51 protein-coding genes and 1 riboswitch (2 of these 52 only partly in view) are annotated in these 57,671 nt (G+C 61.8%); of the genes, 30 read left to right on the top strand and 21 right to left on the bottom strand.

All coding sequences use genetic code 11. The features are described from left to right. The 7 genes from M3P21_RS00835 to M3P21_RS00805 all read left to right on the top strand — a co-directional run. On the top strand, positions 1-207 hold the final stretch of the coding sequence (locus M3P21_RS00835) for an ABC transporter substrate-binding protein (protein WP_249706017.1). The gene continues 1,371 nt to the left of window position 1, outside the view; the window shows 207 of its 1,578 coding nt (coding positions 1,372-1,578); the start codon falls outside the window, past its left edge; its stop codon occupies positions 205-207. Between the two features lie 85 nt (positions 208-292). Then, positions 293-682, top strand: coding sequence for a hypothetical protein (locus M3P21_RS00830; protein ID WP_249706016.1), 390 nt, complete (start codon positions 293-295; stop codon positions 680-682). Continuing rightward, the gene (locus M3P21_RS00825; protein ID WP_249706015.1) at positions 679-1,284 is read left to right on the top strand and encodes a hypothetical protein; all 606 of its coding nucleotides are present in this window, start codon (positions 679-681) and stop codon (positions 1,282-1,284) included. Before M3P21_RS00830 ends, M3P21_RS00825 begins: the two co-directional genes overlap by 4 nt. Before the next feature lie 48 nt (positions 1,285-1,332). Continuing rightward, entirely contained in the window at positions 1,333-2,310 is a 978-nt protein-coding gene (locus M3P21_RS00820; RefSeq protein ID WP_249706014.1) for an ABC transporter permease, read from the top strand. Further along, complete coding sequence (locus tag M3P21_RS00815; protein WP_249706013.1) at positions 2,307-3,263, top strand: ABC transporter permease; 957 nt, start codon at positions 2,307-2,309, stop codon at positions 3,261-3,263. The genes M3P21_RS00820 and M3P21_RS00815 overlap by 4 nt, the downstream gene beginning before the upstream one ends. Then, a complete protein-coding gene (locus tag M3P21_RS00810; protein WP_249706012.1) occupies positions 3,260-3,685 on the top strand; it encodes a hypothetical protein in 426 nt (141 codons plus the stop codon). The genes M3P21_RS00815 and M3P21_RS00810 overlap by 4 nt, the downstream gene beginning before the upstream one ends. Further along, positions 3,682-5,397, top strand: coding sequence for an ABC transporter ATP-binding protein (locus tag M3P21_RS00805; RefSeq protein ID WP_249706011.1), 1,716 nt, complete (start codon positions 3,682-3,684; stop codon positions 5,395-5,397). Before M3P21_RS00810 ends, M3P21_RS00805 begins: the two co-directional genes overlap by 4 nt. A 4-nt stretch (positions 5,398-5,401) precedes the next feature. Here M3P21_RS00805 and M3P21_RS00800 read toward each other — a convergent pair whose 3' ends face one another. The 8 genes from M3P21_RS00800 to zwf all read right to left on the bottom strand — a co-directional run bounded on the left by M3P21_RS00800 (position 5,402) and on the right by zwf (position 16,504). Then, positions 5,402-6,544 (bottom strand): fatty acid desaturase, encoded by a 1,143-nt coding sequence (locus M3P21_RS00800; RefSeq protein ID WP_249706010.1) that lies wholly within the window; start codon positions 6,542-6,544, stop codon positions 5,402-5,404. A 75-nt stretch (positions 6,545-6,619) separates the two neighbouring features. After that, complete coding sequence (locus M3P21_RS00795) at positions 6,620-7,051, bottom strand: universal stress protein (protein ID WP_249706009.1); 432 nt, start codon at positions 7,049-7,051, stop codon at positions 6,620-6,622. Further along, the gene (locus M3P21_RS00790) at positions 7,048-9,660 is read right to left on the bottom strand and encodes a TRAP transporter permease (RefSeq protein ID WP_249706008.1); all 2,613 of its coding nucleotides are present in this window, start codon (positions 9,658-9,660) and stop codon (positions 7,048-7,050) included. The genes M3P21_RS00795 and M3P21_RS00790 overlap by 4 nt, the downstream gene beginning before the upstream one ends. Positions 9,661-9,761: 101 nt before the next feature. Next, positions 9,762-10,700 (bottom strand): TAXI family TRAP transporter solute-binding subunit, encoded by a 939-nt coding sequence (locus tag M3P21_RS00785; RefSeq protein WP_249706007.1) that lies wholly within the window; start codon positions 10,698-10,700, stop codon positions 9,762-9,764. A 276-nt stretch (positions 10,701-10,976) separates the two neighbouring features. Then, a complete protein-coding gene (locus M3P21_RS00780) occupies positions 10,977-12,602 on the bottom strand; it encodes a long-chain-fatty-acid--CoA ligase (RefSeq protein WP_249706006.1) in 1,626 nt (541 codons plus the stop codon). A 168-nt stretch (positions 12,603-12,770) separates the two neighbouring features. Continuing rightward, the gene (pgi, locus tag M3P21_RS00775; protein WP_249706004.1) at positions 12,771-14,375 is read right to left on the bottom strand and encodes a glucose-6-phosphate isomerase; all 1,605 of its coding nucleotides are present in this window, start codon (positions 14,373-14,375) and stop codon (positions 12,771-12,773) included. A gap of 9 nt (positions 14,376-14,384) precedes the next feature. Further along, complete coding sequence (gene pgl / locus M3P21_RS00770; protein ID WP_249706002.1) at positions 14,385-15,056, bottom strand: 6-phosphogluconolactonase; 672 nt, start codon at positions 15,054-15,056, stop codon at positions 14,385-14,387. Then, the gene (gene zwf / locus M3P21_RS00765) at positions 15,053-16,504 is read right to left on the bottom strand and encodes a glucose-6-phosphate dehydrogenase (protein ID WP_249706000.1); all 1,452 of its coding nucleotides are present in this window, start codon (positions 16,502-16,504) and stop codon (positions 15,053-15,055) included. Before zwf ends, pgl begins: the two co-directional genes overlap by 4 nt. Positions 16,505-16,675: 171 nt before the next feature. Here zwf and M3P21_RS00760 point away from each other — a divergent pair, with 171 nt between their 5' ends. Continuing rightward, positions 16,676-17,629, top strand: coding sequence for a radical SAM protein (locus tag M3P21_RS00760; RefSeq protein WP_249705998.1), 954 nt, complete (start codon positions 16,676-16,678; stop codon positions 17,627-17,629). Positions 17,630-17,740: 111 nt separating this feature from the next. After that, positions 17,741-19,303 (top strand): caspase family protein, encoded by a 1,563-nt coding sequence (locus M3P21_RS00755; RefSeq protein ID WP_249705996.1) that lies wholly within the window; start codon positions 17,741-17,743, stop codon positions 19,301-19,303. A gap of 10 nt (positions 19,304-19,313) precedes the next feature. Here M3P21_RS00755 and M3P21_RS00750 read toward each other — a convergent pair whose 3' ends face one another. After that, positions 19,314-19,583: an usg protein gene (locus M3P21_RS00750; protein WP_249705994.1), complete on the bottom strand. Its 270-nt coding sequence runs from the start codon at positions 19,581-19,583 to the stop codon at positions 19,314-19,316. Between the two features lie 193 nt (positions 19,584-19,776). On the opposite strand from M3P21_RS00750, the gene gyrA reads away from it, so the two are divergent. Together gyrA and M3P21_RS00740 are read left to right on the top strand one after the other, a co-directional pair. After that, positions 19,777-22,503: a DNA gyrase subunit A gene (gene gyrA / locus M3P21_RS00745; protein WP_249705992.1), complete on the top strand. Its 2,727-nt coding sequence runs from the start codon at positions 19,777-19,779 to the stop codon at positions 22,501-22,503. An 80-nt stretch (positions 22,504-22,583) separates the two neighbouring features. Continuing rightward, positions 22,584-23,471: an AEC family transporter gene (locus M3P21_RS00740; RefSeq protein WP_249705991.1), complete on the top strand. Its 888-nt coding sequence runs from the start codon at positions 22,584-22,586 to the stop codon at positions 23,469-23,471. 30 nt (positions 23,472-23,501) lie between these two features. On the opposite strand, the gene M3P21_RS00735 is transcribed toward M3P21_RS00740, so the two are convergent. After that, positions 23,502-23,861 carry a hypothetical protein gene (locus M3P21_RS00735; protein ID WP_249705990.1) on the bottom strand — a complete coding sequence of 120 codons (360 nt, stop codon included), beginning with the start codon at positions 23,859-23,861 and terminating at the stop codon, positions 23,502-23,504. 343 nt (positions 23,862-24,204) lie between these two features. After that, positions 24,205-24,412, top strand: a riboswitch (cobalamin riboswitch). Between the two features lie 102 nt (positions 24,413-24,514). Here M3P21_RS00735 and M3P21_RS00730 point away from each other — a divergent pair. Genes M3P21_RS00730 through M3P21_RS00715 form a run of 4 tightly spaced genes read left to right on the top strand, consistent with a single transcriptional unit; the run spans position 24,515 to position 27,637 of the window. Further along, the gene (locus M3P21_RS00730; RefSeq protein WP_249705989.1) at positions 24,515-24,871 is read left to right on the top strand and encodes a DUF1636 family protein; all 357 of its coding nucleotides are present in this window, start codon (positions 24,515-24,517) and stop codon (positions 24,869-24,871) included. Next, entirely contained in the window at positions 24,868-25,671 is an 804-nt protein-coding gene (locus M3P21_RS00725; protein WP_249705988.1) for an ABC transporter ATP-binding protein, read from the top strand. Before M3P21_RS00730 ends, M3P21_RS00725 begins: the two co-directional genes overlap by 4 nt. Then, positions 25,672-26,622 (top strand): ABC transporter substrate-binding protein, encoded by a 951-nt coding sequence (locus tag M3P21_RS00720; RefSeq protein ID WP_249705987.1) that lies wholly within the window; start codon positions 25,672-25,674, stop codon positions 26,620-26,622. It abuts the gene before it with no gap. Position 26,623: 1 nt separating this feature from the next. After that, positions 26,624-27,637, top strand: coding sequence for a FecCD family ABC transporter permease (locus M3P21_RS00715; protein ID WP_249705986.1), 1,014 nt, complete (start codon positions 26,624-26,626; stop codon positions 27,635-27,637). An 80-nt stretch (positions 27,638-27,717) separates the two neighbouring features. Here M3P21_RS00715 and M3P21_RS00710 read toward each other — a convergent pair whose 3' ends face one another. From M3P21_RS00710 to M3P21_RS00700, 3 genes are read right to left on the bottom strand one after another with little or no spacing between them, the layout of a single operon-like run. Beyond that, the gene (locus M3P21_RS00710) at positions 27,718-29,187 is read right to left on the bottom strand and encodes a carboxypeptidase M32 (protein ID WP_249705985.1); all 1,470 of its coding nucleotides are present in this window, start codon (positions 29,185-29,187) and stop codon (positions 27,718-27,720) included. Between the two features lie 2 nt (positions 29,188-29,189). Then, positions 29,190-30,335: a heme A synthase gene (gene ctaA, locus M3P21_RS00705; RefSeq protein WP_249705983.1), complete on the bottom strand. Its 1,146-nt coding sequence runs from the start codon at positions 30,333-30,335 to the stop codon at positions 29,190-29,192. 60 nt (positions 30,336-30,395) lie between these two features. Further along, the gene (locus tag M3P21_RS00700; RefSeq protein WP_249705981.1) at positions 30,396-31,145 is read right to left on the bottom strand and encodes an RNA methyltransferase; all 750 of its coding nucleotides are present in this window, start codon (positions 31,143-31,145) and stop codon (positions 30,396-30,398) included. A 172-nt stretch (positions 31,146-31,317) separates the two neighbouring features. On the opposite strand from M3P21_RS00700, the gene M3P21_RS00695 reads away from it, so the two are divergent. Beyond that, a complete protein-coding gene (locus M3P21_RS00695) occupies positions 31,318-31,938 on the top strand; it encodes a thiamine phosphate synthase (protein WP_249705979.1) in 621 nt (206 codons plus the stop codon). 2 nt (positions 31,939-31,940) lie between these two features. On the opposite strand, the gene M3P21_RS00690 is transcribed toward M3P21_RS00695, so the two are convergent. Beyond that, positions 31,941-33,083 carry a HupE/UreJ family protein gene (locus M3P21_RS00690; protein ID WP_249705977.1) on the bottom strand — a complete coding sequence of 381 codons (1,143 nt, stop codon included), beginning with the start codon at positions 33,081-33,083 and terminating at the stop codon, positions 31,941-31,943. On the opposite strand from M3P21_RS00690, the gene M3P21_RS00685 reads away from it, so the two are divergent. The 4 genes from M3P21_RS00685 (at position 33,082) to M3P21_RS00670 (ending at position 36,491) form a co-directional block, all read left to right on the top strand. After that, entirely contained in the window at positions 33,082-33,879 is a 798-nt protein-coding gene (locus tag M3P21_RS00685) for a DUF4198 domain-containing protein (protein ID WP_249705975.1), read from the top strand. The two genes, M3P21_RS00690 and M3P21_RS00685, sit on opposite strands and share 2 nt — an antisense overlap. Positions 33,880-33,928: 49 nt before the next feature. Then, positions 33,929-34,822 (top strand): PfkB family carbohydrate kinase, encoded by an 894-nt coding sequence (locus M3P21_RS00680; RefSeq protein WP_249705974.1) that lies wholly within the window; start codon positions 33,929-33,931, stop codon positions 34,820-34,822. Continuing rightward, on the top strand, positions 34,819-35,733 hold the full coding sequence (locus tag M3P21_RS00675; protein ID WP_249705973.1) for a pseudouridine-5'-phosphate glycosidase: 915 nt from the start codon (positions 34,819-34,821) through the stop codon (positions 35,731-35,733). Before M3P21_RS00680 ends, M3P21_RS00675 begins: the two co-directional genes overlap by 4 nt. Before the next feature lie 77 nt (positions 35,734-35,810). Next, positions 35,811-36,491, top strand: coding sequence for a DUF502 domain-containing protein (locus M3P21_RS00670; RefSeq protein ID WP_249705972.1), 681 nt, complete (start codon positions 35,811-35,813; stop codon positions 36,489-36,491). Here the strand turns inward: M3P21_RS00670 and M3P21_RS00665 are convergent, their stop codons facing one another. Together M3P21_RS00665 and M3P21_RS00660 are read right to left on the bottom strand one after the other, a co-directional pair. Next, entirely contained in the window at positions 36,492-37,517 is a 1,026-nt protein-coding gene (locus tag M3P21_RS00665) for a patatin-like phospholipase family protein (RefSeq protein WP_249705971.1), read from the bottom strand. A gap of 145 nt (positions 37,518-37,662) precedes the next feature. Next, a complete protein-coding gene (locus tag M3P21_RS00660) occupies positions 37,663-38,436 on the bottom strand; it encodes a 3-hydroxybutyrate dehydrogenase (protein WP_249705970.1) in 774 nt (257 codons plus the stop codon). 399 nt (positions 38,437-38,835) lie between these two features. Here M3P21_RS00660 and M3P21_RS00655 point away from each other — a divergent pair, with 399 nt between their 5' ends. Together M3P21_RS00655 and M3P21_RS00650 are read left to right on the top strand one after the other, a co-directional pair. After that, positions 38,836-40,653, top strand: coding sequence for an extracellular solute-binding protein (locus M3P21_RS00655; RefSeq protein ID WP_373319915.1), 1,818 nt, complete (start codon positions 38,836-38,838; stop codon positions 40,651-40,653). A 27-nt stretch (positions 40,654-40,680) separates the two neighbouring features. After that, on the top strand, positions 40,681-41,358 hold the full coding sequence (locus M3P21_RS00650; protein ID WP_249705969.1) for an aquaporin: 678 nt from the start codon (positions 40,681-40,683) through the stop codon (positions 41,356-41,358). Positions 41,359-41,364: 6 nt separating this feature from the next. Here the strand turns inward: M3P21_RS00650 and M3P21_RS00645 are convergent, their stop codons facing one another. Further along, entirely contained in the window at positions 41,365-41,988 is a 624-nt protein-coding gene (locus M3P21_RS00645; protein WP_249706331.1) for a helix-turn-helix domain-containing protein, read from the bottom strand. A 64-nt stretch (positions 41,989-42,052) separates the two neighbouring features. Between M3P21_RS00645 and M3P21_RS00640 the strand changes: the two genes are divergently transcribed. The 4 genes from M3P21_RS00640 to M3P21_RS00625 all read left to right on the top strand — a co-directional run bounded on the left by M3P21_RS00640 (position 42,053) and on the right by M3P21_RS00625 (position 47,235). Next, a complete protein-coding gene (locus tag M3P21_RS00640) occupies positions 42,053-43,561 on the top strand; it encodes a class I adenylate-forming enzyme family protein (protein WP_249705968.1) in 1,509 nt (502 codons plus the stop codon). Then, positions 43,558-44,232: a DsbA family oxidoreductase gene (locus M3P21_RS00635; protein ID WP_249705967.1), complete on the top strand. Its 675-nt coding sequence runs from the start codon at positions 43,558-43,560 to the stop codon at positions 44,230-44,232. The genes M3P21_RS00640 and M3P21_RS00635 overlap by 4 nt, the downstream gene beginning before the upstream one ends. Positions 44,233-44,307: 75 nt before the next feature. After that, positions 44,308-45,516 carry a multidrug effflux MFS transporter gene (locus M3P21_RS00630; protein WP_249705965.1) on the top strand — a complete coding sequence of 403 codons (1,209 nt, stop codon included), beginning with the start codon at positions 44,308-44,310 and terminating at the stop codon, positions 45,514-45,516. Between the two features lie 51 nt (positions 45,517-45,567). Next, the gene (locus M3P21_RS00625; RefSeq protein ID WP_249705963.1) at positions 45,568-47,235 is read left to right on the top strand and encodes a tetratricopeptide repeat protein; all 1,668 of its coding nucleotides are present in this window, start codon (positions 45,568-45,570) and stop codon (positions 47,233-47,235) included. 127 nt (positions 47,236-47,362) lie between these two features. On the opposite strand, the gene mfd is transcribed toward M3P21_RS00625, so the two are convergent. Further along, a complete protein-coding gene (mfd, locus tag M3P21_RS00620) occupies positions 47,363-50,821 on the bottom strand; it encodes a transcription-repair coupling factor (RefSeq protein ID WP_249705962.1) in 3,459 nt (1,152 codons plus the stop codon). A gap of 22 nt (positions 50,822-50,843) precedes the next feature. Beyond that, complete coding sequence (locus tag M3P21_RS00615; RefSeq protein WP_249705960.1) at positions 50,844-51,365, bottom strand: component of SufBCD complex; 522 nt, start codon at positions 51,363-51,365, stop codon at positions 50,844-50,846. A gap of 126 nt (positions 51,366-51,491) precedes the next feature. Between M3P21_RS00615 and hemB the strand changes: the two genes are divergently transcribed. From hemB to M3P21_RS00595, 4 genes are all read left to right on the top strand, one after another. Then, positions 51,492-52,490: a porphobilinogen synthase gene (hemB, locus tag M3P21_RS00610; RefSeq protein ID WP_249705957.1), complete on the top strand. Its 999-nt coding sequence runs from the start codon at positions 51,492-51,494 to the stop codon at positions 52,488-52,490. Between the two features lie 138 nt (positions 52,491-52,628). Beyond that, on the top strand, positions 52,629-53,201 hold the full coding sequence (locus M3P21_RS00605) for a lipid-binding SYLF domain-containing protein (protein WP_249705956.1): 573 nt from the start codon (positions 52,629-52,631) through the stop codon (positions 53,199-53,201). 133 nt (positions 53,202-53,334) lie between these two features. Beyond that, a complete protein-coding gene (locus M3P21_RS00600) occupies positions 53,335-55,797 on the top strand; it encodes a penicillin acylase family protein (protein ID WP_249705954.1) in 2,463 nt (820 codons plus the stop codon). A gap of 65 nt (positions 55,798-55,862) precedes the next feature. Then, a complete protein-coding gene (locus M3P21_RS00595; protein WP_249705952.1) occupies positions 55,863-56,258 on the top strand; it encodes a nuclear transport factor 2 family protein in 396 nt (131 codons plus the stop codon). Here M3P21_RS00595 and hflX read toward each other — a convergent pair. Both hflX and hfq read right to left on the bottom strand, forming a co-directional pair. Next, positions 56,255-57,526 (bottom strand): GTPase HflX, encoded by a 1,272-nt coding sequence (gene hflX / locus M3P21_RS00590; RefSeq protein WP_249705950.1) that lies wholly within the window; start codon positions 57,524-57,526, stop codon positions 56,255-56,257. The genes M3P21_RS00595 and hflX overlap by 4 nt on opposite strands. After that, positions 57,526-57,671, bottom strand: partial view of an RNA chaperone Hfq gene (hfq, locus tag M3P21_RS00585; RefSeq protein WP_138660701.1) — the 3' portion only. Its footprint extends 94 nt past the window's final position; the window shows 146 of its 240 coding nt (coding positions 95-240); its start codon lies beyond the right edge, outside the window; the stop codon is at positions 57,526-57,528. Before hfq ends, hflX begins: the two co-directional genes overlap by 1 nt.

The following is a 57,671-nucleotide window of genomic DNA, read 5'->3' as shown; positions in this document are numbered from 1 at the left end:
GTCGACGAATTGCTGCCGCTGATCCAATCGGAACTGGATGCCGGCAAACGGCAGGCAATGCTGGATGAGGTGACCCAGATCGTTCAGGATGAACACACCTATGTCCCGCTTTATGTGCAACCGCTGGTCTGGGGCACGCGCAGCAATATCGCGCTGACCCAGCGACCCGACAATTTCTTCATCCTGCGCTGGGTGAGCGTGAACTGACCCGGTTCGCTTTTGGGATCTTTCTATTTGTGATAATCTCGGGGATGCACGCACGTATTTTGCGCAATTGTTTTGAGGTATTTTTATGGATCTTGAGTTCCGCGAAGACAATGAACTGAAACCCGACGAAATCAAGCGGCTGGTGTCCCAAATGGATTCAGACATGGAACTGCTTGAAGCCCTGCATGCCAGCGAGGCGCATGGCAGAACCAAAGGGGGTCGACCCGTGCCGATCCCCGGTTTGTCTGACAAATTCAAGAACTTTGGCACGCCTGACCTTACGGGCGGTCGATTGAAGGCGCAGGCAATGGGCAGTATTGCCGGTATCGTCCGCAAGGTTTTCAAAGGGTGCACATTTGGGCGCCCTCCGAGCGATCTGCATCCGGGCACCACCGCTGCAGGTAAAGCGGTGTTGCGATGCGATCATGATCCGCAGCATGTCTTTGACAAACACGGCAACAAGATCGCGCCATGACAAAGAAACATGCACTGGATCTGCTGCTGATCTTTGTGGCGTCTTTGACCGGCGCGTATTTGCACTTTCAAGACCCCAACTGGGGCGTGACCTTGGTGCTTTTATTCGTGTTTTTGACAACGCTGGTCCTGCGTTGGATCGGAAAATGGACGCTGCCCCGGCTTATGCCGCTCTGTACACTGTTCATTTTCCTCTGGTGGTTCGGGTTGTTTGCCCTGATCGCCATCGCAACCCGGTTCGGGTTTGCGTTTTCGCTTTGGTTGCCCGGTTTGTTCGCGGGCCAAGGGGGCGCATACCCATTGCCCGATGACGAACGCACTGCGGTGACGACTTTGATCGTCGGGGCGATCTCCACGTTTCTGGGTGCCCTGTTTTATGATGACGCGAAGGACCCCAAAAGCCGCCTTTGGCCGGCGCAGGTATTCAAATCCGCATTTTGGGCAGGATTCCAATCCGATGACAGGATTACCGGTCAGGATACGCCCGACCTTTACTGGGCAATCTATGCCGAAGAGGTCAACGAAAAGATCAAGGGTTGGCGGTTTCTGGCATCCATGCGGCGGGCCTGGCTTGTCTGGCCAGTCTATCGCGCGCTGCCCTGAGCGGTTTTCAGCTTGACCGCGGGGGCGCTGTAATATTCATACTCGGGAATGCTATCCTACATTCTCCGCCGTGTCTTTCAGTCCGTCATTGTCCTGCTCGTGGTTGGGCTGGTCGCGTTTTCGATGTTCCGCTTTGTCGGCGATCCGATCGACAACATGCTGGGGCAGGAACGCACCCAGGCCGACATTGACCGGCTGCGCAGCGATCTGGGCCTCGATCAGCCGTTTGTGGTGCAATATGCCAAATTCCTGCGAGGCGCGGTTCAGGGCAATTTCGGCGTCTCTTACCGGCAAGGGAGGCCCGTCTCGACCATCATCGCCGAACGCGCGCCCGCCACGCTGGAACTGGCTGCCGTCTCGGGCTTTCTGGCGATCACCCTGGGTATTGGCCTGGGCGTCTTTACCGCAATCCGACGACAAGGCTTTGCGGCCAATGCCATCATGACGGTCAGTTTGATCGGGGTTTCCCTGCCCACCTTCCTGATCGGCATATTGCTGATCTATATCTTCTCGGTCGAGTTGGACCTGTTGCCCAGTTTCGGCCGCGGCGAAACGGTGAGGATCGGCGGATGGTCCACCGGGTTCCTGACAGCGTCTGGCCTCAAGGCATTGATATTACCGGCAATAACGCTTGGGCTTTATCAGATGACGCTGATCATGCGGCTGGTCCGCTCAGAGATGCTTGAGGTGCTGCGCGCCGATTACGTCCGCTTTGCCCGTGCCCGCGGGCTGAGCGACCGGGTTGTCAACTTCCGCCACGCGCTGAAGAACACCCTGGTGCCGGTGATCACGGTGACAGGCTTGCAACTGGGCTCGATCATCGCTTTTGCCATCATCACCGAGACGGTGTTCCAGTGGCCGGGCGTGGGTCTGCTGTTCATCAACGCGATCCAGTTCGTCGATATCCCGGTGATGGCGGCCTATCTGATGCTGATCTCGGTGATGTTCGTAAGCATTAACCTGATCGTTGATCTGCTGTACTACGCGATCGACCCGCGCCTGCGTATCGACGGGAGAACGACATGAGCGATGTGACCGAGAAACCCGCCTCTGACGTGGCTCAGCCCTCGCGGCTGGCGCAGATGTGGGACAGCGATTTCGCCTATGCTTTCCGCCATTCTCCGGTTGCCATCGTGGCACTGCTGGTTGTGCTGGTCCTGTTTCTGGCGGCGTTGTTTGCCCCCTGGATCGCGCCGCATAACCCGTTTGATCCGGCCACGCTGAACCTGATGAATGGCTTTACCCCGCCGGGCCAACCCAACGCGTTCACGCAGGACACATTCCTGCTGGGCACGGACGATCAGGGGCGCGATGTGTTCTCGACCATCCTTTACGGCATGCGGATCTCGCTTTTTGTGGGCATCTCGGCGGTGCTGCTGGCGATGGTGATCGGAGTGGTCCTTGGTTTGGTCGCCGCTTACGTGGGTGGTTGGGTCGAAACACTCATCATGCGCGTGGCCGATGTGCAGCTGACTTTTCCTGCCATTCTGGTGGCCATGCTGATCTTTGGCATCGCCAAGGGGATAACCCCGCCGGAATACCGCAATCAGATGGCGATCTGGGTGCTGATCGTGGCCATCGCCCTGTCGGACTGGGTGCAGTTCGCCCGCGTGGTGCGCGGCGCCGCTCTGGTCGAAAAGAACAAGGAATACGTGCAGGCCGCCCGCCTGATCGGGCGCGGGCCGCTGCCGATCATGTTCCGCCATATCCTGCCCAACGTGCTGTCGCCGGTGCTGGTGATCTCGACCATCTCGCTGGCGCTGGCGATCATCGCCGAAGCAACGCTGAGCTTTCTCGGCGTCGGCGCGCCACCGACTCAACCCTCGCTGGGCACGCTGATCCGCATCGGACAGGGCTTCCTGTTCTCTGGCGAATGGTGGATCCTGTTCTTTCCCGCTATCACCCTTCTGGCCCTTGCCCTGTCCGTCAACCTGCTGGGTGACTGGCTGCGCGACGCCCTGAATCCGAAGCTGCGATGATTACGAAGTACATGTTGTCCAGTGCTGCCGTGTTGTGCCTCTTCGGTGGCGTTGCTCGCTCAGAAGAGCAACCCACGGTGGACCCGCGTGGCGCCGTGCTGTGTAGCTACGCAATCACTGCGGCCCTTAGAGAAATGGCATCGGTGTGCCTTGCCAGCGACAAAGACCTGACTTCAGTGCTTGACTACGGCGTCGACCAACATCGTGCTTTTGTTCTGCGCAACTCAACTTCTACCGCATCGGATTTAGACGTGTTCGAGGAGGAGCACGGTGACCTACACGATGCAACTTGCGAAGATTTGGCAGCCGACGGATGGATGGAATGGCTTGACAACATCGCGGCAGCCTCGGCCGAATTCCGATCTGAAATAGACGAACTGCTTGCGACTGATCGTGAGCCCGTGTGGAACCCTTGCTTGTGACTGATACTTTACTCGACATCAAAGACCTGACCGTCGAATTCCCCACCCGGCGCAAGGTGTTCCGGGCGGTGAACCATGCCTCCCTGACCGTCCAACCGGGCCAGATCCACGGGCTGGTGGGCGAATCCGGGGCCGGGAAATCCACCATCGGCGCCGCCGTGCTGGGCCTGCTGGAGCGGCCCGGCCACATCACCGCCGGTGTCATCAGCTTCAAGGGTGACCAGATCAGCGGGCTGGATGACGAGGCCATGCGCAAGCTGCGCGGGCGCCGTATCTCAATGATCTTTCAGGACCCGCTGACCTCGCTGAACCCGCTGTTCACGGTCAAGGAACAACTGGTCGAGACGATTCTGGCCCATCACGACATCTCGGACGGCGAGGCCACCAAACGCGCCCGCGATCTGATCGACCGGGTTGGCATCCCCGATCCTGATACAAGGTTGAACCAATACCCGCATCAGTTCTCGGGCGGGATGCGGCAGCGGGTGGTGATCGCGCTGGCGCTGTGCTCGGACCCCGATGTGATCATCGCGGATGAGCCGACCACCGCACTGGATGTGGCGGTGCAGGCGCAGATTCTCGACCTGATCAAGGAGCTTGCGCGCGAGCGTCAGGTCGGCGTGATCCTGGTGACCCATGATATGGGCGTGATTGCCGAGACCACCGATCTGGTCACCGTGATGTATGATGGCGAACCGGTGGAAAGCGGGCCCACGCACGAGATCATGGGCAATCCCCAACACCCTTACACCAAATCGCTGATCGCCGCCGTGCCGCGCCCGACGCTCAAACTGCACCGTTTTCCGCAGATCAGCTATGGCGGACGCGAGACCCGTTTTGCCATCGAGGATCTGGCGCGCAACTGGCCCAAGACCGACAATGACATGTCAAAGCCGCTGTTCCAGATCGAAGGCATCACCAAGCGGTTTCTGCTGCGCAAGGGATTACTGCCCTGGGATCGGGAATATTTCACCGCCGTTGATTCAGTGAGTTTCGACATCAAACCGGGTGAAGTGTTCGGCGTGGTGGGTGAATCCGGCTCGGGCAAGTCAACTGTCGCGCGAATGATCGCGGGGCTTTACAACGTCGACGAGGGCCGTATCACTTTCGACGGCCAGGTGGTCAGCGACCTGAGCGACAAAGCGGCGCTGAACGCCTATCGCCAGGACATCCAGATGATCTTTCAGGATCCCTTTTCCTCGCTCAACCCGCGCATGCGGGTCGATGACATCGTGGCCGAACCGATCCGCCACCACCGCCTGCTGGCAGGCGACGCCATCGACCAGAGGGTGCGCGAGTTGCTGGATCAGGTCGGTCTGGGGGCTGAGGCGGCGCTGAAATTCCCGCATGAATTTTCAGGCGGCCAACGCCAGCGGATTTCCATCGCCCGCGCCTTGGCGACCCAGCCGCGTTTCCTGATCTGTGACGAGCCGACCTCGGCGCTGGACGTGTCGATCCAGGCGCAGATCCTCAACATCCTCAAGGACCTGCAGGAGCATCTGGGCCTGACCATGCTGTTCATTTCCCATGACCTGCCGGTGGTGCGCCAGATGTGTGATCGGGTGGCGGTGATGAAGCGCGGCAAGATTGCCGAGATTCAAACCACCGACGATCTCTTTGCCAACCCGCAAACCGACTATGCCCGCGAGCTGCTGGAGCTGATGCCCCGGCTCGACGATCTTTCGACCGAAAATCTCGAGGCGGAAAGCTAAGCGGTCACGTCAGCCCTTCTGGTGCAAGGTCCCCGATCGAGGCCTCGCCCTGCCCGGCCTTGCGCCGCTGGGTTTGGGCGGTCGCGGGCAACGGCGTGTCAAAAGCGTAACCGGGATTAACCTTCTGCCGTTCCCACGTGTCGAGCATCTCGCGCCAGGCCCCGCGCAGGCTGCGCGGTTCGGGCATGTCGTCGCGTATCTCGGCGGCCAGCGCTGGCAGGTTATAGCAGGGAATGCCCGCATACATGTGATGCTCGGTATGCCAGTTCATGTGCCAGTACAGGAACTCGACCGGTTTCAGCAGGTGGATCGAGCGGGTGGATTTTCGGAAATCACTGGTGTTTTCCACCAGCCCGCAATGCTGGGGAAGTGCGACGAAATAGCTAAGCCAGTTGGCGATGTAGCTGGGCACGGTCAGGATCAGCGGCAAAACCCATTGCCCCGTCGCAATCGCCAGTACCAGCACCGCGCCATGAAAAGCCAATTGCGTCCGCGACCACCAGATCGAGCGGCGATGCTGCTCGGGCTGATCCGTATGCAGGGCCTGCAGCCACTCGTTGAAGGGAATATCGGTCGGCCCGATCCGGCCCATGGCGTCCAGCAACGTGATCCACACCGTCGACAAAAACCCTCCCTTGCCAAAAGTGCGCCCCGGCTGGGTCAGCAGGTTGATCGTGAAAAGCTGCAACAGGAATGTCCGTCCCACATTTGGATGCAGGGGCAGCAGGTTCTCGCGATCGCCCTCGGGGTGCAGCGTATAGCGGTGATGATAGGTGTGGCTGGCGGCATAATCGAACGGGTTCCACCAACTGATCAGGCTGAACAGATAGAGGAACAGCTTGTTGAGCCATTTGGTCTCGAACACGGTGCCATGGCCAAGTTCATGGGTGGCGGTGCCGCGAAAGAAACTTGCGACCGTGCCATGACAAAACAGTGCAAGCAGGAAGACCGGCCAGACCCCCTGCGCCCAAGCCCAGTAGGTTACCGTACCGGTCAGACAAAAAAGCGCCAGATGCCCGCCTGCCTGTTTCCAGCCTTGCCGGTCGCTGCGCCTGGACAGCGCCCGGAACCGCTGGGGCGGCATCTTTGAGCGGTACCATTGGACCTTCAGAGTGTCTCGAACTTCGGACAAGGGCTGGTATTGCATCTCTCACCACTCCGTTTGGTGTGGTGGCAGAATGCAGCCCCTGAACCGCTCAAGGCAAGTCCGACATAGGTTGGTTCAGCGCACCACGTAAACCGAAACCGTGGAATGCCGCACCACCCGCGCCGCGTTCGGACCCAGCAGATAGTCCTTGAGGTCCGGTCGGTGCGCACCGATCACGATCAGGTCGCTGCCCGCGCTCTGGGCGGTTTTCAGGATTTCCTGATAGGCCGAGCCGGTTGCCACCACATGGCGGATCTTGGCGCTACGCCCCTCGCCCAGCACCGATTTGCTCAGATCCTCCAGCGCCTGCTGCGCTTGCTGAATGGCGTGCTCGTGATGCTGCGGCTCAAAGAATTGCGAGACAAAGGATTCGCCGAAATCCGGCAACACGGTTACGACATCCAGCTGCGCATCGTCCAGGTCAGCCAGACGCGCGGCCTGGCGCAGCACCTCGGCATCACTTTCGGGCTTGCCGGCATCGACGGCACAAAGAACGGAGCGGGTCATGCGGTCACCTCGGTTTGTCTTGCGGCACGGCCGCGCTGCAGGAAGGCGATCAGGCCCAGAAGCAGCAGCGCGGGAATGAAGACCAGCTCTTTCGCTGGCTGGCTTTGCGGGGCAAGGACGGTCATCACGCGGACGGGGTCATCTGCATAGAAATCGAACTCGTCCAGGTCGTCTGCCACCGGCGTGCCGAAGAGAGGCTCCTCCAGCTTCACGATGCCGTCTTCGGGAAGCAGCATCAGGCCAAGCGCGTCAACGCGGGCCTGACCGCCCTCCTCCGCGCCAATGGTGAGCTGCAGCGTGGTTTCCTTCATCTCGCCGGTGTCGAAATCGGGTCCTTCGACGGTCATCCGCATTTCGCTGCCCGCAGGTGCGGCACCAACAGCCTCGACCAGACCCGCCGGTTCGATCAACTGATACGGGGGCGAGATCCGGTCCATGAAGAAATCGGGCCGGAACAGCGCGAAGGCGATCAGGATCAGCGCGACGCTTTCATAGATGCGGTTCTTGGTCAGGAACCAGCCCATGGTGCCCGCGGTGAAGATCAGGATCGCGATGGTCGCCGATATCGCGACCAGTATGCCTTGCGTCCAGGTCACATCGATCAGCAGAAGATCGGTGTTGAAGATGAACACAAACGGCAGCGCCACGGTCCGCAAGCTGTAGAAGAACGCGGTGAAGCCGGTCTTGATCGCATCCCCGCCCGAGACGGCGGCAGCGGCAAAGCTGGCCAGTCCAACCGGCGGCGTCACATCCGCCATGATCCCGAAATAGAATACAAACAGATGCACCGCGATCAGCGGCACGATCAGCCCGTCCTGCGCGCCCAGTTCCACGACCACACCGGCCATCAGCGAGCTGACGACGATATAGTTCGCCGTGGTCGGCAGCCCCATCCCGAGGATCAGGCTGAGCAGACCGACAAGGGCCAGCATGGCGATCAGGTTGCCGCCCGACAGGAACTCGACCAGATCAGCCATCACCTGCCCCACGCCGGTCAGCGTCACGGTGCCCACGATCACACCCGCGGTGGCGGTGGCCAGAGCGATACCGATCATGTTGCGCGCGCCGTCGATCAACCCCTGCCAGAGGTCGACCACACCCTCCATGAAGGCATTGGCGGTTCTGTTTTCACCGCGAAAGATCGACTTGAGCGGTTTTTGCGTCAGCAGGATCGCAAACAGCAGTGTCGTGGCCCAGAACGCCGACAGGCCCGGCGATTTCTGTTCGATCATCAGAAAATAGACCAGCACGATAATCGGCAGCAGATAGTAGAGCCCCGCCTTGTAGATCTCGGCGATCACCGGCAGTTCGACCTCTTTGGCATTGGGATCATCGGGAACGAGGTCCTTGACCCCCGAGGCCAGTTTCAAGAGCAACAGGTAGACGAGGACAACAAGGGCCGACAGCACAAGGCCTGATGCCCCCGGTATCACCGCGATGATGGCTTTGATCGGGTATTGCACCCCATAACAAAGTGCTGCGAACCCGACGAAGAAGATCGCCATGCCGCCGATGGTCCGACCCATCGAAACAACACGGTTGCCCAGGGTCGGCATGTTCCGCTTCACCGCTTCCAGATGCACGATATAGACCAGCGCGATGTAGGAGATTGCCGCTGGCAGGAAGGCGTGGGTGATCACCTCGACATAAGAGATGCCGACATATTCCACCATCAGAAAGGCCGCAGCCCCCATCACCGGTGGCATGATCTGCCCGTTCACGGACGAGGCGACCTCGACCGCACCGGCTTTTTCCGAAGAAAAGCCGACCCGCTTCATCAGCGGGATGGTGAAGGTGCCGGTGGTGACAACATTGGCGATGGAGGAGCCTGAGATAAGCCCCGTCGCGGCAGAGCCCACAACAGCGGCTTTGGCCGGACCACCGCGCAGGTGACCCAGCGCGCCGAAGGCCATCTTGATGAAATAATTCCCTGCCCCGGCCTTATCCAGCAGCGCGCCGAACAGCACGAAGAGGAAGACGAACTTGGTGGACACGCCCAGAGCGATGCCGAACACGCCCTCAGAGGTAATCCACATATGGCTCATCGCCTTTTGCAGGCTGGCGCCCTTCCAGCGGATCACTTCAGGAACCCACGAGGACGCGCCGAAAAAGACATAGGCCAGGAAGATTGTCGCGATGATCGCCATTGCCGGGCCAAGCGCGCGGCGCGCGGCCTCGAACAGCAACAGCAGACCAACAAGCGCGAACCACTTGTCGGTGTCATCGGCCAGACCACCCGCATCGACGATCTTCTGATAGAAAAAATAGCCATAAAGCGCCAGAAATGATCCGGCGGCCCCCATGATCCAGTCCTGGATGGGGATGTAGTTGCGCGGGCTGGATTTCAACGCCGGATAGGCGGAAAACGCGAGGAACATGGCAAAGGCCAGATGGATCTGGCGCGAGTTGTTCACCACGCTGCCCGGCAGGATATAGTTCGACAGAGGCGAGGCCAGAATGACCTGAAACACCGACCAGATCACCGCCACGATGGCGAGAAAAAGCCCTACGTTACCGACCGGATCACGGGCACCTGCATCCGAGGATGCGACCAGATCCTGTAGTTCTTCTTCGCTGAGTGGGCGATTGCCCTGTGTGTCAGAGGCCATGCGTTATCTCCCTGTCCGCTCCGCCTTTGATGGCGGTTCTGGTTCTGGGCCCGGATGGGCAAACGGGGCGCAAATCCTGCGCCCCGTCGTTTCAGCGGATCTTATTCGATCCAGCCTTTTTCCTTGTAGTATTTCGCAGCACCAGGGTGCAGCGGGGCCGACAGACCGTCCTTGGCCATTTCCTCAGGCTTGAGGTTGGCGAAGGCCGGGTGCAGCTTTTTGAAGTCGTCGAAATTCTCGAAGACCGAGCTGACAACCGCATAGACCGCGTCATCGGAAACATCCGCCGAGGTCACAAAGGTCGCGCCCACACCAAAGGTCTGGGTGTCGCCATCGCTGCCGCGATACATGCCGCCGGGGATGGTGGCGGTCCGGTAGAACGAGTTGTCGTCAACCAGCTTGGTGACCGTGTCACCGGTCACATTGACCAGAACGGAATCACAGGCCGTGGTCGCCTCCTGGATCGAGCCCGAGGGGTGACCCACGGTATAGACCATCGCGTCGATCTGGTTGTCACACAGCGCCGCCGACTGCTCGGCCGCCTTCAGCTCGGTTGCCAGTTCGAAATCATCGGTGGTCCAGCCCATTTCGGTCAGCAGCACTTCCATTGTGCCGCGCTGGCCGGAACCGGGGTTGCCGATATTGACGCGCTTGCCCTTGAGGTCTTCGAAGTTGGTCACGCCGGAATCGGCGCGCGCCACAACGGTGAAGGGCTCGGGGTGGACCGAGAACACCGCGCGCAGGTTTTCGAACGGGCCGGCATCTTCGAATTTCGAGGTGCCGTTAAAGGCGTGGTACTGCCAGTCCGACTGGGCCACACCAAATTCCAGCTCGCCTTCGCGGATGGTGTTGATGTTGTAGACCGAGCCGCCGGTCGATTCGACCGAGCAGCGGATGCCGTGTTCCTTGCGACCCTTGTTGACCAGACGGCAGATCGCGCCGCCGGTGCCGATGGTGATGAATTCTTCGGCCATCGCTGCCGGAGCCATGAAGGCGGCGGTTGCCAGCGATGCAAGGCCCAGCTTTCCGAAATGTTTCATTTATATCTCCCACTGTGTTTTTGGCGGGCGCGTCATCAGGTGCAGTTCGGGCCCACCTCTATGGACCTCTATGGTTACAGGACCTTGTCGATCCTCTTCAACCGATTCCAAGCACTTGATTTAATTAACGCTCCCAGTGCGGACCAAGCTGTCACCGGGTGCGACAAGATGTCAAGCCTTGGTGGGGCAAAGCTTGGCCCAGACCTCACATATGATCGCAAAGCCGTGAATTTCCCCGCTGTCGGTCGGACGCGTTTGCGGGCGCGCCCTGGTTCCTCACCCGGTCAGAACGTCGGCGAATTGATCGCGCAGGGTTCGTTTGAGGACCTTGCCCGTTGCATTGCGCGGCAGAGTGTCGACAAACACAACCGCATCGGGGATCTGCCATTTGGCGATCTTGTCGTCGAAATAGCGCAGCAACTCTTCGGGCGCGGGCTCCTGATCCTGGTCCTGATCTTTTACCGCGACAAGCAGGGGGCGTTCATCCCATTTCGGATGCGGCACGCCGACCACCGCAGCGTCGGCGAGCATGGGGTGGCCCACGGCGATGTTCTCCAGCTCGACCGAGCTAATCCATTCGCCGCCCGATTTGATGATGTCCTTGGACCGGTCGCGGATCGTCATGTAGCCGTCCGGGTCCAGCGTCGCCACATCTCCGGTGGCGAACCAGCCATCCTGCAACAGGTCCTCATCCGGTTTGCGGAAATAGCTGTCCAGCACCCAATGGCCCCGTACCATCAGGTCGCCCTGGGTTTCGCCGTCATTGGGCAGATCGTGGCCGTCATCACCGACGATCTTCAATTCGACACCATAAGGCGGCCGGCCCTGGTTTTCGCGCAGGCGGTGCTGGTCCTCGACCGGCAGGTCGGCATGTTTGGCCAGAGGCGTGTTGGTGGTGCCCAGCGGACTCATTTCCGACATGCCCCAGGCATGGATGGTCTCGACCCCGTAATCCTCGCGGAATTCCGCAAGCATCGAGGGCGGACAGGCCGATCCGCCGATCACTGTGCGTTCGAGGCTGGCAAGCTTGGTCTCGGTGACGCGCGCAAAGGCCAGCAGGCCTTGCCAGATCGTCGGCACGCCAAGCGCAAGCGTGACGTTATACTGGTCGATCAGCGCCACCAGCGCCTCACCGCTCAGATCCGGGCCGGGCAGCACCATGCGAGAGCCGGACATCGCGCAGGCATAGGGCGACCCCCAGGCGTTCACATGGAACATCGGCACAACAGGCATCACCACATCGCGCGCCGAGAACCCGATACAGTCGCGTGTATTCGAACCGAAGCTGTGCAGCATCGTGGAGCGATGGGAATAGAGCACGCCCTTGGGATGCCCGGTGGTGCCCGAGGTGTAGCACATGCTGGAGGCGGTGTTTTCATCGAAATTCGGCCAGGCGAAACCGGCGTCGCCCTTTGCGATCCAGTCGTCATAGAATTGCAGTCCCGGTATCTGCGCGGCTGCCGCCTCGTCGCGCGGCCCCAGCAGCACCACATGTTCGACCATTTCCAGTTGCGGCAGCAGCGGTGCCACCAGCGGAACAAACGTGGCATCCAGCAGCAGCACCCGGTCCTCGGCATGGTTCATGATATAAACCAGTTGCTCGGGGAAAAGACGCGGATTGATCGTGTGCAGGACAAACCCCGCGCCCGAGACACCAAAATAGCTCTCCAGATGGCGGCGGTTGTTCCAGGCCAGCGTGGCGATGCGCGCCTGCGGCTCCAGTCCCAGCGCGGTCAGAACCGAACCCAGACGTCGGGCGTTGCCCGCCACCTGCCCCCAATCGGTCTGCTCGACCCCGCCCGCGGTGTTGACCGACCAGATCTCGGCCGCGTTGTGATATCTGTCTGCATGGTCGATCAGGGACGAGATCAGCAAGGGTTGCGTCATCATCTGTCCGAGCATGGTGGTGTCCTCCCAATCCGCGACCCATCCTTTTCTGGGGCCGTCGTTTTATGTCCTTCCAGAGAGGCAAAGCTGTCACGGCATCGCATCCAAACGGATGCCACGTGGTCCTTCCTCCCACCCTGCACTCTGACGAGCGCGGGCGCGGCTGACAAGATGGCAGTGCGCTCAGCGATAGCGCAGCACGTAATCGACCAGCGCGGCGGTCGAGCCGTCCTTGCCCTCGGTGCTCTGCGCGCCATCCACGATGGGACCCAACGAGGTGGCCAGTTCCTTGCCCAGTTCAACGCCCCACTGATCGAAGGAGTTGATGCCAAGGATCACCCCTTCGACAAAAACGCGATGTTCATAAAGCGCGATGATCTGGCCCAGAACAAAGGGCGTCAATTGCGGATAGATCAGCGTGGTCGAGGGCCGGTTGCCTGCAAAGACCCGGTGGCGCGCCTGTCGTTCCAGTTCATCACCGGTCAGCCCTTTGGCCGCCATGCGCGCGCGCGCGTCCTCCAGCGAGCGGCCCCGCATCAGCGCCTCGGACTGGGCCAGGCAGTTGGCGACCAGCAGGCGGTGGTGATGGGCCAGTTCGGGCTCATGCCCTCGCGCCGCGATCATGAATTCACAGGGCACCACATCTGTGCCCTGATGGATCAACTGGTAAAACGCGTGTTGCCCGTTGGTGCCCGGCTCACCCCAGACGATCGGGCCGGAGGGCTCGGTCAAAGAGGAACCGTTCATCGCCACCGATTTGCCGTTTGATTCCATCTCAAGCTGCTGGAAATAGGCAGGCAGGCGCGCGAGACGCTGGTCATAGGGCAGGACAGCGCGGCTGGTATAGCCGCAGATCTGGTGATGCCAGAGACCGATCAGCGCCAGCATCACCGGCATGTTTTCGTGCCGCGCGGCAGAGCGGAAATGCACATCCATCGCCTGCCCGCCGCGCAGAAATGCGTCGAAGGCTTTCGGTCCGATGGCGATCATCAGCGACAGGCCGATCGGACCCCAGAGTGAATAGCGCCCGCCAACCCAGTCGGCAAAGCCGAACACATGATCCGCCGGGATGCCAAAATCTGCGGTCAGATCCTGCGCGGTGGAAAGTGCCGCGAATTGCCTGAACGGATCGCCGCCGCCCTCGCGAATCCAGGCGCGGGCGGTACGGGCGTTGGTCATGGTCTCGATGGTGGTGAAGGTTTTCGAGGCGACGATCACCAGCGTTCGGGTCGGGTCCAGCCCGCGCAGCGTATCAGAGATGTCGGCACCGTCCACATTGGACACGAAATGACAACGCGGTCCGTCATGATAGGGCGCCAGCGCCAGCACCGCCATCGCAGGCCCCAGATCAGACCCGCCGATACCGATATTGACCACATCCGTAATGGCTCCGCCTGCCCCGGTCAGCGCACCGTCGCGCACCGCATCGGCAAAGTGCCGCATCCGCGCGAGCGTTGCCAGAACCTCGGGCATGACATCCTGACCGTCGACAACCACCGGACCGCCGTCGAGGTTGCGCAGGGCTGTGTGCAGCACCGCACGCCCTTCGGTCTCGTTGATCGGCGCGCCCGAGAACATGGCGTCGCGCTTGTCGGCCAGCGCCACGCTATCGCAAAGCGCGATCAGGGCGTCGCGAATGTCATCATCGATCTGCGTCTTGGAATAATCCAGCCGCATGTCACTGGTTTCACAGCAAAACCGGCTTGCGCGCGTCGCGTCGGCGTCGAACAGATCGGTGATCCTGCGCGCCTTCGTTCGGGATTTCAGCGCTCTCAAATTCTCGAACATCGATTTACCTTATTCCGCCCAGTGTACCGTGATGCCGTCAAGCACCGCCGCTATGGGCGCCTCTTCGGGGGGCAGCGTCATGGCGCGCTCCAGCACCGCGCGCTTGTCGGGGCCAAAAATCACCAGATGTTTGGACAGCGCCCCGTTCAGAACCGGCGCGGTCAGGGTGACGCGGGTCTCGGGCTGGGTCTCGGGCTGCGCGATAGTCACGGCGGGCGCATGGGCGTCCAGCGCCGCCGCCAGCCCCGGCATGCCGGGGAAAAGCGAGGCGGTGTGCATGTCCGACCCCATCCCCAACATCAGAACCGACAGGGGCCGCAGCGCGGTGATCCGCTCACCCCTCACAGTCAGGCCATCAGTGGGATCGTCAGCAGGCTCATAAAGCGGCAGGAACCGCGCCTTGGCGGCCCGGTTGACCAGCAGGCGTTCCGCGATCAGACGGGCGTTCGAGCGATCGTTGCCCAGTGGCACGCAGCGCTCGTCCGTGGGCAGCACATGCACCCGGTCCCATTCCAGATCGGCGGCACAGAGCACGTCGAAGATCGGGCCCGGCGTGGTGCCGCCGGGCACCGCCAGCGACACGGTGTCATGATGCAAAAGCGCTGTCTCAAGCTCTCCGGCCAGCATGTTGGCCACGTCGATGGCCAGCATGTCGCGATCCGCGTATTCCCTCAGGTTCATGGGTTGATCCCCTGCCATTGGCGACCGTCGCGTTTCATCAGCAGCTCGGCGTCGCCTGGTCCCGTGCTGCCGATCTCGTAGGGTTTCGGCACATCACCTGCCGCCGTCCAGCCCGAGATGATCGGGTCCGTCCAGGCCCATGCGGCCTCGACCTCGTCACCGCGCATGAACAGGGTCTGGTTGCCCCGGATCACGTCCATGATCAAGCGCTCATAGGCATCTGTCGCGCTCTGACTGTCGGGTCCCAGCGCCTCGGCAAAGCTCATGTCCAGCGGCACGTCGACCAGCCGCATGCCACCCGGCCCCGGTTCCTTGATCGTCACTTTCAGCGTGATGCCCTCGTTGGGCTGCAGACGGATCGACAGCAGATTGGCATGCCGCCCCGCCGCTTCGCCGAAAATCGAATGCGGCGCATCCTTGAACACAACATTGATGACCGAGGAGCGCGCCACCAGCCGCTTGCCGGTACGCAGATAGATCGGCGTGCCCGCCCATCGCCAATTGCTGACATGTGCCTTGAGCGCGATATAGCTTTCGGTGAAAGAGCGTGCATTGCCCACCTCGTCGCGATAGCCGGGCAAATCGCCGTTGCCCTCGTACTGGCCGCGCACGATGTGGTGCGGTTCGACCGGGCCAAGCGCGCGGATCACCTTGAGCTTTTCGTCGCGCACCGCGTCGGGATCGAACTTGGCGGGCGGTTCCATTGCGATCAGGCACAGAAGCTGCATCAGGTGATTCTGCATCATGTCCCGCATCGCGCCCGCGCGGTCATAATAATCGCCGCGCCCGCCGACCCCCACGGATTCGGCCACGGTGATCTGGATGTGATCCACATACTGGCTGTTCCAGAGCGGCTCGAACATCATGTTGCCAAAGCGGATCGCCATCAGGTTCTGGACGGTTTCCTTGCCCAGATAATGATCAATCCGGTAAATCTGGTTTTCCTCGAAATGCGCGGCAAGGGTGGCGTTGAGCAACTGCGCGCTGGCCAGATCGTTGCCAAAGGGTTTCTCGACCACGATCCGGGTATCCGGCGTCGCCAGCCCGTGCGACTGGATACGTTCGGCCAATGCCCCGAAGAGGCGCGGCCGGACCGAAAAATAATAGGCCCGCACGCGATCCGGTTGCAGTTGCGCGGCAAGCTCGGCCCAGCCCTGCGCCCCCGTCACGTCAATCTGTACAAAGTGCACCAGCGCGAGGAACGCGGACTCGACCTGACCGCCCTCATCCGCAGAGCCGAACTCCACCAGCGCTTCACGAACAAACGCACGGTAGTCGTTCGTCGAACGGGCCGAGCGCGCGGCACCGATCACCCGCGATCCGGCGGGCATCTGACCGGCGCGGAACCGGCGATAGAGCGCGGGCAGGATCTTGCGCCGGGCAAGGTCGCCTGTGCCGCCGAAAATGACGAGGTCGAAAGGCTCGACCGGGATGACGCGAGATACCATGACCCGTCCTTAATCCGTCGCTTTGCCAAAGTCCAATGTTAGCGCCAACAATATTTGCGAAAGATGACATTTCTCTAACAATCACAAACCTGTCACCTGACGGGGCGTTTCGTTCCCTCACCCCCATCTTTGCGGTAGACACCATTCAACTCACCACGCCGGAAGACAATCATGAAAGACGTCGAGCAGCCAACCGCGAATGCGGGCAAGTTTCAGAACAGGCATGTCACCGCGGATGGATCGCAGCGCGCCAGCGTGGCGCTGTCACGGCCGGAAACGCTGTGGTTCAACACCGGAACGCTGTGCAATATCGAATGCGCCAACTGCTATATCCTCAGCAGCCCGACCAATGATGCGCTGGTCTATATCACCGCGGATGAGGTCTCGGGGTATCTGGATCAGATCGAGGCGCGCGGCTGGCCGGTGCGCGAGATCGGATTCACCGGGGGCGAGCCCTTCATGAACCCGCAGATGATCGAAATGGCCGGGGCCTGCCTGTCGCGCGGCTATGAGGTGCTGATTCTCACCAACGCCATGCGTCCGATGATGCGAAAAACCATGCGCGCCGGGCTGCAGGATTTGTGCACGCGGTATGGTGACAAGCTGACCCTGCGCATTTCGGTCGATCATTTTCGCTCCGAGTTGCATGATGAAGAACGTGGCGCGGGCAGTTTCGAAAAAACCCTCGAAGGAATGCGCTGGCTGCGCGACAACGGGGTCCGCATGGCAGTGGCCGGTCGTACTGTCTGGGGCGACAGCGACGCCGATAGCCGCGCGGGCTATGCCGCGTTTTACCAGGCGCATGGGTTCGACATAGATGCCCGCGATCCGGGCCAGACCGTGTTGTTTCCCGAGATGGACGAAACCGCCGAAGTCCCCGAGATTACAACTGCTTGCTGGGGCATCCTGAACAAATCCCCCGAGGATGTCATGTGCGCAAGCTCGCGCATGGTGGTCAAGCGCAAGGGGGCACCCTCGCCTACGGTTCTGGCCTGCACGCTGCTGCCTTATGCGCCCGAGTTCGAACTGGGGGATACACTGCAAGAGGCCGAGCGCGACGTGCATCTCAACCACCCCCATTGCGCCAAGTTCTGCGTCCTGGGCGGAGCAAGCTGTTCCGCCTGAACCTCTGAAATTCCACATTGTGACAAAATTCACTGATCGCGCGGGCAAGGGATTCGTATAGTGCGAGGCAGGCCCATGCCTTTCGGGCCTGTCGATCACAAGGAATTCGTCATGCGCTATGTTCTGATCCTGCTGCTGGGCTTGCTGCCCCATAGCGTGTTGGCCGCAAACCGGATGGCTCTGGTCATCGGCAATGACAGCTATTCAGATGTGCCCGTACTGGAAAAGGCCGGCGCTGACGCACGCGCGGTCAGTGAAAAGCTGCGCGGGCTGGGGTTCGATACGGTCGAGGCCATCGATCAGGATCGGCGCGGCATGAACAGCCGCATCTCGGAGTTCACCTCGAAACTGCAGCCCGGAGACACTGCCTTTGTGTTTTATGCCGGTCACGGTGTCGAGATCGACGGCGAGAACTATTTGCTGCCAACCGACATTATCGCGCCCTCGGGTGGCGAGAGTGATTTCGTTAAATCCGAATCCATTGCTCTGTCGGACCTGCTGGACCGGGTGCGCAAGACCGGCGCGCGCACCGCGATCGCGGTGATCGACGCGTGTCGCGACAACCCGTTCGAGACCGCGCAGGGCCGCAGCATCGGCGGCACACGGGGTCTGGGCCGGATCGCCGCGCCGCAGGGCACATTCGTGATCTTCTCGGCCGGAGCGGGGCAGATGGCTTTGGACAGGCTGCATGACGGGGACGAGGCGCAGAACTCGGTCTTTACCCGCGCGCTGCTGCCGCGTCTTTCGAAACCAGGTCTGGAACTGCGCGCACTGGTCTCTGACCTGCGGATCGAGGTTCGCGACCTGGCCAGTTCGGTGCAGCACCGTCAGGTGCCTGCCTATTACGACGAATTGCTTGGGGAGTTCTATTTCACCAATGCCGCCGTGGCGGCACCGGTGGCAAGCGCCCTGCCCGACACGGGCATGCGCGCCGACCTGGAACTGGCGCGCTCTGTCGGCACGGTGAACGCTCTGGACAGCTTTCTGAACCGCTACAAGGCAAACGCGGACGATTACAGCTACACGGTTGCGCTGCAACTGCGCGAGTCGCTGGCACAGGCCGACACCGCCCCGGTGTCCCGTCAGGCAGACACGGAAACGGTCGAGGTGGCCGCCGACCCGGTGGTCACCGACCAGCGCAACGTCATGCGCGACACGCAAGTGGCGCTGAACGCGCTTGGATGCAGCGCCGGTGGGGCCGACGGCGTTGCCGGGCCGCGCACACGGCGCGCGTTTGGCGCCTATCTGCGCGACAGCGGGTCCGATCTGGGCGCGGATGATCTGGGCACCGCCCATGCGCTGGAAGAGTTGCAGGGTCACAATGGCACAATCTGCAAAGTGGCGGTGGCGCCAACGCCCGCTCTGAAGCCGAAGACCACAACGCTGAGCATGGCGGGAACCTGGAACTTCAAGGCCACCTGCGCCCTGCTGGTGAAGGTTACCGGCCAAGTGCGCTATACGCGCGCTGGGGGCAATAAGTACAATGGCAAGCTTGCGGATTCACTGGGCCAGAAGGCCAACACCGTGATCTATCTGAACGAAAGCCAGCTTTCGGGGACCGATTATTTCCCCGGCATCACGGTGACATGGCGCGGTCGGCTTGCGCCGGATGGCAACAGCTTTACTGCCAACGGCTCTACCGGGTGTGCCGTTTATGCCTGGCGCGTGGGCTGAGGCGCCCGCGTCAGTTGACGTAGAATTCCCCCTTCACATTCTGCCATTCGCCCGGCGATATCATCTTGCGATGTGTGAACCGCACCGAATGCAGCGGGCCTTCAATCTCTCGCTGCCAGAATTCCACGAATTCAAAAAGCTTCGGGTGATCTGGTGCCATATCATAATCTTGCCAAATAAATGTATTCAGAACATGGACATAATCAGGCATGTGGTAGAAAAATTCCGCCGTGGTCAGCCCGTACCCTTTAAGCATCAACTCTGTTTCACTTCTCTCCATCTAAGACCTCCAGTTTGTGCTGTGGTCCCCCCATGATAGCATAGAAATGGTTAATCCTTTCGGAAAACAATATGTTAACGCAATGTGAACTGCGCTTTTTGCGTCACAAATCACGCCGCTTGCACCCTATATGCGCTGTCTGATAGAGTGCAGCCACAAGATATAGACCCAGAATGAAGATCGGGCAGACCACTTGAGCGATACGCCAGAAACTCCTGAAAACATGGATGAAACCCCGCCTGAACGCCCAGTCTATGACGGGCCGACGGTTTCCATCGAATCCGAGATGCGCACATCTTATCTCGATTACGCGATGAGCGTGATTGTCAGCCGTGCCATCCCCGACCTGCGCGACGGGCTGAAACCGGTGCACCGGCGCATCCTCTATGCGATGCACGAGACCGGCAATACCCACGAAAAATCCTATCGCAAATCGGCGCGTCCGGTCGGCGATGTGATGGGTAAATACCACCCGCACGGAGACAGCGCGATCTATGACGCATTGGTGCGGATGGCGCAGGATTTCTCGATGTCGCTGCCGCTCTTGGATGGTCAGGGCAACTTTGGCTCGATGGATGGCGATAACCCGGCGGCCATGCGCTATACCGAGGTGCGGATGGACAAGCCCGCCGCCTCGCTTCTGGCCGATATCGAAAAAGACACGGTCGATTTTCAGGACAATTACGACGGCAAGGACAAGGAACCGACCGTCCTGCCCGCCCGTTTCCCGAACATGCTGGTCAATGGTGCCGGTGGGATCGCCGTCGGCATGGCCACCAACATCCCGCCGCACAATCTGGGCGAGGTCGTGGATGCCACGTTGGCGCTGATCGACGACCCGGACCTGACCAGCGAACAGCTGATCGACTATGTGCCCGGCCCCGATTTCCCCACCGGGGGTGTGATGCTGGGCCGCTCAGGTGCGCGCAAGGCCTATCTGGAGGGGCGCGGCAGCGTCGTCATCCGCGCCAAGACCCGGGTCGAGGAACTGCGCAAAGACCGCTACGCCATCGTCGTGGACGAGATCCCCTATCAGGTGAACAAGGCCTCGATGATCGAGAAGATTGCCGAGCAGGTCCGCGAGAAGAAGATCGAAGGCGTGGCCCATGTACAGGACGAATCCGACCGCAATGGTGTGCGCGTCGTGGTTGAGTTGAAGCGCGACGCGACGCCCGAGGTGGTGCTGAACCAGCTGTATCGCTTTTCACCGATGCAAACCTATTTCGGCTGCAACATGCTGGCGTTGAATGGTGGTCGGCCCGAACAGCTGACCCTGCGCCGTTTCCTGACATCGTTCATCGACTTCCGTGAAGATGTCGTTGCGCGCCGAACCGCGTATCTGTTGCGCAAGGCACGCGAGCGCAGTCATATCCTGTGCGGTCTGGCCGTTGCCGTCACCAACATCGACGAAATTGTCGCAACGATCCGGCAATCGGCTGACGCGGCCGAAGCGCGTGACAAACTGATGACCCGGCGCTGGCCGGCCCAGCCGATCCTGGAATATATCGCTCTGATCGACGATCCGACGCATACGGCGAACGAGGACGGCACCTATAACCTGTCCGAAACGCAGGCCCGTGCCATCCTCGAACTGCGCCTGCAGCGCCTGACCCAGATCGGCGTCAAGGAAGTCACCGACGAGCTGGAAGAACTGGCTGGCAAGATCAAGGAATACCTTGAGATTCTGGGCTCGCGCGAGCGCATCATGGGCATCATCGCCGATGAGCTGCGCGAGGTAAGGGAAAACTTCGCCGTTCCGCGCCGCACCGAGATCGTCGACTGGTCCGGCGATATGGAAGACGAGGACCTGATCGAGCGCGAGGATATGGTCGTGACCGTGACAAGCGGTGGCTATATCAAACGCACCCCGCTTGCCGATTTCCGCTCGCAAAAGCGCGGCGGCAAAGGGATATCGGGGATGCAGACCAAAGAAGAGGATGTGGTCACCACCCTCTTCGTGGCCAATACGCACACCCAACTTCTGTTCTTCACCACGGACGGCATGGTCTACAAGCTCAAGACCTGGCGTCTGCCGCTGAGCGGGCGCACCGGCAAGGGCAAGGCCATCGTCAACATCCTGCCGATCCCGGTGGGTGTGTCGATTGCGGCGATCATGCCGGTGGATGTGCCGGATGCGGAATGGGAAAACCTGCAGGTGGTGTTTGCCACCAGCGCCGGTGATGTGCGGCGCAACCGGTTGTCCGATTTCACCAATGTCCGGCGAAACGGCAAGATCGCCATGAAGCTGCCCGAGAGCGTGGAACTGGTAAACGCGCGCATCTGCTCGGATGAGGATGATGTGATGCTGGTCACCAACTCCGGTCGTGCCATCCGGTTCCGCACCACCGATGTGCGGGTCTTCAACTCGCGCGAGTCGACAGGGGTGCGGGGCATCCGTCTCAGCAATGGCGACCGTGTCGTGTCGATGTCGGTGATCCGCCATTTCGAGGCCAGCCCCGAGGACCGCGCCGCCTATCTGAAGATGCGCCGCGCCGTGGCGGGTCTGACAGACGAGGACAATGGCGAAGATGAAGGCGTCTCCGCCAGCAGCGATTTCAGCCAGGACAAATATGCCGAGATGTCGGCCTCTGAAATGCTGATTCTGACCATCACCTCGGGTGGCTCCGGCAAGCTGAGTTCCAGCCACGACTACCCGGTGCGCGGACGCGGCGGCATGGGCGTGGCGGCCATGGACAAGGCGATGCGCGGCGGCGCACTGGTGGCGTCCTTCCCGGTGGAACTGGACGACCAGATCATGCTGGCAACGTCGAAGGGCCAGTCGATCCGGGTGCCGGTGGATGGCATCTCGTTCCGTTCGCGCTCTGCCGGCGGGGTGAAGGTGTTCAACACCGGCAAGGGCGAAGAGGTCGTCAGCGTGGCCTGGATCGCCGAGCAGGCCGAGGACGAGCCCGAAGACTAAGACAAGATGCGAGCAAGGCCGTTCCGACGGCCTTGCCCTGCCCCCGCCGGGTGTCCGGCCATTCGGGTAGAAGGTGCGGTTTGGAACAGCTTTTCCTACATGTCCTGAATGTGGTTCTGCCGGTGATGATCTGCGCCGGGATCGGCTGGTGGCTGGCGATTGCAAAGGCACCGTACGACAACAAGATCATCGGCGCGATTGTGGCAAAGGTTGGCTATCCGACCCTGATCATCTCGCATCTTTCGAGCACAAAGATCGCCGTCGCGTCCTTTCTGGACATGCTCGCGGCAGCGTCCCTGGTGGTTGCGGGGTTCGCCATTCTGGGCTTTCTGGTTCTCAAGGCCATGCAGCTGCCGGTGCGCGCCTTTCTGACGCCGCTGATGCATTCCAATGTGGGCAATATCGGCCTGCCGATCACCCTGCTGGCTTTCGGAGATACGGGCATGGCCTATACGATGGCCTTTGTCGTCGTCGTGCTGGTCAGCGTCTTCACCATCGGCATGTGGATTCCCGCCGGGACCTTTTCGCTGAAAAACCTGCTGACCTCGCCCATTATCTATGCGGTGATCCTCTCGCTTGGGCTGATGGCCACAGGACAGACCCTGCCCTCACCGGTCGAGAAATCCTTCGATATTCTGGGCGGGATGTCGATTCCGCTGATGCTGCTGACATTGGGTCACACACTGGCGACGCTCAAGGTGGGCGCGCTCTGGCGGTCGGTGGTTCTGACACTGCTGCATCTGATCATGGCGGTGGCCATCGCCAGCCTGCTGGTGCCGGTCTTTGGCTTTACCGGGGCCGAGCGCGGGGCCTTCATGCTGTGTTGTCTGATGCCCTCATCCGTCGCGACCTATCTCTTCATCGATCAGCATATGCCGGAATACGGGCCGGATGTGGCCGGCTTTATCCTCGTGTCGACGCTCGCCACCATACTGGTGCTGCCGGTCGCACTGACCTACTGGATTTGAGGCGGCCTGTCGCGACCCTCGCGCGGCATCTCAATTCCGCAGGAGTTCCGCCGGATCGCGCATCAGTTCACCGTCGAGTTTGCGTCCGGAACGCACGATCACTTTCGGCCGTCCCATCCGCGCGACAAGCTCCTGCAAGTTCAGCCCAAGGAACCGCAATCCGCACAGGCGTTTTCCGTTCCGGTCATCAATGATCGAAAAGGTCCCGCCCCGGAAGGCAAGACTGTATTCCCTCGCCTGCATCTCATCAATCAGCGCCGTCCAACTTGAGACACGGTTGAAAATGGGAAGGAAGACGGACCGGATCAGGATCGCCGTTTCACAGTCTATTGCCGCAGGTTGCGGTCCAGACGGTATAGGATTTGAATGTAACATAACAACACCGCACAATTTTACTCATTACTACGAGACAAGTGTGGCATAGATCGCGCAACAATGCTTCAAAAAATGTCCGTTTTTTTGAAACTTTATGCCGCCAAGCAACGTCTCACCAAACAATATTACCAGAGTGCACGTATTGTTTCTGTGAAAGATATCACAATGGATGTTATTTGGGTGGCAACGTCGGATTTTGACTGAGCGGACCGGGATTGGATGTCTGCTCTGCGACCAAATGTGCCTGATGTTGTCTGCGAGGCGAATGGCGGCTTCTGGTCCTGAAAGCTGTCATCCCACAAGAACGGTTCGTTTTGTTGAAATGTCCTGCCCGTATTGACACATCTCGCGGCCTCGGGCACTCAGGCAGTCAGATGGTTCCCCATGGTGCGCCCAGGGGACGAAAAAGGGAATACGGTGAGGTCTGCCGATCAGCGCCAAGTCCGTAACTGCCCCCGCAACTGTAAGTGGTGAGCAACGCCAATCAGCCACTGGCCCCAAGGCCGGGAAGGATGGCCGCGCAACGACCCGCAAGTCAGGAGACCTGCCATCAGATGTTCAACCAACCCGGGGCGGGGCGTCCTGGAAGGAGGCTTTGATGGCACGTCAGACACGGGTTTATATAACCGGCACCTGCGATCCGCGCTTGGGCACATGCGGGGCGGACAATGCCGCAAAAAGCTGACCATTTCCTGCTGATCTGCACGACCTGCACCGCTGGCCGGTCTGCCATCTCCCTGCGTGAGGCGTTGACGAACCGGCTGCCCGAGGGTTTTGCAATCCGCTCTGTCGACTGTATGGCGGGCTGCGACCATCCAGGAACGGTCGGGTTTCAGGCACCTAACAAGGCGCAGTACCTGTTCGGCGACATTCGGACCGCGCAAGACGTCGAGGCGTTGGCAGAATTTGCCGACCAGTACTTTCAAAGCCCGGATGGCTGGACCCGAGCCACCGAGCGACCGCACCTGTTGCTGACGAAAACCCTGTCGCGGATGCCCCGGATCACGCAAGAGGTGCCGACATGACACCCACCCCCTTTCTGAAAGCCAGAGACCTGGAGTTTTATGCGCAGAACGGTGACGCCCTGTTGCAGGGTGTGTCCTTCGAGGTGAACGAGGGCGCCATTCTGGCGATTGCTGGTCCCAATGGCGCAGGCAAAACCACCCTGCTGAACCTGCTTTGCGGGGCAGAGGCGCTGGCGTTGGGGGATGTGTCGATCAATGAGCGCAGTCTGAAAGACCTTTCAGCCAAAGAGCGCGCGCGGATGATCGCCGTGGTCAGTCAGCAAGAACTGCCGGATGGGCGTTTGGCGCTGCGGGATTACATCGCTTTGGGGCAGATTCCGATCCGCGCGGATCGCTCGTCCGAGGACCATGCCAGAGAACTGAGCCGAATACTTGACCTGACGGGTCTGAGCGCAATGGCCGACAAGCGGAAGGCTCAGCTTTCCGGGGGTGAGCGTCAGCGGGCTCATATCGCGCGGGCGCTGGCGCAGAACCCATCGCTGTTGTTTCTCGACGAACCGACCAACCATCTGGACCCGGATGCCAAGGGGCGGATGCTGTCGCTGGTCGCTGAGCTTGGCATCACCGTGGTCATGATCGTCCATGATCTGGTGATGATCCCCGAATTCGCCACCCATGTCGCGCTGATGAAATCCACCCGGTTGACCGGTTTTGGCCCGGTGGCCGACGTGCTGACGCCTGAACGGGTGCGCGAAACATTTGGCGTTGATTACCTGAGCTTTCCCCATGAAGGCCGGGTAATTCCAGCGTTGGATATCCGAAGAACCACATTCTCCACCCAAATGAAGGGGCATTCCTAAATGAAACACATCTGGTCCGTGGCGCTGGTCTCAGCCATGGCAAGCAGCGCCGCCACCGCCCATGAGGTGACGGTCGACAATTGCGGCAAACCTCTGGTGTTTGAAACCCAGCCCGAGCGGCTGGTTGTTCATGACATGAACATGACCGATATGGCCTTCGCGCTTGGCCTGCAGGACAAGATCGTCGGCCTGACCGGCATTACCGGTTGGTACAAGACGAGCCCTGAATTCGAGACGCTGCGCGGTGACATCCCCGAGCTTGCGCCGAAATACCCGACGGTTGAAAATCTGGTCGCGGCTGAACCCGACCTGTTCTTCGCGGGCTGGTATTATGGCATGAAGCCGGGCGGCGACGTGACGCCGGATACGTTGAAACCGTTTGGCATCAAGACCATGATCCTGACGGAAAGCTGCGTCCATCTGGACAAGGACCGCCCCGAGGCCAGCATGGACCTGCTGTTCGACGACGTTCTGCGACTGGGCAAGGTCATGCATGTCGAGGACAAGGCCGAGGCGCTGGTTTCTAGCTGGAAAGAACAACTGTCTACAATCCGCACGCAGACCGCTGATCTGGCAAAACCCCGTGTTTTCCTGCTGGACGGCCCGGCGGACGCACCCTTTACGGCAGGCAAGTTCGCAATCCCGGACGCGATGATTGCGGCGGCTGGGGGCGAGAATGTCACCCATGGGATGGACACAAGCTGGGGCCGGACGTCCTGGGAGGCGGTTGCGGCGGCAAATCCGGAATTTCTGGTCCTGCTGGATTATCAGACCGGCAATGGCGCGGCGGATACCTTCAAATTCCTGCAGGAACACCCCGTGATGTCGCAAACCGATGCCGTGAAGAACCAACGCTGGATCGGCTTGCGCTACGAAGAGCTGACACCGGGGCCCGCGAATATCGACGCGATCTCGAAAATGGCGCGGGCCATGCATCCGGATCTCAACTGATATGGGCCGATTGGGCCTGACACTGTTGCTGGGGGCGGTCGTTCTGGCCGCCCTTTTGCTGATTTCGACCATTTATGGCACGACATCCATTCCCCTGTCCGACACCGTGACGGCGATTCTGCTGGGAACCGGGCTGGTCGAGGGCGAGATGTCTGCGATGCACCGCATCGTCTTTGACCTGCGCTTGCCCCGCGCATTGTTTGCCGCTGTAATCGGCGCGGGCTTGGGCCTTGTCGGTGTGGTTCTGCAAACCACAACGCGCAACGATCTGGCCGACCCGTTCCTGTTTGGTCTGTCGTCAGGCGCCGCGGCAGGGGCCGTGTTCGTCATCACCGTGACCGGCGACATTCTGGGTTTCTGGACTTTGCCGCTGGCAGCTTTTTGCGGCGGGCTTGTGGCGTCAGGCATTGTGCTGGCGCTGGTCCACGGCTTGCGCACCAGCGCGCCGGAAAAGCTGATCCTTGCGGGGCTTGCAGTTTCCTTCCTGTTTTCGGCCATCACCAATTATCTGATCTTCGCGGGCGACAGCCGCGCGGCGCATTCCGTCATCTTCTGGATGCTGGGCGGCTTGGGTCTGGCCCGGTGGGAGACTTTCCCGCTTGTCTGCGCCGGATTGTTGCTGATCCTGAGCTATTCTCTGTACCGAAACCGCTGGCTGGACGCGCTCCTGACCGGAGACCTGACCGCCGCAACTCTGGGCGTTCCGGTGCAGGGCCTGAGGTTCAGCATGTTCTTCGCATCGGCTCTTGCAACGGCCGTATTTGTCTCGGTCGCCGGCGTCATCGGCTTTGTCGGCCTGATGGTCCCCCATATCGCGCGCGGGATCGCGGGGCCGCTGCACAGCCAGCTTTTGCCAACAGCCGCATTGGTGGGCGCGGCCTTGCTGACCGGCTCGGACATCCTCAGCAGACTGCTTCTGGCACCGCAGGAACTGCCCGTCGGGATCGTCACCACCTCGATCGGTTCAGCCTTCGTCTTCTTGCTGTTGTTCCGAACGGTGAGAACCCGCAATTAGAACGCGCGTGCCATGCCAGAAAGGCCAGCGTTTCGTCCCGATCCGCACAGCACACCTTTGGCCGACATCACCTGCAAGCCTCAAAGCCCATAGAGTGCGCCGAATTTGCTCTCAAGGTAGTTCAGCAGCGGTTCAGGCGATGGCTCCATCCCGCTGGCCCGCTTGATCACATCGCGTGGTGCATAAAGCCCGCCAAAGCGTTGCAGGGCGTCGCGCAACCAGGCCGTCGCGCCCGAGGTGTCTCCGGCAGCAAGTTGCGCATCCAGATCGGGAACCGCGCGGCGCAGCGCCTCATAAAGACACCCGGCATAGACATTGCCCAGGCTGTAGGTCGGGAAATACCCAAACAGGCCAACCGACCAATGCACATCCTGCAGACAGCCGTTTGAGGGCCGGTCCACCGCATAGCCGAAATCATCCTCGAACCGGTCATTCCAGGCGGCTTCCAGATCGCGGACCTGCAGGTCGCCCTGCATCAGGGCGCGCTCCAGATCAAAGCGCAGCATGATGTGCAGGTTATACTGCACCTCATCCGCCTCGGTGCGGATATGGCCGTTATGGACGCGGTTGGCGGCGGCGTAAAACGCATCTGCATCCGCGATCCCAAAACCCCCGAACGTGTCGCGCATCTGCCCGAAAAGCCAGCCGGTGAAGGCGCGCGAGCGGCCAATCTGGTTCTCGTAGATCCGGCTCTGGCTTTCATGCACGCCCATGGATGCGCCCTGCCCCAGCGGCGTCAGCAGATAGGCGGAGTCGATATTCTGTTCATAGGTGGCGTGGCCGACCTCGTGAATGGTCGAGTAGAAGCAGTTGAACGGGTCGGTCAGGCTGGTGCGCGTGGTGATGCGGACATCATTGCCGGAGCCCGAGCTGAACGGGTGCACCGCCTTGTCCAACCTGCCCCGATCCAGATCGTAGCCGAAGGTGCGCGCCAGAAGATGGGTCAGTTCCATCTGCTTGGCCTCGTCAAATTCGCCCTCCAGCCCTGCGGACATGGGTTGCGCCAGCAGCCGGGCGCGCAGATCGACCAGCCGGGGCCGCATCGCTTCAAAGATTGCACCGATCTGAGCCGCGGTCGTATGCGGCTCATAATCCTCGATCATGGCGTCATAGACATCACCGCCCGAGGCCAGCGCCGCACCTTCTTCGCGTTTGAGCGCGACCACCTCCTCCAGCACCGGCAGAAAAGCCGCCACATCTTCATCAGCGCGGGCCTGTGCCCATGTGCCCTGTGCCTCGGACGTGACCCGGGCGATGCGTTTGGCCAGATCGGCGGGGACCTTCATCGTGCGATCATAGGCGCGGCGAATCTCGCGCAGCTGTGCCGCACCCGCCTGATCCGGGGCCTCGGCGCCGGCCAGCCAATCGCCCACACGCGGGTCCGAGCGGCGGGCGTGCAGCACCGCCTCGATCGCCGCCATTTCCTCACCCCGCTGGCTGGCGGCGCCACGCGGCATCACGGTTTCCTGATCCCAGCCCAAACGGCCCGCGATCATCGACAGGGCCGTTGTCTCGCGCTGATAGGCCATCAACTCGTCATAGGCGGTCATGGTCATATTCCCCGGACAGAGGTGGAAATGGGATAGGCGCTGAGGAACCGCGCCCGCAGGATCAGCACCCAGACCAGCACCGCCATCAATTGATGCAGAATGGCGATCTGCCAGGGCGCGGCATAGATCACGGTAATGACGCCCAGAACCACCTGCAGCATCAGCCCGGCCAGCACCGCATTGAAGGCAAAGCGGGTTTGCGGATGGGCGCTGGACCGGCCGCGCCGCCAGACAACGATGACAAAGATCAGCAGCAGATAACCCGCCGCGCGATGAATCCACTGCACCAGTCCCGGGCTTTCAAAGAAGTTCCGCCAAATCGGCTCCAGCACTGTGGCATCCGGCGGCAGCACCTGCCCGCCCATCAGCGGCCAGTCGGTATAGGACCGCCCGGCATCGATCCCCGCAACCAGCGCACCCAGCAGGATTTGCAGAAAGGCGAAGTGCATCAACCCGGTCGAGAGCGAGAAGAGCTTTGCCTCTTTTGTTCGCCGCGCCTGCATCAACGCGCGCTCTTCGCGGCCCAGCAGCAGGATGTACCAGCCCAGAAACCCGAGGATCACAAAGGCCAGCCCCAGATGTAGCGCCAGCCGGTAACTGGCAACCGCGATCATCCCCTCGCCCTGCGTCACGCCCGAGGCGACCATCCACCAGCCGACACCGCCTTGCAGAGCCCCCAGCGCACCGGGAATGATCAGACGACCAGTCCAGCCAGTCGGGATTTTCCGCAAGAGCAGAAAGCCCAGGAACCCGACGGCCCAGACCAGACCGATGATCCGGCCCAGCTGCCTGTGGCCCCATTCCCACCAGTAGATCTCCTTGAAATCCGGCAATTCCATCCACTGGTTCTGGATGCGCCACTGGTCGATCTGTTTGTATTTGTCGAACTCGGCCTGCCATTCGACCTCGGACATGGGCGGGACGGCTCCGGTGACGGGACGCCATTCGGTGATCGACAACCCGCTATCGGTCAGCCGGGTCAGCCCGCCCACCACGATCATCGCCACAACCAGCGCAAACAGCACCATTAGCCAGGCGCGGATACCGCCCCGCGCGCCGCCGCGCCCGCGATCGATCATGCCGGGTTGCACGGCCTCTTGCTTGTTGTCGTCCGAGACCTCTTCGAAGATGCTGCGCTTTCCGCTCATCTCGCCCTCATTTTCCATGTCTGGCCGCACGCTAGGATGCCGGGACGGGAAGGTCCAGCGTCACTCACCGCCGCGTTCCTTCCAACGCACCATCTGGCGCATGATCCCATGCAGCATCTGCACATCGGCGCGTGTCATCCGCATCCGCGACCACAGATTGCGCAGGTTCAGCTTCATGTTCGCCGCCTTTGCAGGCGGATAGAAGAACCCGGCCTCCTCCAGCCGTTCCTCGTAATGCTCGACCAGCTTCTCGACCTCTTGCCCGGTCGCCCAGTCGCCCTTGCCCAAATCGGTGCTCTCATGCACCACATCGCCCACCCGGCGCATCCATTCGTAAGCCACCAGCAACACACATTGCCCGAGATTGAGCGAGGCGTATTCCGGGTTCACCGGCACCGAGATGATGGCATTGGCCTTGGCGATATCCTCATTTTCCAACCCGGCCCGTTCCGGCCCGAAGAGCACGGCGATCTTTTCCCCCGCCGCGATCTTCTCAGCGGCCAGTTGCATCGCGGCCTCGGGGCTCATCACCGGCTTGGTCAACCCCCGCTGCCGTGCCGTGGTGGCAAACACGAAGGTGCAATCCGACAGCGCGTCGGGCAGATCGTCACAAAGCTGTGCCTCGTCCAGCAACCGCCCCGCGCCCGAGGACATCGCCACCGCCTTGGGGTTCGGCCAGCCATCGCGCGGGGCGACAATGCGCAACCGGTCCAGCCCGAAATTCCACATCGCCCGCGCCGCCGCACCGATATTCTCGCCCATCTGCGGGCGCACAAGCACAAAGGCGGGCTGGGGGTTTTCGCTGGGCATGTCACACTCCTGCAAGGCCGCGCCCGCTCTAAAGCGCCAGCGCGGGTTACGCAAGCTGGCATCGGCGTTTCATCCTGAAGGCCGCAGCTTGCCCGGCAGCGCGCCTTTGATATTCCCATCGCACCCGCAATCCAGTAAACGGCCCGAAACCAAGACCTGAAGGACCGCCATCATGGACAGCCCCGAGCAGCCGCAGATCTACCTGATCACCCCGCCCGAGATCGACCCGCAGCAGTTTCCTGATCAACTGGCGCGGGTTCTTGACGAGGCCGAGATCGCCTGCATCCGGCTGGCCTTGTCCAGTGCTGACGAAGACCATGTCGCCCGCAGCGCCGATGCGCTGCGCGAGGTGGCCCATGCCCGCGATGTCGCGCTGGTGATCTCGGATCACGTGTTGCTGGCGCAGCGGCTGGGGCTGGACGGCGTGCATCTCAGCGATGCCGCACGCTCGGTCCGCGCGGCCCGCAAAGAGCTTGGTGCCGACGCCATCGTCGGCAGCTTTTGTGGTGTTTCGCGCCATGACGGCATGTCCGCAGGCGAGGCCGGCGCCGATTATGTCAGTTTCGGCCCGCTCGGCGCGACCGCTCTGGGTGATGGCGCCTTTGCCGAACCGGACCTGTTCCAGTGGTGGTCCGAAATGATCGAAGTGCCCGTCGTGGCCGAGGGCCGCCTGACCGAGGATCTGGTCCGCCAGCTTGCCTCTCAGACCGATTTCTTTGGCATCGGTCAGGAGATCTGGGAGGGTGAGGACCCGCTGGCCAATCTGCAACAGCTTGTCGCTGCAATGGGTTGATCCTAGGTCAGATAAACCCGCTCGACAAACCAGTAGGCCCCTATTCCGGCGATCACCAGCGAGGCCGGGATAGCGATCCGGCCGCGATACCAGCTGCGGTCGCGAAACCACAGACCGACCGTCAGGAATGCGATGGCGATCACTGTCAGCTGTCCGATCTCGACCCCGATATTGAACCCGACCAACGCCGGGATGAACTGAGCCGCAGGCAACCCGTATTCGCCCAGAACCGTGGCAAAACCCAGCCCGTGCAGCAATCCAAAGCCGAACACCACCACGACCCGCCACGGGTATAGACGCCGCACAAAGATATTCTCAAGCGCCACAAACACGATCGACAGCGCGATCAGCGGCTCGACGATCTCGGGCCGCACCTGCACCACACCCAACGTCCCCAATGCCAGTGTCAGCGTATGGGCGAGCGTGAAGGCACTGATCTGCCAGACCAGCGGGCGCAGGCGCGGGCTGAGAAAGAACAGCCCCAGCACAAACAGGATGTGGTCGATCCCATAGGGCAGGATATGTTCGAACCCGATGGGAACATAGGCCTGAAACGTCGCCATAGGCCCCAGCGCTGCCCCACCCGCAAGGGCAATCGCGGGACTGGTCTCGCCACCTTTCAGATAACCGGTGTAAGGGTCCTTGACCCCCTGTTGACGCAACACCAGATCGCCCGCTCCACCGGGCCATGTCATCCGGAATTCACGCGCCGCTGCGGGCACTCCCCCGGCAAACAGCAGATGCGAGGCGCGCGGCAGATCGGTGTCTCCGATCACCGGGATGCGCACCCCTTCAAAGGACAGGTCCACCGGCCCGCCCACATCCACAGCCAGCGTTTCGATCCAGCCGATCGCAAAATCGCGCACCAGCGGTTCAAGTTCCGCAGACCCCATGGCGCGGTAGCTGTCATAGTTGGTTGAAAGCTCCGACTCGTCCGTGTCGCTCATCCCGTCCAGATCGATCCCGGCCAGAAACGCCTCGACATTCAGACGGAATTCCATGGTCAGCTGACCCTCGCTGACCGAGAAATCGGCGATGCTCGGCGTCACCTCATGGGCCAGAGCGGGTGCGCACAAACACCAGAGACTTGACAGCAGCACCCACAGGCGCAGCCTGAGGTGCATCGCGTGAAAGGTCCCTGCCATGTCCCGCCGCCCCCTGCTCGCCCTTGTTTCGGCTTGTGCCTTTGCCCTGCCGGGCCTTGCGCATGAGTTTTGGATCGAACCGTTGAAGTTTCAAGTCGAAACCGACACTGAACTGACGGCGCAACTGCGGGTGGGGCAGAAACTCTATGGCACGCCGCAGGCCTATTTCCCCAATCGCATCGCCCGGTTCGAGCTGCGGTATGGCGGCAACGCATTGCCTTATGAGGGTCGTCTTGGCGACATTCCGGCGCTGAGCACGCAGCCCGAACGGGACGGTCTTGTGGTCATCCTGCACCAGACCGCGCCCGACACGCTCGACTACAAGGACTGGCAGACATTTCAGGATTTTGCCGATCACAAGGACTTTCCCGGCATCCGCGAACAGCATCTGGCGCGCGGCCTGCCTTTGGACGGGTTCCATGAGGTTTATACCCGTTTTGCCAAATCGCTGGTCGCAGTCGGCACCGGCAAGGGTGCTGACACGCGCAGCGGGATGGAGACCGAATTCGTCGCCCTGACCAATCCCTATTCCGATCCACGCGCCGATGGCGTTGCCGTGCAGCTTTATTATCAGGGCCAGCCGCAACCGGATGCACAGGTCGAGATTTTCGACAGGGCCCCCGATGGCGCCGTGCAGATCTCGCTGACCCGCACCGATGCGCACGGGCGCGCTGTGATCCCGGTGACATCCGGTCACAGCTACCTGCTGGATGCTGTCCGGCTGCGTCCCTATGACGGGCCCGAGGGTGCGGTCTGGGAAAGCCTGTGGGCGTCGCTGACATTCGCGGTGCCCTGAGCGGCGGCGGCCCTTGCGCAGCAATCGATTTCTGGGCATGAGAGCAGACATGACGCAGCAGACGGATATTCTTTGTATCGGCTCGGTTCTGTGGGATGTGATCGGGCGCTCGGCCAGTCACATGCGGCAGGGATCGGACGTGCCCGGACGCATCACCCGCCTGCCTGGCGGTGTGGCGATGAATATCGCAATGACGCTGGTCCGGTTCGGCATGACACCGGCCCTGCTGACCACGATCGGACGCGACGCCGAAGGCGATGAGTTGATCAGCACATGCGCGCGCATGGGCATGGAAACCGCCCATATCTACCGCTCCGAAGACCTGCCGACAGATCGCTACATGGCGGTCGAGGGCGCAAATGGTCTGATCGCCGCCATTGCCGACGCCCATTCGCTGGAAGCGGCGGGCGCGAAAATCCTGCGCCCGATGGAAGATGGCGCCTTGGGGTCGCGCGAGGCTCCCTATGACGGGTTGGTTGCGCTCGACGGCAACCTGACGCTTTCTCTGCTGGAAGAAATCGCAAAGAACCCGGCTTTTGCACGCGCCGATCTGCGCGTGGCCCCGGCCTCGCCCGGCAAGGCCGAGCGGCTGCTGCCGTTCCTGCAAAACGCTCGCGCCACGCTGTATGTCAATCTCGAAGAGGCGGGGCTGCTGTGTCAGACCGAATTCCCCGATTCCGCCACCGCCGCGCAAGGCTTGCTGGGTCGTGGCGCGCTGCGGGTGCTGGTGACCGATGGCGGTAAGTCCGCGACCGAGGCTGATGCCAGCGGCGCAATCACCCAGACCCCGCCCGCAGTGCTGGTCACTCGCGTGACCGGTGCTGGCGACACGTTCATGGCCGCACATATCGCGGCCGAGGCTACAGGTGCGGGCCGCGCAGCCGCGCTCAACCGCGCACTGCTCGCCGCCGCGACTTATGTTTCAGGAGAGACCCCGCTGTGATCGACATCCGACATTCCTCCGAGGTCGCCGCCGCGCGCGCCTCTGGCAAACCCGTTGTGGCGCTGGAAAGCACCATCATCACCCATGGCATGCCCTATCCGCAGAATATCGAGGTGGCCGCGCAGGTCGAACAGGATATCCGCGACGCCGGGGCCGTCCCCGCCACCATCGCAGTGCTCGAAGGGCAATTGCATGTGGGGCTCGAGGCCGAGGCGCTGCAGGCGCTGGGCCAGTCGCAGGGCGTGGCAAAGCTGTCGCGCGCCGATATGGCGGCCTGCATCGCCACCGGAGGCACCGGTGCCACCACGGTTGCCGCCACCATGATCGCCGCCCACCGCGTCGGGATTGAGGTCTTTGCGACCGGCGGCATTGGCGGTGTCCACAAAGGGGCCGAGACCACATTCGACATCTCCGCCGATCTCAACGAGTTGGCGCAAACGCCGGTCACTGTTGTTGCGGCGGGGGCCAAGGCGATCCTCGACCTGGCCAAAACGCTGGAGGTTCTGGAAACCCTCGGCGTGCCGGTGATCGCGCATGGGCAGAACGCGTTCCCGGCCTTCTGGTCCGTAGAGTCGCCTCTCAAGGCACCATTGCGCATGGATGATGCCGCCACAATCGCCCGCGCCCATGCCACCCGCGCCGCGCTCGGCCTGCCGGGCGGGCAGCTGGTCGCCAACCCGATCCCGCTCCAGGATCAGATCCCGGCCAAAGAACTGGCCCCGATCATTGCCCAGTGCCAGGCCGATGCCGACGCCCATGGAATCACCGGCAAGGCGGTGACGCCCTATCTGCTGCAGCGCATATTCGAACGCACCGGGGGCCGGTCGCTGACCGCCAATATCGCATTGGTCCGCAACAATGCCCGTCTGGCGGCAAAAATCGCCCGGTCTCTGTCGGAAATCACCGGCTGAGCCCACCGAAACCGTTCTGCGCCATTGTTACCGCGATCAGAAAGACTTAACTAACCTGCGGGTTGGACGGAACAAAAATGAACACACCATTTGACGAGGAACCACAGAAACGCCCCGGTCTGCTGGCTGGGCTGCGCGCGTCCTTTCTGACCGGCATCGTCGTGATCGCACCGGTCGGGCTGACAATCTGGCTGATCTGGAGTGTGGTCGGCTGGATCGACGGCGTGGTTCTGCCACTGGTGCCCGGCACGATCAGCCCCGAGCAATATATCGGCATCAATCTGCGCGGTGTCGGCGTCATCATCTTCCTGGTCTTCACGGTCTTTGTGGGCTGGATCGCCAAGGGCCTTATCGGTCGCTCGCTGATCCAGATCGCCGAAAGCATGGTGGACCGGATGCCGGTGGTGCGGTCGGTCTATTCCGGCATCAAACAAATCTCGGAAACGGTGTTCGCCCAGTCCGAACGCAGCTTCGAAAAAGCCTGCCTGATCCAGTACCCGCGCAGGGGGATCTGGGCCATCGGTTTCGTTTCGATCCCGGCCAAGGGCGAAGTGGCAGAGCGTGCTGAAACCGGCGGCCAGTTGCTGGGCGTCTTCGTGCCCACGACGCCGAACCCGACCTCGGGCTTCCTGCTCTATTTTCCCGCTGAAGACGTGATCATTCTGGACATGAGCGTCGAGGAAGCTGCCAAGCTGGTGATTTCAGCCGGCCTCGTCTACCCCAACGGCAAGGACCCGACCCAGCCACCCGAAGAGTGATCAGCTGAACATCTCGGCCAGATCGACGGTGCTTTGCGCGCCCAGATCGGATTTATGCTGGCTCAGGAAGCGGTCCGCCGCCTCTTGCCCCGCCGTTTTCAGCTTGTGCAGAATTGGCGGTGCGGGCACCATCTTTGTTGCCACCGACAGCTCGTTCATCAACGCGTCATCAGCGATCATGTGCACCAAAACCCGTTTCATGCGCCCCGCCGTGAGCGTCCCGTCGGCCAGCAGGCGCTGGACAAAATTGATCGCCCGCAACTCGCGAAAGAGCGACGAGTTAAAGCTGATCTCATTGATCCGGTTCTGAATCTGTTGCGGTGTGACAGGCAGCTCGTCACGCTCCAGCGGGTTGATGTTGACGATTACCACATCGCCGGGCAAGTCTTCGTGAAACAGCGGAAACAGCGCCGGATTGCCGGTATAGCCGCCATCCCAATAGGCCTCGTCGCGGCCGGTTTTCGGATCGTGGATTTTGACCGCCTGGAACATGCTGGGCAGACAGGCCGAAGCGAGGATCGCATCGGTGCTGATCTCGCCGCCCTTGAACACCCGGATCTTGCCGGAGCGCACGCAGGTGGCGCAGATGAACAGGTCGGGGCCTTCTTCCGCGCAGACGGTCCTGTAGTCAAACCCATCAACAACCCCGCGCAAGGGGTTGGAATAAAACGGACCATAGGCGTAGGGTGAGACCATCCGCGACCAGGTGTCGGCGACAGAGAACGGCAGCGAATATTCGATCGTCCGCGCCAGATGGCCGGGATCAAGCGCTGACATCCAGCCCGAGAGCCGCAGATCGTCCACCGCGCCCATCCGACCCCAGAGCTGATCCAGATTGCGCCGCGCGCCCGTGCGCCCGTCTGCCACCATGCCCGATTTGAACGCCGCGCCATTGAGCGCCCCGGCCGAGGTGCCGGTGATCGCCGCCACCTCCACATCCGGCTCGTCCAGAATGCGGTCCAGCACCCCCCAGGTGAACGCCCCATGCGCGCCACCGCCCTGTAGCGCAAGATTGATCCGTTTCACCCGATCCGCTCCTTCTTCTGTTTGAAAATACCTTGGGGGGTGAGCAGGCTACCCGAAAACTGTCCAGTGGACAGTTTTGCCTGCGAACGGGCGGAGCCCGGGAATGGGCCGCGGGCCCAGAGTGGGCAAGCCCCCTCCTGTCCCCTCAAAGCGCGGTCCAGCCGCCATCGACCGATATCGTGGTGCCGGTGATCTGCGCTGCCGCATCCGAGCACAGGAACACCGTTGTGCCGCCCAGTTGTTCGACCGTTGCGAACTCTTTCGAGGGCTGACGCTCCAGCATCACCTTCTTGACCACCTCATCGCGGCCCATGTCGTATTTTTTCATCGTGTCGGGGATCTGAGCCTCAACCAGCGGGGTCAGCACATAGCCGGGGCAGATCGCGTTTGCCGTGATCGGCTCCTGCGCGGTTTCAAGCGCGACGGTCTTGGTCATGCCCACGACACCGTGCTTAGCGGCGATATAGGCCGATTTGAAGGGTGAGGCGGTCAGCCCGTGGGCCGAGGCGATATTGACCACCCTGCCCCAGCCTGCCGCGCGCATCATCGGCAGGGCGGCAGCGGTGGTGTGAAACGCCGAGCTCATGTTGATGGCGATGATCGCATCCCATTTCTCGACCGGAAACTCATCGATCGGGGCCACATGCTGAATGCCCGCATTGTTCACCAGAATATCGCACGACCCCGCCTGTGCGATCAGATCGCGGCATTCCGCGCCTTGTGACATGTCGGCCTTGATATAGCGCGCCTGCGTGCCGGTCTCTTCGGCGATGTCACGCGCCAGCGCGTGATCCTCGTCGCGATCAGTGAACGAGTTCAGAACCACATCCGCGCCCGCGCGCGCCAACTCCCATGCGATCCCCAATCCAATACCGGAATTCGATCCGGTGATTACGGCGGTCTTTCCCGATAGCGTCATGCCCCATCCTCCTGCGCGGTCTGTCTGCCTGAGGCGCAGCCTGCCATGCTGCAGTTGCAAAGAAAACGGGGAAGTTGCGGTGAATTGCGGCCCGGCTTCGAAAATGCAGGCGGGTCCCCGTGCGGCCTGACAAAATGCCGCAAAATCAAACGACAATTCCAGGCTATGTGAGATTACCAGCCAGGTCCGCCCCGCTGCCGACACGACGAAAAAAAACGCCCGCACGAAGCGGGCGTTAAGTTATTGAGGCAGGTTTCATACAGGCAAGAAACCTATCGAGCAGTGACTCCTTTATAAGCAATTCCGCTGCGGCATCCAAGCTAAAAGTTTGAAAAGACGTGAATCCATCGCTACGCTCAAAGCATAACAAAATAAGGCCAGAGCAGGATTGTTGCTAAAATGCTACAGGATATCGCCCGCCGGATACGCGTGCTAAGTGCCGGAATCGGCCTCATTTTTACGGTACAACTTGCGGATGCAGAATCGACGCATGGCATAGCTATGTATGGTGCCCCCGAACTGCCACCCGATTTTGTGTCGCTCCCTTATGCCAACCCCGATGCTCCCAGGGGCGGACGGGTTGTCTTTGGCAATACCGGCGGCTTCGACAGTCTCAATCCGTTTGTGCAAAAAGGCACCGTTCCGTGGCAGTTGCGTTTCTGGACGCATGAGAGCCTGATGGGCCGTTCCTGGGACGAACCCTTTACGCTTTACGGGGTTCTGGCCGAATCGGTTGAGACTGATCCGGAGCGGACATGGGTCGAATTCACCCTGCGGGACGAGGCCCGATTCTCTGATGGCAACCCGGTCACGGTCGCGGATGTGATCTGGTCCTACCAGACTCTCGGTACCGAGGGGCATCTGCGGTATCGCGGCCTCTGGGGCAAAATCGCCAGCATCGAGGAAACCGGACCGCGCAAGGTACGGATCACCTTCAATGTCGAGGATCGCGAACTGGCCCTGATTGCCGGGATGCGCCCGATCCTGCAGAAAGCGCAGTGGCAGGGCAAGGATTTCGCCGCGGCGCAGTTACAGGATATTCCCATCGGATCGGGCGCTTATGTGATCGACAGCTACGAGGCGGGCCGTTACCTCAATTTCAAACGCAACCCGGACTATTGGGGGGGCGACATCCCGTTCCGGCGCGGCACGATGAATTATGACGAGATGCGGCTGGAGTTCTTTGGCGACCAGACCGTGCTGTTCGAAGCCTTCAAGGCGGGCCAATTGTCAGCGGTGCGCGAGTTCAACGCCGACAAATGGGCGACGCAATACAACTTTCCCGCCGTGCAGCGCGGCGATGTGGTCAAGACTGACATCCCGCATCTGAAACCCTCGGGCATCACCGGTTTTGTGATGAACACCCGCAAACCGCCCTTCGATGACTGGCGCGTGCGCGAGGCGCTGCTGCATGCGTTCAATTTCGAATTCATCAACGACACCATCACCGGCGGCGCGCAGCCGCGCATCACCTCGTATTTCTCGGGCTCCGAGCTTGCGCTGCAGCCGGGTCCAGCCGACGGCCCGGTGCGCGCCCTTCTGGAGCCCTTTGCCGAAGACCTGCTGCCCGGCGCGCTGGAGGGGTATGACCTGCCGCAAAGCGACGGCAGCGAGCGCAACCGTCGCAACATCCGCACGGCCACCGCGCTGTTGGAAGAGGCCGGGTGGAGCGTGGAAAATGGCGTGCTGCAGGACCAGAATGGCACACCGATGCGGTTCAACATCCTGATCAGCCAGGGCGACAAGGAAAGCGAAACCGCGATCGAGATCTTTGCCCGCGCGCTGGAACGGTTGGGCATCGTGATTGCCGCCGAAAAGGTGGATGATGCGCAATTCACCTCGCGCACCAACGCGCTTGATTTCGACATGACCTATTACCGGCGCGCCCTGTCGCTGTCGCCGGGCAACGAACAAAAGCTCTATTGGGGCAGCGAAAACGCCGATACGCCGGGCACGCGCAACCTGATGGGGGTGGCCTCTCCGGCGGTGGATGCGATGATCGAACACATGCTCACCGCAACCTCACGCGAGGATTTCATCGCCGCGACCCGCGCGCTGGACCGTATCCTGACCTCGGGGCGTTATGTGATCCCGTTCTGGAATTTCGACGTCGGGCGCATCGCCCATGTCAAAGAGATGAAATTCCCGCAAGCGCTGCCGATTTATGGCGACGGGCCGCAATACATGCCCGATGTCTGGTGGTATCAGGCCGACTGACGGACCCAGAATCACCGGAGACAGGACGTGACCGCCCGCAAACTTTTCGCCGAGGGTTTCGGCACCGCCTTCCTGCTGATCGGTGTCGTCGGCTCGGGCATCATGGCGCAGACGCTGTCGGACGGGAATGTCGCGCTGGCGCTGCTGGCCAATGCGATTGCCACCGGCTGTATCCTTTTTGCGATCATCACCACGCTCGGTCCGATCTCGGGCGCGCATTTCAACCCTGCCGTCACGCTCGCCTTTGCCCTGCGCGGCGAACATGCGTGGAAGGATGTGGCGCCTTATGTCGTCGTGCAGATTATCGCGGCGATTATCGGTGTCTGGGCGGCGCATCTGATGTTCGATCTGCCGGTGCTGCAAAACTCAACAACCATGCATCGCAGTGGCAGTGGGCAGTGGTTCTCCGAGATCGTCGCCACGCTGGGCTTGCTGTTTGTCATCTTCGGCGGTGTCCGGCACCGGCCCGACGCGGTGCCGCCGCTGGTCGGCTTCTATATCACCGGAGCTTACTGGTTCACCTCGTCCACCAGTTTCGCCAACCCGGCGGTGACCATTGCGCGCGGGTTCACCGACACATTTGCGGGCATTTCACCCGGCCATATCCCGATGTTCATTATCATGCAGATCATCGCCGTTTTCATCGGCCATGTCGTGCTGAACTGGCTCTTTGCCGGGGATGAGACCGAAGACGCCAAAGGCTGACACGGTTCAGGCCAGCGATGTCACCCACAGAATCGTTGCGTCCTCGTCACTGACCGAAACCACGTTATGCCCCATCGTGGCATCGTAATAGGCGCTGTCGCCGCGACGCATTTCGACCGGCTCGTAGAACTCGGTGTATAGCCGGACCACCCCGGTCAGCACATAAAGGAACTCTTCGCCGTCATGGCGCACCCAGCCGTCGAATTCCTCCATCGAGCGGGACCGGACCCGTGCCCGATAGGGCAGCATCTGCTTTTTGGTCAGGGCGCCCGCCAGCAGTTCATGTTCATAGGTCGCGGTGGCATGTTCCGACCCTTCGCCGGATTTTGTCACCGACATGCGCCCGTTCACCTGGCCCTTTTCCGGCTGGGTAAACAGCTGCGGCACCGAGATGCGCAGCCCCACCGCCAGTTTCTTGAGCGCGTCATAGGTGGGCGACATCTGCCCGTTCTCGATCTTGCTGAGCGTCGAGCGGGCCAGCCCGGCCTCGTTGGCCGCCTGTTCCAGCGTCCAGTCCTGCGCCTTGCGCAACTCGCGCACCCGCGCGCCAAGATCCAGCGGCTCCGAGCTTTCCTCGGTCCCGTTTTCGCGGGCAATGCGGATCAGTGATGTGGCGTCCTGCGGTTTCATGGCGCCTGTATAGGAGCCGCGCACGCCGCTTGCAACGCGCGCCCGTGCAAGATAGCCAAACGTCATGCTTGCGATCTTCGATGAGGGGCCACCGCCGCCCTGCCCGACCCCGTTCAACCTTGCCGCTTTTGTGATGCGTCACGCGCAGATGCTGCCCGACAAGGTGGCGCTTTCGGTGCTGGGCACGCAGGACTGGACCTATGGAGAGCTTGAGGCCGCCATTCGCGGCACTGCCACCGGCCTGCTGGATCGCGGCATCCTGCCGGGCGAGATCGTTCTGATGCGGCTGGGCAATACGGTCGATTTCCCGATCGCCTATCTGGGCGCCATCACCGCCGGAATCTTGCCGGTGCCAACCTCGTCGCAACTGACCGAAGCCGAAACCGCCAAGATAATCGCGGACCTGTCCCCGGCGGCGGTGCTGCGTGATCCGGGCGTGGCCTGCGCGCCGCATGACCGGACCCTCAGGCTGAGCGAATTGCGGGCCATGCGTGCCCTGCCGCCCGCCGCCTATGACATGGGTGATCCGGACCGGATGGGATATGTGGTCTATACCTCGGGCACATCCGGCACGCCCCATGCGGTGGCCCATGCCCATCGCGCGATCTGGGCGCGGCAGATGATGGTCGAGGGCTGGTACGGGCTGACACAGGATGACCGCCTCTGCCATGCGGGCGCGTTCAACTGGACCTATACGCTGGGCACCGGGCTGATGGACCCCTGGGCCATCGGCGGCACCGCCCTGATCCCTGCCGCCGGAACCGCGCCCGAACACCTGCCGATGCTGCTGCGCGAACACAAAGCGACGATTTTTGCCGCAGCACCAGGTGTTTACCGCAAGGTCCTGCAGCAGGGCCCTCTGCCCGACCTGCCCGACCTGCGCCACGGGCTCTGCGCCGGAGAGAAACTCTCGCCCGCTTTGCACGAACGCTGGAATGCAACAACCGGGACCGAATTGTATGAGGCTTATGGCATGTCCGAATGTTCCACCTTCATATCCGCCTGCCCCGGTCATCCGGCGCGTGGCGATCTTCTTGGGCGCCCCCAGAAGGGCCGCCGGATCGCGATGCTGGGTGAAAACGGACCGGTCGAGATCGGCGCGGAAGGCACAATCGCCATCCATCGCTCTGACCCCGGCCTGATGCTGGGCTATCTGAACGCGCCAGAGCAGACCAGGGCCCGGTTTCAGGGCGACTGGTTCCTGACCGGCGATCAGGGGGTGATGCAGGACGATGGCAGCATCGCCTATCTGGGCCGCAATGACGACATGATGAACGCGGGCGGCTACCGGGTCTCACCGGTCGAGGTCGAAGCGGTTCTGAACCGCCATCCCGGCATCACCCAATCCGGCGCTGCCGCAGTCGAGGTCAAACCCGATACCTATATCATCGCCGCCTTCTATACCGGCCCCGAAAAGCTGGACGAAAGCACCTTGCAGACCTATGTGGAAGACCGGCTCGCCCGCTACAAACAACCGCGCGCTTATATTCACCTGTCCGAGCTGCCCATGGGCGGCAACGGCAAGCTCCTCCGACGCGCGCTGCCCGCGCTTTTCAAGGTGCCTTCACCATGACCCAGCCCAAAAACCCGGCCACCGTCAAGCTCGACATCATGTCCGATCCGATCTGCCCCTGGTGCTATATCGGCAAGACCCAACTGGACAAGGCGCTGACCGCGATCCCGGATCATCCCTTTGTCATCGAATGGCACCCGTTCCAGCTGAACCCCGACATGCCTGCCGAGGGCATGGACCGCCGCGCCTATCTGGAAGGCAAGTTCGGCGGCAAGGAGGGCGCAGTCAAAGCCTATGCGCCGGTGGTTGAGCATGCCGAACAGGCTGGCCTCACGATCAATTTCGACGCCATGACCCGCACCCCCAACACGATGGACGCGCATCGGCTGATCCACTGGGCGGGAATAGAGGGCAAGCAAAATCAAGCGGTTGACGCACTTTTCAAAGCCTATTTCGTCGACGGGCGCGATATCGGGGACCGCGACGTTCTGGGCGATATTGCCGACGGTCTCGGGATGGATGCCTCGGTCGTGTTGAAACTGCTGCAATCGGAGGCCGACCGCGACGAGATCGCCGCCCGCGATGCCCATTCGCGCAAGATGGGCGTGAGTTCGGTACCGACCTTCATCGTTGCCAGCCAGCACGCGGTGCCCGGCGCACAACCGCCCGAGCTGTGGGAAAAAGTCATCCGGGACATCAAGTCTCAGCTTGAAACAGAAGCTGCACAGTAGCACAAGACTTGTGCAATTACGTCTATGGCTCTGATCCCATCCGCGTGATAGCGCGGGCGGAGAAGGAGCATGTCAATGAGCACAAGGATTTCAACGGCCGAGTTCATCGCGCTGATTGCGGTGATGTTCGCCACCATCGCTTTTTCCATCGACGCGATGTTGCCCGCTCTGCCCGAGATCGCCCGCGAGCTCAGCCCTGACGAGGAAAACCGCGCGCAGCTGATCCTGACCTCTTTTGTGGCGGGCATGGGGATCGGCACGTTTTTCACCGGCCCGCTGTCGGACGCATTCGGGCGCAAACCAGTGATCGTGGTGGGCGTTGCGCTCTATATCTTCGCCGCGATTCTGGCCTGGGCCAGCACCTCGCTCGAGACCATCCTGGCCGCCCGCGTATTGCAGGGCATCGGCGCCGCCGCCCCGCGAATCGTGGCCGTGGCGGTTGTGCGCGACCTCTATTCCGGTCGTCAGATGGCACGGATCATGTCGATTGCCATGATGATCTTCACGCTTTTCCCCGCCGTGGCCCCGGCCTTGGGCGCGGGTATCATCGCGTTCTCGGGCTGGCGCGGGGTCTTTGTCGCCTTTGTGGTGTTTGCCTGCATCATGGTGACCTGGATGGGCCTGCGGCTCGACGAACCGCTGCCGCGTGAAAACCGGCGCCCGTTCCGCGCCTCACTGCTCTGGAGCGCGGTGCAGGAGATGTTTCGCAATCCCACCGTGCGCCTGTCGATCGCGGTCCAGACGCTTTGCCTGGGCATCCTGTTCACCATGCTCACCATGGTGCAGCCGGTCTATGACGTGATTTTCGACCGGGAAGAGACATTCCCCTTCTGGTTCGGCGCGGTGGCGCTGGTCTCGGGCACGGCCAGCCTGCTGAACGCCGCTGTTGTGGTGCGGCTGGGCATGCGCCGACTGGTGACCTGGGCACTGGGGGCGCAGATCGTTCTGTCGGGCGGCGTGTTGTTCCTCAACAGCATGGCCCTGTCCGACATGACCAGCTTTGCCCTCTTTGTTGTCTGGCAGGCCAGCGTCTTTGCCATGGTCGGCATCACGCTGGGCAATCTCAACGCCATCGCGATGGAGCCGATGGGCCATATCGCGGGCATGGCCGCCTCGGTGATCGGGGCGATCTCGACCGTGTTGGCGGCGCTGATCGCGGCCCCGATCGGGCTGTTCTTCGATGGCACGTTGCTGCCGCTGACTGCGGGTATATTCATCATGTCGGTGCTGGCCTTCCTGCTCATGCTGCAGATGGCGCGGGTGGAACAGAGCGTCACAGCCTGAGCTTTGCGAAAGCGCGCGCCTGACCTATCCTGCGGCGCAGGAGGGGCCACCATGTCATATGATTACGACCTCGGCACGCATAGCTGCCGGATCACCACGCAGTCGCAGGACGCCCAGCTTTGGTTCAATCGCGGGCTGGTCTGGACCTATGGCTATAACCATGACGAGGCCGTTGCCTGTTTCGAGCGCGCGCTGGACCATGATCCCGATTGCGCCATGGCCCATTGGGGCGTGGCCTATGCGGCGGGTCCCAATTACAACCTGCCCTGGGCGTTGCTGGATGAAGGCGGACGCGAGCGGGCGCTGGCCAAGGCCTATGACGCCACACAGGAAGCAGTGGCGCGGCTGGAGGGTTGCAGCGAGCTTGAAGCCCAACTGATCACCGCCCTGCCCGCGCGTTACCCGCAGCGCGCGCCGATCGACCAGATGGAGGTCTGGGACCGTGATTTCGCCGACGCCATGCGCGCGGCCTTTGCCACCTGCCCCGATCAGCTGGACCTGCGCACGATCTACGTCGAAAGCCTGCTCAACATGACCCCGTGGAAAATGTGGGACCTGCGCAGCGGTGTCCCGGCTGAAGGCGCCGCCACGCTGGAAGCGCGAGAGGCTCTCGAAACCGCCATGCGCGATGACCCGGCCGCAATGTCCCATCCCGGCTTACTGCACCTCTATATCCACCTGATGGAGATGTCGCCGACGCCCGAAAAAGCCCTGAAAGCAGGGGATATCCTGCGCACGCTGGTGCCCGACGCCGGGCATCTGGTGCATATGCCAACCCATATCGACGTGCTTTGCGGTCACTATCAGGACGTGGTGCGCTGGAACCGGCAAGCGGTGGTTGCCGATCTGAAATACTACGCGCGCGAGGGTGCCTTCAACATCTATACCGGCTACCGCCAGCACAACTACCACTTCGCCCTCTATGGCGCTCTTTTCCTAGGACAAATGCAGCCTGCGCTTGAGGCCAATCGTGGTATCTGGGACACCACGCCGGAAGAGATGCTGCGCATCGAAAGCCCACCGATGGCGGATTTCTTCGAAAGCTATATGGCGATGGAACCGCATATCCTGATCCGCTTCGGTCAATGGGAAGACGCGAAGGCGCTGGAGCTGCCCGAAGACCGCGACCTCTACCGGACGGTGACAGCAACCGTACACTATGCGCGCGCCCTCGCGCATGCAGCCACAGGCGATGTGCCCGCCGCGGAAGCCGAGGAGAAGCTGTTCGACGCCGCCCGTGCGCGGGTGCCCGACACAAGGCTGCTACACAACAACAAGGTCATCCATCTGCTTGAAATCGCATCCGAAATGCTGCGCGGAGAGATCGCTTACCGCAAAGGCAATTTCAAGACCGCCTTTGCCCATCTGCGCGCCTCAGTCGCGCTGGACGATGGCTTGCCTTATGACGAGCCCTGGGGCTGGATGCAGCCCACCCGCCATGCGCTGGGGGCGCTGCTGTTTGAGCAGGGCCATACCCATGAGGCCGAATCGGTCTATCGCGAAGACCTCGGCCTCGGCGGTCAACTCAGCCGCGCGACGGTACATCCCGACAATGTCTGGAGCCTGAAAGGCCTGCATGACTGCCTGAAGGCGCGCGAGGAACAGGTTGAAATCGTTCAGATCAAACAACGCCTCGACCTTGCGCTGGCCCGCGCTGATCGCGCTTTGGCAGCCTCCTGCTTCTGTGCTCAGGCGGCAATGCCGGCCGAGACCTCATAATCGCGCGCGCCGCGCGATGCCTCCGGCGGGGACACTTTTGGCCAGATGACGTCCGGCCCCCTCTTTCTTCTGTTTCAAAATACCTCGGGGGAGTCGCGGCTTGCCGCGGCGGGGGCAGCGCCCCCAATCAGGCGGTCTTGGCCTTTTTCCGCGTCCCAATCACTTTTTCCGCCAGATCACGCGCAATCGCAAAGGCACCCTTTATCTTGTCACTTTCCTTGGCCCAGTCGCGGCGCACCACGATCTTGTTGTCCTTGACCTTGGCCAGGCCCTTCTGGTTCTGGATGAACTCCACCAACCCTTCGGGCGAGGCAAATTTATCGTTGTGAAACTGGATCGTGGCCCCTTTTGGCCCGCCATCCAGTTTGGCGATGCCGGCGCGTTTGCACATCGCCTTGATGCGCACCACCAGCAGCAGCGTGTTGACCTCTTTGGGCAGCGTGCCGAACCGGTCGATCAACTCGGCGGCAAAGCCTTCCAGTTCCACCTTTTTCGACAAAGATGACAGGCGGCGATAAAGGCCGAGGCGCACGTCCAGATCGGGCACGTAATCTTCGGGGATCAACACCGGCACGCCCAGATTGATCTGCGGCGCCCATTGATCGTCGGCATCGCTGAGCCCTTCCATCTCGCCCGCCTTGATCTTGGCGATCGCCTCTTCCAGCATCGACTGGTAAAGCTCATAGCCAACGTCACGCATCTGGCCGGATTGCTCCTCGCCCAGCAGGTTCCCCGCACCGCGAATATCCAGGTCCTGAGAGGCCAGCGTGAACCCGGCCCCCAGCGTATCGAGCGAGCCCAGCACACGCAGGCGTTTCTCGGCCGTGTCGGTCAGTTTGGCGCGCGGTTTGGTGGTCAGATAGGCATAGGCGCGGGTTTTTGAGCGACCCACCCGGCCCCTGATCTGATAAAGCTGCGCCAGCCCGAACATGTCGGCACGGTGGATCACCATCGTGTTGGCGGTCGGGATGTCGAGGCCGGATTCGACGATGGTGGTGGCCAGAAGCACGTCATATTTGCCGTCATAGAAGGCGTTCATGCGGTCATCGAGCTCTCCGGCGGCCATCTGGCCATGGGCGACCATATAGGTCAGTTCCGGCAATTGCTCCTTCAGGAACGCCTCGATCTCGGGCAGATCGCTGATCCGGGGCACCACATAGAAGCTCTGCCCGCCCCGGTAATGCTCGCGCAGCAGCGCCTCGCGGATGGTAACCGCGTCGAACTCGCTGACATAGGTGCGGATCGCCAGCCGGTCGATCGGCGGGGTGCCGATGATCGACAGATCCCGCACCCCGGTCAGGCTCAGCTGCAAGGTGCGCGGGATCGGCGTGGCGGTCAGGGTCAGGACATGGATGTCGCTGCGCAATTGTTTCAGGCGCTCTTTGTGGGCGACGCCGAAATGCTGTTCCTCGTCGATGATCAGCAGGCCCAGATTCTGGAACCGGATGCCCTTGGCCAGCAGCGCATGGGTGCCGATGACGATGTCGATCGTTCCGCGCGACAGACCATCGCGGGTTTTCTGCGCTTCGCCTGCGGAAACAAATCGCGACAACTGTCTGACTTCCAATGGGAACCCGCGGAACCGTTCGGCAAAGCTGGCCGCGTGCTGGCGGGCCAGCAAAGTGGTGGGCGCAATCACCGCCACTTGCAACCCCGACATGGCGGCGACAAAGGCGGCGCGCATCGCCACCTCGGTTTTGCCAAATCCCACATCGCCACAGATCAGCCGGTCCATGGGCTGGCCGGACTGCAGGTCTTCCATCACGTCGCCAATGGCACGCAGCTGGTCATCGGTTTCCTGATAGGGAAAGCGGGCGGAAAACTCTTCCCAGGCATGGGCGGGCGGATCGAGCATCGGGGCCTTGCGCAGGGCACGCTCGGCGGCGATGCGGATCAACCGGTCGGCCATCTCGCGGATGCGTTCCTTGAGCTTGGCCTTCTTGGCCTGCCACGCGCCGCCGCCCAGCTTGTCGAGCAGGCCTTCGTCATGGCCGTATTTCGACAGTAATTCGATATTTTCGACTGGCAGATACAGCTTGGCCGCCTCGGCATATTCCAGCAGCAGGCATTCATGGGCGGCCCCGGCGGCAGTCACCACTTCCATGCCCTGATAGCGGCCGATGCCGTGGTCCACATGCACCACCAGATCGCCGGGGCTGAGCGATTGAGTCTCGGTCAGAAAGTTCTCGGCCTTTCGGCGCTTCTTGGGCGCGCGGATCAGCCGGTCGCCCAGCACATCCTGTTCCGAGATCACCACCATCTCGGGCGTCTCATAGCCGTGTTCCAGCGCCCAGACCGCCAGATGCAATCCGCGCTTGCCGATCCGTGTGCCGTTGGGAACCGGAACCGCCTCAGCCAGGCCTTCATCTTCGATCAACCCGGTCAGGCGTTCGCGCGCACCTTCAGAATAAGAGGCGATCAGGACGGGTTTCGCGTCCAGTTTCGCCTGAACATGGCTGGCCAATGCCCCAAAAAGGCTGACACTTTCTTGTTGCCTCTCGGGCGCGAAATTGCGTCCGATGCGCCCGCCTGCGTCGATCACACCTGGCCCGCTGGCCTGCGGCAACGGATTGAATTGCATCACGCGGCGCGCCGCAACGGCCTCAGTCCAGGCATTGTCATCAAGATAGAGCAGACCCGGCGGCGTCGGTTTGTAGACGCTGTCCATCCGCGAGCGGTTCTGTAGCGCGTGGGTGCGGGTCTCGTACTGGTCCTGAATACTGTCCCACCGCGCCAGCCGCACGGGCGTGACCTGATCATCCAGCGTGATCGTGGCCTCGGGCAGGTAATCGAACAGGCTTTCCAGATGTTCGTGAAAGAAGGGCAGCCAGTGCTCCATCCCCTGATGCTTGCGCCCTGCACTCACCGCCTCATAGAGCGGGTCATCGGTGCCCGCCGCACCGAATTCGATCCGGTAATTCTGCCGGAAGCGGGTGATCGCGGCCTCGTCCAGGATCACTTCGCTGACCGGGGCCAGTTCCACGACGTCAAGCTTTTCGGTGGTCCGTTGCGAGACCGGATCAAAGCGGCGTGCACCATCCAGCACGTCACCGAACAGATCCAGCCGCACCGGGCCGCTTTCGCCCGGCGGGTAGATGTCGATGATGCCGCCGCGAATGGCGTAGTCGCCGGGTTCCATCACCGTGGGGCTCTGGGTGAATCCCATCCGCACGAGGAAGTTCCGCAACGCCTCTTCGTCGATACGCCGGCCGACCTGTGCGGTGAAGGCCGCCTCGCGCAGCAGCGCGCGCGCCGGAACCCGCTGGGTGACGGCGTTCAACGTGGTCAGCAGCACAAAGCGCTGCGGCATCTGGTGTACGAGTGCCGCCAGCGTGGCCATGCGTGCGGCAGACACTTCGGCATTGGGCGAGACCCGGTCATACGGCAGGCAATCCCAGCCGGGAAAGACAAAGACCGGCATATCGGGGGCAAGGAAAGCAAGCGCGGCGCGCATCGCCTCCATCCGCTTGTCGTCGCGGGCGACATGGCAAACATGCCCATCCGCGCGCGCGATCTCGCGCAGGATCAGTTGCGCGTCATACCCCTCGGGCGCGCCGCCGACCAGAATGTGATCCGTTGCCTGCATGCTTTTGGGTCCTTTTCCCGCTCTAGAGGGCACCGATGGAAAGGTTCTGATACATGCCCCAGAGTGCAGTTACAAAGATCGAGATCATGCCGATGACCTGTATGATGATCCGGCTTCGGTTGAGATGGCGGGCAATGTCGCGTCCCTGTGCGCCCTGTGCGCGAATCTTGTGCGCTGTCGCCAGGTTGACCAGCCCGACAACCGACATTGGGAACCCCAGCAGGAACAGGGCCTGTGCGAACTCGATACCGTAGAAGAAGCCCAGCATCGCCATCCCGGACAGGAAAAAGCAACCGATGGCCAATATCCACAACCCGGAAATATCGGTGATATAGAGCAGCCGGTTCACATTGATCCGTGTGATGTCGTTCAGGTCGTGTTCGGCCTGCCCACCCAGACGGCGCGCCCGGGTCACCATGTCAAAGGGAATGCCCATCACCCAGTGGCTGGCTGTAGACCACATGACCGCGAGCCCAATCCAGAACCAGAGGTTCGAGAAGCTCCGCATGTCGATCATCTCGAAGATCGAGTCGTACCAGTCCAACCGTTATTCCCCTGCCCTTTGGTTCTTGTCCCGGTGCCTTTGCCATGGCGGGCATGTGAATGCCACCCTTGAGACCGGGACAATTCCATGCCACCCAGAGCAAAGTTGCGCAAGGAGTATCGCCGCATGAAACCCATCGCTGCCCCGTTTCCGATCACCCGGTTCCGCCGCGCCCGGCAATCGCAGGCCATTCGCGGGCTGGTCCGCGAGACTGTCCTGACGGTGGATGACCTGATCTGGCCGGTCTTCGTGCGCGATGGCGAGGGGATCGAGGAACCGGTGCCGTCGATGCCCGGCGTCCTGCGGCGCAGCGTCGACCGGATCGCGCAGGCCGCCGCCGAGGCACAGGCGCTTGGCATTCCGGCGATCTGCCTGTTTCCCTACACCGACCCGTCCCAGAAAACCGAGGATTGCGCCGAGGCCTGGAGCGCTGACAACCTCAGCAATCGGGCGACCCGCGCAATCAAGGCGGTCGCGCCCGAGATCGCGGTGATGACCGATGTGGCACTCGACCCCTACAACATCAACGGCCATGACGGCTATGTGGTCGATGGTGAGATCGTGAATGACGAAACCGTCGAAGCGTTGACCAGGATGGCACTGGCGCAAGCCGAGGCGGGCGCGGATATCATCGGACCGTCGGACATGATGGACGGACGCATCGGCGCGATCCGGCAGGCGCTTGAAGGGGCGGGTCACTGCAATGTGATGATCCTGAGTTATGCGGCGAAATATGCCAGCGCCTTTTATGGACCCTTCCGCGATGCGGTGGGGGCATCAGGTGCGCTGACCGGCGACAAGAACACCTATCAGATGGACCCGGCCAATTCCGACGAGGCCATGCGGCTGATCGCCCGCGATCTGAACGAAGGCGCGGATATGGTGATGGTCAAGCCGGGCATGCCCTATCTGGATATCTGCCGCCGCGCCAAGGACATGTTCGGCGCGCCGACCTATGCCTATCAGGTCTCCGGCGAATACGCGATGATCCGGGCGGCGGCGCAGAATGGCTGGGTGGACGGTGAAAAGACCATGCTGGAAAGCCTGATGTCGTTCAAACGGGCCGGGTGCGACGGGGTTCTGACCTATTTCGCGCCGGAAGTTGCACGAATTTTGCAGGGCTAACCCTTCAATTTGTGTGATTTTCCGGGCGATATCCCGCCCGGCGCCGTCATGAACAAGGTGACAGCGCCCGACATTATGCGTATGCTTGCCGCAAGACCGGACAAACCGGCTTATCAGGCAACCACAGAGACAGAGAAAATGAGCAGTTCCCAATCCCCACGACTGAGCCGTCGCGGCTTTGCCCTTGGCATGGCCGGTCTGACCGTCACCGCCGCTTGCGGCAATGGCGTCGGAAATTCCAATGGCGCCGTCATCGACGCGCGCGTCGATGCCACCCTGCAGGAGCTTTACAACCAGTATCCAAACACCGTCGAAATCGGCAACAAGGCCAACGGCATCCTGGTGATGCCACTGATCACCGAAGCCGGTTTCGGCTTTGGCGGCGCTTACGGGCGCGGCGCGTTGCGCGTCAACGGTGTTACCGTCGACTATTATCAGACCGTCAAGGGCACGGCGGGCCTGCAGATCGGGGCGGCACAATATGCCACGGTGCTGTTCTTCATGACCGAAGACGCGTTGGGCCGGTTCCGCCGCTCCAGCGGGTGGGAGGCAGGCGCAGATTTGGCTTATGTGGTCGGCGATCAGGGCGAGCAACTGTCCGCCACCACCACAACCACCACCTCTCCGGTGATCGCGGCAGTCTTTGGTCAGGCTGGCCTGCTGCTGGGGGCCACGGTCGAGGGCACCAAATATTCCCGCATCATCCCCTGATGCCCCTAACCGCCGGCGGGGTCCTTGCCCTGCCGGTCTTTCCGGTCGGGTTTCCGTAGGAAACGGCCTTTCAGCCTCCTGCCGCTTGCTCTAGTTTGGCCGCGATCCGGAATCCAGAAGGCACGGGACACCCATGAGATTGATTTTTCGCTGGTTGCTGCGGATTGCCACCGGACTGATCCTGCTGATCGTGGCAGGTATTGCACTGGTCTATTTCCTGGCCAGCCAGTCGCGGCCCGATTACAACCGCGAGGTTTCCGTTGCAGGCCTGACCGCACCGGTCGAGATCGTGCGCGACAACGCCAATGTGCCGCATATCTTCGGCCAGAGTGATGCGGATGTCTATTTCGGCCTCGGTTTTGCCCATGCGCAGGATCGCCTCTGGCAGATGACGGTGATGCGCCGCACGGTGCAGGGCCGCCTGTCCGAGGTATTCGGGGATCGAACGGTCGGGATTGACCGGCTGTTGCGACGGCTCGACCTCTACCGCGCGGCACAGCTCTCGGTCGAGGTTCAGGACGAAGAGACGATGGTGGCGCTGCGCGCCTATGCTGCTGGCGTGAATGCACGCCTGACCCAGATCAACGAAGAATCACTGGGTCGTGGCGCGCCCGAAATGTTCCTGTTTCCAACCCCGATGGCCCCCTGGCACCCCGCCGACAGCATCGCGATGATCAAGCTGATGGCGCTGCAGCTCTCCGGCCACCTTGAAGAAGAGGTGCTGCGCGCCCGCACCTCGCTGATGCTGGACGATCCTGACCGCCTGCTGGACATCCTGCCCGACGTGCCCGGCACCGGCATTGCTGCGCTGCCGGAATATTCGGGGCTGTTCCCCGGCCTGCCCCGCTATGCCTCGGGCACACGGCCCGCTGCCGATCCGGTCTCGCCGGTGCCCGAACGCGGGCTTGCCGGAGCTTCGAACGCCTGGGCGGCTGATCCCACCCGCTCGGCCAGCGGTGGCACGCTGCTGGCTAATGATCCGCATCTGGGTTTCTCGGCCCCCTCGACCTGGTATCTGGCGCGGCTTGAGCTGTCCGCGGGCGGCGTGATCGGCGGCACCATTCCCGGTGTCCCGGCCATTATGACCGGGCGCAGCGACTATCTCGGCTGGGGCATCACCTCGTCTTATGTCGATGATCAGGATCTCTATATCGAACAGCTCAACCCCGACGACCCCGAGCAATACCTGACCCCCGATGGCTACAAACCGTTCGAGAACCGCCCCTCGATCATCCAGATCAAGAACGCCGCCCCGATCACGCTGACCCTGCGCTGGACCGAAAACGGTCCGGTGCTGCCGGGCAGCCTGTACAATCTGGGCACCATAACGCCGCCGGGGCATGTGGCGTCACTGGCCTGGACCGCGCTCAGCCCGAACGACACCACCATGTCCGCCGCTATCGCGCTGATGAGCGCCAAAACCGTGGCGCAGGCGATCGAGGCGGGGGAACGTTACATTGCCCCGGCGCAGAACCTGACCCTGGCTGATCGGGAAACGGTTGCGATGCAGACCGTCGGCGCGATCCCCCGTCGCGACGCGCGCCATCAAAGCCAGGGGCGGATGCCCAGCCAGGGCTGGCGGCCCGAAAACCGCTGGCAGGGGCGGATGCCGTACCAGACCAACCCCTCTTTCCTGTCGCCGACCGGCGGCTTGCTGGGCAACACCAACAACAAGACCGTCGACCGCCCCTTCCCGAACCATGTCTCTCATAGCTGGGGCGACACCCAGCGGGTGAACCGCTGGGAACGCCTGATGCAGTCGCGTCAGGTGCATACCCGCGACAGCTTCATCGAGGTGCAGCTGGACCCGGTCAGCTTCACCGCCCGTTCGCTGCTGCCGCTGATCGGTGCCGATCTTTGGTTCACCGGCGAGGCTGCGCCCGAAGGCACGCCCGAACGCCAGCGCCAAATCGCACTGTCGCTGCTCGCCGACTGGAATGGCGAGATGAACGAGCATCTGCCCGAACCGCTGATCTATGCCGCCTGGCTGCGCGCCCTGCAACAGCGCCTGATCAAGGATGAACTTGGACCGCTCGCCGATGAGTTCAAACATGTCGATCCGCTGTTCATCGAACGGGTTTTTCGCGATGTCGACGGGGCCTCGGTCTGGTGTGATGTCAGCCAAAGTGCGCCGGTCGAAAGCTGCACCGACATGGCCCGTCTGGCGTTGGATGACGCGCTGGTCTGGATCGCCGAGACCCACGGCACCGCGCTGGAAAGCCTGCGCTGGGGCGACGCGCATCAGGCCACCCATGACCACCCGATTCTGGGTAAGGTTCCGGTGCTGCGCTACTTCGTGAACATACGGCAATCAACCAGCGGTGGCGACAACACGCTGCAACGGGGCCGCACCTCGGGCGAGGACCCGGCCCCGTTCCAGAACGTGCATGGCGCCGGTTTCCGCGGCGTCTATGATTTCGCCGATCCCGACAGTTCGGTTTTTGTCATTTCCACCGGCCAGTCCGGGCATTTCCTGTCCCGTCATTACGACGATCAGGCGCAGCTCTGGCGGCGCGGCGAATATATCCCGATGTCACTGGATACCGATCTGGCCCGGGCGGCCTCCGTCGGCGTGACCACGCTCATCCCGCAATAAGCCCGTCTGGACGCGGCGCACCAGTTTGGTTTATTCCACCCCAATATGACGGCAAGGAGACCCCAATGGCCACAGCCCAGGACAAGCTGCAGAATCTCGCGCGGAACTATGCCCTGGCCTGGAGTTCCGGCAATCCCGATTATGTGGCCAGCTTCTTTGCCCCCGGCGGCAAGATCACCATCTATCGCAGCGCTCCGCTGGTCGGTCAGGCCGCCGTGGCAGAAGTTGCGAAGAGTTTCTTTACCGAATTTCCCGATCTCGACATGACCTGCGATACGATGCGCAAGGCGGGGGATCATGCGCTCTTTGCCTGGACGCTGCAAGGCACCCATGCCGAGACCGGAAACCGCGTGGTCATCCGTGGCTGGGAGGAATGGGAGCTGGACGCGGAACTGCGCATCCGCGCGGCCCACATCTGGTTCGACCCAGACGATCACCAGCGCCAGATAGAGGGGCGCTAAAGCGCCGCGAACTGGGCCTCTTGTTTGCCGGTCCAGAGGACAATGATCTCGAACCCGTCTTCGGTCTGCTCCTCGCTCTGGATCAGCTCTTGCTCAAACAGCCAGGCCCGTTTGCGGCCGTCGGAAAACCCGAGCCGCAGCACGGTTTCATGGCGCGCGCCTTGTAGTTCGACCGCGATCTGGTCAAGCAGCGCGTCGATCCCCTCGCCGGTTACCGCCGAAATGGCAAAGACCCCGTCCTCGCGCTCGGCCCGTGTCATCACATTGTCGCGGATATCATCGGGCAACTGGTCGATCTTGTTCCAGACCTCAAGGCTTGGGCGTTCTTCATTGACCCCTAGCGAGATCATGATTTCAGCGACATCTCTTGCCTGCGCCTCGGTATCGGCGTGGCTGATATCGCGCACATGCAGGATCAGATCAGCGGCCAGAACCTCTTCCAGTGTGGCGCGGAAGGATGCGACCAGTTCGGTCGGCAGGTTCGAGATGAAACCCACCGTGTCCGACAGGATCACCTCGGGCCCATCGGGCAGCTGCACCCGGCGCATGGTCGGGTCGAGCGTGGCAAAGAGCATGTCCCTGGCCATCACCTCGGCCCCGGTTAGCCGGTTGAACAGCGTCGATTTTCCCGCATTGGTATAGCCCACCAACGCAACGATCGGGTATGGCACCTTGGCGCGCGCCTGGCGGTGCAATTCACGGGTTTTGACCACCTTCTGCAATTGTCGCCGCAGACGCACAAGCTGATCGTCGATGGCGCGCCGGTCGGCCTCGATCTGGGTTTCACCGGGGCCACCGACAAAGCCAAGCCCGCCGCGCTGGCGTTCCAGGTGGGTCCAGGCCCGCACCAGCCGCGTGCGCTGATATGAAAGCGCCGCCATTTCGACCTGCAGTACGCCTTCGCGGGTGCGGGCGCGGTCGCTGAAAATTTCAAGGATCAAGCCGGTCCGGTCGAGGATCTTGACCTTCCACGCCTTCTCCAGATTGCGCTGTTGTACCGGGCTCAGCGGACCGTCGATCAGAACCAGTTCGACCTCGGCGGCCTTCAGAACGGCGCCCAGTTCCTCGATCTTGCCCGAACCAAAGAGATAACCGGGTTGTGGTTTTGCGAGGCGCACAATACCGGACCCGATCACGTCCAGATCGGGCAAAGCCGCCGCAAGTGCTACGGCTTCTTGCAGCGCCGGTTCGGGTGCCCGGCGCTCTGCGTCTGATCGAATATCGGGATGCAGCACCCAAGCCCGGGTGCGCGCCCTCTCATGCTCCATCAAGTGGCGTCTTCGCCCTCGTACAGGCTGATCGGTTGGGACGGCATGATGGTTGAGATCGCATGCTTGTACACCAGCTGCGATTGACCATCGCGGCGCAGCAGCACGCAGAAATTGTCAAACCAGGTGATGACACCTTGCAGTT

The organism is Ruegeria spongiae (assembly GCF_023502395.1).
In the GTDB taxonomy this organism is placed as follows: Bacteria; Pseudomonadota; Alphaproteobacteria; order Rhodobacterales; family Rhodobacteraceae; genus Ruegeria_C; species Ruegeria_C spongiae.
This window is presented reverse-complemented; position numbering and strand designations above follow the sequence as displayed.

Bases quoted from the DNA above. Each gene is read 5' to 3' on its own strand.
- M3P21_RS00630 (WP_249705965.1), top strand. From the start codon at position 44,308: ATGAGCACAAGGATTTCAACGGCCGAGTTCATCGCGCTGATTGCGGTG.
- M3P21_RS00785 (WP_249706007.1), bottom strand. From the start codon at position 10,700: ATGAAACATTTCGGAAAGCTGGGCCTTGCATCGCTGGCAACCGCCGCC.
- hflX (WP_249705950.1), bottom strand. From the start codon at position 57,526: ATGGAGCATGAGAGGGCGCGCACCCGGGCTTGGGTGCTGCATCCCGAT.
- M3P21_RS00815 (WP_249706013.1), top strand. From the start codon at position 2,307: ATGAGCGATGTGACCGAGAAACCCGCCTCTGACGTGGCTCAGCCCTCG.
- M3P21_RS00680 (WP_249705974.1), top strand. From the start codon at position 33,929: ATGACGCAGCAGACGGATATTCTTTGTATCGGCTCGGTTCTGTGGGAT.
- M3P21_RS00810 (WP_249706012.1), top strand. From the start codon at position 3,260: ATGATTACGAAGTACATGTTGTCCAGTGCTGCCGTGTTGTGCCTCTTC.
- M3P21_RS00690 (WP_249705977.1), bottom strand. From the start codon at position 33,083: ATGGCAGGGACCTTTCACGCGATGCACCTCAGGCTGCGCCTGTGGGTG.
- M3P21_RS00695 (WP_249705979.1), top strand. From the start codon at position 31,318: ATGGACAGCCCCGAGCAGCCGCAGATCTACCTGATCACCCCGCCCGAG.
- M3P21_RS00715 (WP_249705986.1), top strand. From the start codon at position 26,624: ATGGGCCGATTGGGCCTGACACTGTTGCTGGGGGCGGTCGTTCTGGCC.
- M3P21_RS00755 (WP_249705996.1), top strand. From the start codon at position 17,741: ATGCGCTATGTTCTGATCCTGCTGCTGGGCTTGCTGCCCCATAGCGTG.
- M3P21_RS00660 (WP_249705970.1), bottom strand. From the start codon at position 38,436: ATGACGCTATCGGGAAAGACCGCCGTAATCACCGGATCGAATTCCGGT.
- M3P21_RS00645 (WP_249706331.1), bottom strand. From the start codon at position 41,988: ATGAAACCGCAGGACGCCACATCACTGATCCGCATTGCCCGCGAAAAC.
- M3P21_RS00750 (WP_249705994.1), bottom strand. From the start codon at position 19,583: ATGGAGAGAAGTGAAACAGAGTTGATGCTTAAAGGGTACGGGCTGACC.
- M3P21_RS00730 (WP_249705989.1), top strand. From the start codon at position 24,515: ATGCCGCAAAAAGCTGACCATTTCCTGCTGATCTGCACGACCTGCACC.
- zwf (WP_249706000.1), bottom strand. From the start codon at position 16,504: ATGGTATCTCGCGTCATCCCGGTCGAGCCTTTCGACCTCGTCATTTTC.
- pgl (WP_249706002.1), bottom strand. From the start codon at position 15,056: ATGAACCTGAGGGAATACGCGGATCGCGACATGCTGGCCATCGACGTG.
- M3P21_RS00595 (WP_249705952.1), top strand. From the start codon at position 55,863: ATGGCCACAGCCCAGGACAAGCTGCAGAATCTCGCGCGGAACTATGCC.
- M3P21_RS00640 (WP_249705968.1), top strand. From the start codon at position 42,053: ATGCTTGCGATCTTCGATGAGGGGCCACCGCCGCCCTGCCCGACCCCG.
- M3P21_RS00655 (WP_373319915.1), top strand. From the start codon at position 38,836: ATGCTACAGGATATCGCCCGCCGGATACGCGTGCTAAGTGCCGGAATC.
- ctaA (WP_249705983.1), bottom strand. From the start codon at position 30,335: ATGAGCGGAAAGCGCAGCATCTTCGAAGAGGTCTCGGACGACAACAAG.
- M3P21_RS00725 (WP_249705988.1), top strand. From the start codon at position 24,868: ATGACACCCACCCCCTTTCTGAAAGCCAGAGACCTGGAGTTTTATGCG.
- M3P21_RS00780 (WP_249706006.1), bottom strand. From the start codon at position 12,602: ATGCTCGGACAGATGATGACGCAACCCTTGCTGATCTCGTCCCTGATC.
- M3P21_RS00685 (WP_249705975.1), top strand. From the start codon at position 33,082: ATGTCCCGCCGCCCCCTGCTCGCCCTTGTTTCGGCTTGTGCCTTTGCC.
- M3P21_RS00720 (WP_249705987.1), top strand. From the start codon at position 25,672: ATGAAACACATCTGGTCCGTGGCGCTGGTCTCAGCCATGGCAAGCAGC.
- M3P21_RS00605 (WP_249705956.1), top strand. From the start codon at position 52,629: ATGAGCAGTTCCCAATCCCCACGACTGAGCCGTCGCGGCTTTGCCCTT.
- hemB (WP_249705957.1), top strand. From the start codon at position 51,492: ATGAAACCCATCGCTGCCCCGTTTCCGATCACCCGGTTCCGCCGCGCC.
- M3P21_RS00625 (WP_249705963.1), top strand. From the start codon at position 45,568: ATGTCATATGATTACGACCTCGGCACGCATAGCTGCCGGATCACCACG.
- M3P21_RS00795 (WP_249706009.1), bottom strand. From the start codon at position 7,051: ATGACCCGCTCCGTTCTTTGTGCCGTCGATGCCGGCAAGCCCGAAAGT.
- M3P21_RS00600 (WP_249705954.1), top strand. From the start codon at position 53,335: ATGAGATTGATTTTTCGCTGGTTGCTGCGGATTGCCACCGGACTGATC.
- M3P21_RS00700 (WP_249705981.1), bottom strand. From the start codon at position 31,145: ATGCCCAGCGAAAACCCCCAGCCCGCCTTTGTGCTTGTGCGCCCGCAG.
- mfd (WP_249705962.1), bottom strand. From the start codon at position 50,821: ATGCAGGCAACGGATCACATTCTGGTCGGCGGCGCGCCCGAGGGGTAT.
- M3P21_RS00635 (WP_249705967.1), top strand. From the start codon at position 43,558: ATGACCCAGCCCAAAAACCCGGCCACCGTCAAGCTCGACATCATGTCC.
- M3P21_RS00670 (WP_249705972.1), top strand. From the start codon at position 35,811: ATGAACACACCATTTGACGAGGAACCACAGAAACGCCCCGGTCTGCTG.
- M3P21_RS00790 (WP_249706008.1), bottom strand. From the start codon at position 9,660: ATGGCCTCTGACACACAGGGCAATCGCCCACTCAGCGAAGAAGAACTA.
- pgi (WP_249706004.1), bottom strand. From the start codon at position 14,375: ATGTTCGAGAATTTGAGAGCGCTGAAATCCCGAACGAAGGCGCGCAGG.
- M3P21_RS00825 (WP_249706015.1), top strand. From the start codon at position 679: ATGACAAAGAAACATGCACTGGATCTGCTGCTGATCTTTGTGGCGTCT.
- M3P21_RS00830 (WP_249706016.1), top strand. From the start codon at position 293: ATGGATCTTGAGTTCCGCGAAGACAATGAACTGAAACCCGACGAAATC.
- M3P21_RS00760 (WP_249705998.1), top strand. From the start codon at position 16,676: ATGAAAGACGTCGAGCAGCCAACCGCGAATGCGGGCAAGTTTCAGAAC.
- M3P21_RS00710 (WP_249705985.1), bottom strand. From the start codon at position 29,187: ATGACCGCCTATGACGAGTTGATGGCCTATCAGCGCGAGACAACGGCC.
- M3P21_RS00800 (WP_249706010.1), bottom strand. From the start codon at position 6,544: ATGCAATACCAGCCCTTGTCCGAAGTTCGAGACACTCTGAAGGTCCAA.
- M3P21_RS00820 (WP_249706014.1), top strand. From the start codon at position 1,333: ATGCTATCCTACATTCTCCGCCGTGTCTTTCAGTCCGTCATTGTCCTG.